Below are 57,005 nucleotides of genomic sequence, written 5' to 3' on the forward strand. Positions count from 1 at the left end.
TTTTTTATAACTCCCCGCCGTATTTGGGGGGCCGCCACACCCCCCTCGCCCCGGCCCCCGCCGTTCTGGGCGGCGGGGGCGGGCGGGGGGGGGGGGCCCCCCGGCCCCCCCCGCCCGGACCTGCCCAGCCCCGTGCCGTCAGCCCCGTGCCGTCGGCGACGACGCCGCCGACGACGACGCGCCGTGGATCCGCAGGAAGGCGTCCACACCGGCCGCCGCGATCCGCTCGACCTCCTCGTCCGCCACCGGGAGGGCGCCCCAGAAGGAGCGCTCGGCGATGCCGTGGAAGGTCAGCAGCGTGAACTGCTCGGCGGCCAGCGCGGCGTCCTCGACCGTGAGGAGCCCGCGCTCGGCGAGCGCGGCGAAGTGCTGCGCGAGGTCGCGCTGGGACGCGATCGGCCCGGCCTCCAGCCAGGCCTCCAGGACGTCCGCCGGGATGTTGGCCACTTCGGCCCGGATCGCCCGGCCGAGCGCCCCGTGCTCCCCGGCGGACAGGACGGCGCGGGCCCGCTGGACGGCGAAGTCGATCAGGTCCTGGCGCAGCTCCACCACCCGGTCGAGGTACTTCGCCATCAACTCCCGGATACGTTCGGTCAGTTCCGCCGAGTTCTGCAGGGCCACCGACAGGAAGAGGGTCTCCTTGTCGGCGAAGTGGTTGTAGACCGTCCGCTTGGACACCCCGGCCTCGGCCGCGATCGCGTCCATGCTGGCCCGGACGTATCCCTCGCGCCCGAACACCGTCGTCGCGGCCCGCGTGATCGCCTTGCGCTTCTCCGGCCGCCCCGCTCCGCCCGTCGTCGCCACGGCCCTCTCCTCTTCCGCCGGCGCATCGGCCGACCGCTCAGAAACTACCCGGTGCAGTTTATCCGGGTCGCGGCGGACCCGGACTTGCCGCCGAACACGTGTGCTCTATGCTGCGTACGACTTCTACACCCGTGTAGAGGTGATACGGAAGCGCCTCCCCCGATCACGGGCGGCCGGGCGGGAACCAGTTGGCCGGAAACCGGCGTCCGGAACTGGCAGCGCCACGAACAGAGTTCCGGAACGACGGACGACGGGCCCACGGCCCGGACGAGGACCGGCCCGGGACCGGACGGACCGGACGGTCGGCACGCGGCGCAGGCGCCACCGTGGCGCGCGGAGCACGGGAACACCGGGGTGAGGGCGTGGCGGGGCAACGAGGACGGTCGGCCGACAAGCGGGCGCGCCGACGGGCGGCGGACGGACCCGCCGGACACATACGCCCCCTGCCCGGCGGTCCCGCACTGCCGGTGGCACTCGCCGTCGGACTGCCGCTGGCCGGCGCCGCGGTCGACGAACTCTCCGGCCCCGGGATGGGCCTGGCCTTCGCGGTGGCCGCGGTGCTCGGCACCGGCCTGGCGGCGGCGCTGAGCGGCCGCAACGGCTGGTGGTGGGTGCTCGCCGCCTCGCCGCTGGTCGTCCTGGGGGTGACGGCCGCCGTCGAGCTGGCCGCCCACCGCGACCGGTACCAGGGCAAGGCCCTGGCCACCGGCGCCGCCAAGTGGGTGGTGCACGGCTTTCCCGTGATGGCCGAGGCCGCGGTCGCGGCCGTCGTCGTGATCGCGTTCCGGCTGGTCCGGGCGAGGAGGAGGCAGCATGGCTGACAAGGCCGGAACCGACGGACATACCGCGGCCCGCCGCCCCTCCCCCGTGCTGATCGCGGGCCGGGCAGTGGCCTGCACCGTGGGGTTCGCGGTGTTCGCCGCCAGCGGGGTGGTCTGGTACGAGTACAAGCAGCTCACCGACGGGATGACCACCTCCGGCGTCATCGCCGAGACCAAGAAGGACGCGCCCAAGCACCTCGACAACTCGGTCAACCTGCTGCTGATCGGCCTGGACAGCCGCAAGAACATGGACGGCACGGACCTGCCGCCCGAGTTCGTCCAGGACGAACTGCACGCCGGCCACAGCTCCGACATCGGCGGCTACAACACCAACTCCCTGATCCTGCTGCACATCCCGGCGAACGGCGGCAAGGTGCAGGCCGTCTCGATACCCCGCGACGACTATGTGATGACCTACGGCGCCGACGGCTCCCAGCTGGGCATGGCCAAGATCAAGGAGGCCTACGGCGCGGCCAAGGACAAGGCCGACGCGGGCCTGCGCGCCAAGGGCCTCAAGGGCGCCGACCTGGAGAAGGCCGGCCGGGACATCGGCCGCGCGGCCACCATCCGCACCGTGCAGAAGTTCCTCGACCAGCCCATCGACCACATCGCCGAGGTCAACCTGATGGGCTTCTACGACATCGCCAAGGCCCTCCAGCCGATCGAGGTCTGCCTCACCCACGACACCAGGGACCCGGCCATGGAGGGCCAGGGCTCGGGTGCCGACTTCCACAAGGGCGTCAACAAGCTCAACGCCTCGCAGGCGCTCTCCTTCGTCCGCCAGCGCCACAACCTCGACGGCCCGGACGGCAACTCCGGCGACTTCGCCCGCACCCACCGCCAGCAGGCCTTCATCTCCTCGGTCGTGCACAACCTCAAGCAGAAGGGCGTGATCGGCGACCTCGGCAAGATGCAGGAGCTGATGGGCGTCATGCAGAAGGACCTGGTGATCGACAACGAGTGGAACGTGCTCGACTTCGCCCAGCAGGCCCCCAACCTCACCGGCGGCAACGTCGAGTTCAACACCCTGACCTTCGACGGGTTCGGCACCAGGAACGGCCAGGACGTCAACCTGGTGACCCCGGCGAAGGTCCAGAAGGTGGTCAAGCAGCTCTTCGGCTACGCCGACGCCGCCGCGCCGCCGGCCCCGGCCGACCCGGCCCCGGGGGCGGCCCCCGCACCGGCCCAGCCGACCGCGGCACCGACGCCGACCCCGACCGCGACCTCCGCCAGGCCCGTCACGGTCGACGTCTTCAACGCCTCCTCCGCCGCCGGCGTGACCTCCGCCGCCGAGGCCAAGGCCCTGACGGGCCTGGGCTTCAAAGAGGGCCGCACCGGGTCGGCCGGCACCCGGCCTAAGACCACCACGGTCGTCTACGGCAAGGGCGCCAAGGAGGCCGCCGAGCAGATCGCGGCCCGCTACGGCGTGACGGCCACCGAGTCCGCGAGCGCCGCAGCCGACCACGTCGTCGTCACCCTCGGCACCACCTTCACCGGCGTCGCCGCCGACGAACCCGCCACCCCCGCGGGCAGCGCCCCGGCCGACCCGGCCGCCAATCTGCCCATGCAGGGCCCCGCCGTCGACGCCCAGGCGGACGGCGGCATCCCCTGCGTCTACTGACCCGCCCCGCATCGGCCGTCCGAGGGAGGCTCCCCGCCCGGGGAGCCTCCCTCGGCCGTTCCGGCCCGGAGGGGTCCTCGCGGAAACCCCTGGCGCAATTCTCCGTACTATGTATAGTGTACTGCGTACGGGATAACGCCCGAACGCCGACGAAAGGGTTCTCCGCCTTGCAGATCACCAGGACCGCCGTCTCCCTGACCGTCGAGGACGTCACCACTTCCGCCGCCTTCCTCCAGCGGCACTTCGGCTACACCGAGGAGATGTCGGCCGACGGCTTCGTCTCGCTCGGGCACCCGGGCGGCGGGGTCAACGTCGTCTACCTGCGGCGCGGCCTCGAAGTCCTGCCGGAGGAGCAGCGCCACCGGATCGCGGACGGCGTGATCCTGGCGTTCGTCGTCCAGGACATCGCCGCCGAGGAACGGCGGCTGCGCGCCGAGGGCGTCCCGATCACCCTCCCGCTGCGCGAGGAGCCCTGGGGCGAGAAGCTCTTCCAGGTCACCGACCCGAACGGCGTGCTGGTCGAGCTGGTCGAGTGGGCCGAGCAGTAGACAACGACGAGCGGTGGGCCACGACGCGCGACAGGAAATGACGAGCGACAGGAAATGACGACGGCGCCCCCTGTCCCGGCCGGGACAGGGGGCGCCGCTCGCTCGGACCGGACGGCGGGGCGGTCAGTCCACCGTCCAGGTGTCGTTGCCGGCGAGCAGCGCGGCCAGGTCGCCCTCGCCGCGCTGGGTGGCGGCGGTGGCCAGCTGGTCCGCCATCAGCTCGTCGTAGACCGGCCGTTCGACGCTGCGCAGCACGCCGATCGGGGTGTGGTGCAGAGTGTCCGCGTCGGCGATCCGGGAGAGCGCGAAGGCGGCGGCGGGGCCGGCCGCGTGCGCGTCGTGGACCAGGACGTCCGCCTCGTTCTCCACCGTGACCGGGGCGGTGAACAGCTCGCCGTCCGGCCCCCGGAAGACGCCGTTCGCCAGGTCCGTGCCGAAGCGGACGGGCCGCCCGTGCTCCAGCCGGATCAGCGCCTCGTCCCGGCTGCCGGGGTCCTTCAGCACCTCGAAGGCGCCGTCGTTGAAGATGTTGCAGTTCTGGTAGATCTCCACCAGCGCCGTGCCCCGGTGCTCGGCGGCCGCCCGCAGCACCGACTGGAGGTGCTGGCGGTCCGAGTCGATGGTGCGCGCGACGAAGGTGGCCTCGGCGCCGATCGCCAGCGACAGCGGGTTGAACGGCGCGTCCAGCGAGCCCATCGGGGTGGACTTGGTGATCTTGCCGACCTCGCTGGTCGGTGAGTACTGGCCCTTGGTGAGGCCGTAGATACGGTTGTTGAACAGCAGGATCTTCAGATTGACGTTCCGCCGCAGGGCGTGGATCAGGTGGTTGCCGCCGATCGACAGCGCGTCGCCGTCACCCGTCACCACCCAGACGCTCAGGTCCTGGCGCGCGGTGGCCAGCCCGGTCGCGATCGCCGGCGCCCGGCCGTGGATCGAGTGCACCCCGTAGGTGTTCATGTAGTACGGGAAGCGCGAGGAGCAGCCGATGCCCGAGACGAACACCGTGTTCTCGCGCTTGATGCCCAGCTCCGGCATGAAGGACTGCACCGCCGCCAGGATCGCGTAGTCCCCGCAGCCGGGGCACCAGCGCACCTCCTGGTCGGTCTTGAAGTCCCGGGCGCTCTGCGGCCCTTCGGCCTTGGGCACCAGCTTCAGGGACGGGAAGGCGTGCTCGCTCATCGGTGGTCCTCCTCGTCCAGGGTGCCGATCGCGGCCCACAGCACGTCCGCCAACTGGGCGGCCTTGAACGGCAGCCCGCGCACCTGGTTGTAGGACTCGGCGTCCACCAGGTACTTCGCCCGCAGCAGCAGGGCCAGCTGCCCCAGGTTCATCTCGGGCACGATGATCTTCTCGTAACTCCGCAGCACCGAGCCCAGGTTGGCCGGGAACGGGTTGAGGTTGCGCAGGTGCGTCTGGGCGACCTCGCCGCCGTCCGCGCGCACCCGGCGCACCGCGGCGGTGATCGGCCCGTAGGTCGAACCCCAGCCGATCACCAGCACCCGGGCGTCGCCGGTCGGGTCGTCCACCTCGACCGGCTTCACCGTGATGCCGTCGATCTTGGCCTGCCGGGTGCGGACCATGAAGTCGTGGTTGGCCGGGTCGTAGGAGATGTTGCCGGTGCCGTCCTGCTTCTCGATGCCGCCGATCCGGTGCTCCAGGCCGGGCGTGCCGGGCACCGCCCAGGGCCTGGCCAGCGTCCGCGGATCGCGCAGGTACGGCCAGAAGGCGCCGTCCTCGCGGTTCGGGCCGGTCGCGAACTGCGGGTCGATCTCCGGCAGTTCGTCGACGACGGGGATCCGCCAGGGCTCCGAGCCGTTGGCCAGGTAGCCGTCCGAGAGCAGGAACACCGGGGTGCGGTAGGTGACCGCGATCCGGGCCGCCTCCAGTGCCGCGTCGAAGCACTCCGCGGGCGTGGCCGGGGCGACGATCGGCACCGGCGCCTCGCCGTTGCGGCCGAACATCGCCTGCAGCAGGTCCGCCTGCTCGGTCTTGGTCGGCAGGCCGGTGGACGGGCCGCCGCGCTGGATGTCCACGATCAGCAGCGGCAGTTCGAGCGAAACGGCCAGGCCGATCGCCTCCGACTTCAGCGCGACCCCCGGCCCGGAGGTGGTGGTCACCCCGAGCGCCCCGCCGAAGGCGGCCCCGAGCGCGGCGCCGACGCCGGCGATCTCGTCCTCCGCCTGGAAGGTGCGCACCCCGAAGTTCTTGTGCCGGCTCAGCTCGTGCAGCACGTCCGAGGCCGGGGTGATCGGGTACGAGCCCAGGTACAGCGGCAGGCCGGAGCGCTTCGCCGCGGCGATCAGCCCGTAGGACAGCGCGAGGTTGCCGGAGATGTTGCGGTAGCGCCCGGCCGGGAGCCTGGCCGGCGGCACCTCGTAGGAGACCGCGAAGGACTCCGTGGTCTCGCCGAAGTTCCAGCCCGCCCGGAAGGCGCTGATGTTCGCCTCGGCGATCTGCGGCTTCTTGGCGAACTTGGTGCGCAGGAACGACTCCGTCCCGTGCGTGGGCCGGTGGTACATCCAGGACAGCAGGCCCAGGGCGAACATGTTCTTCGCCCGCTCCGCGTCCTTGCGGGCCAGGCCGCTGTCCTTGAGCGCCTCCAGGGTCAGCGCGGTCAGCGGCACCTTGTGCAGGTGGAAGCCGTCCAGCGAACCGTCGGTCAGCGGGTCCGCCGGGTAACCGACCTTGGCCAGCGCGCGCTTGGTGAACTCGTCGGTGTTGACGATGATCTCGGCGCCGCGCGGCAGGTCCGGCAGGTTCGCCTTCAGGGCGGCCGGGTTCATCGCGACCAGCACGTTCGGGGCGTCGCCCGGGGTCAGGATGTCGTGGTCCGCGAAGTGCAGTTGGAAGGAGGAGACACCCGGCAGGGTGCCGGCGGGCGCCCGGATCTCGGCCGGGAAGTTCGGCAGCGTGGACAGGTCGTTGCCGAAGGACGCCGTCTCCGAGGTGAACCGGTCACCGGTCAGCTGCATGCCGTCACCGGAGTCGCCGGCGAAGCGAATGATCACCCGATCGAGTCTGCGGATGGGCTTGCCCGGCTTCACCGGAGGGCCGCCCGGAGCGGGGGGTCCGGCGGGAGCGGCCGCACCCGAGCGCGCGGCGCCGTTCCCGGCGCGGGCCTCGTCGCCGTCCGGGCCGTCCACTGCCTCTGACTGATCGACCTGACTGGTCACTGCCGCGGACCTCCTCGTGGGCACACCACCGCGGGCGCGGCCCCGTGCCCCGTCCGCCTGGTGCACCTCTCGCATCCTATGCGGGCCGACACGACGGCGGCCGGAACCACGGCAGCAATTTCACCGGCCCGCGGCCATACCGCACGTGAGCAACAACGCCCGCCCGCCGGAGATCATTCCGGCTCGGGCGGGCGGACGCGAGCACCTCGGAGGCGCATGGCCGAGATGCGCTCCCCGGGGGCGCGCCCCCGGGGAGCCCCGGCCACGGAGCGGTGCGTCAGGAGTTGAGGTAGGTGAGCACCGCCAGCACCCGGCGGTGGTCCTCCGAGCTCTGAGCCAGCCCCAGCTTGAGGAAGATGTTGCTGACGTGCTTCTCCACCGCGCCGTCGGAGACCACCAGCTGCCTGGCCACCGCCGCGTTGGTGCGGCCCTCCGCCATCAGCCCGAGCACCTCGCGCTCGCGCGGCGTGAGATTGGCCAGAACGTCGCCCTTGCGGCTGCGGCTGAGGAGCTGCTGCACCACCTCCGGGTCCAGCGCCGTGCCTCCATCGGCGACCCGGACCACCGCGTCGGCGAACTCGCGCACCTCGGCGACCCGGTCCTTGAGCAGGTAGCCGACGCCCCGGGTGGAACCGGCCAGCAGCTCGGAGGCGTAGCGCTCCTCCACGAACTGCGACAGCACCAGCACACCCAGCTGCGGGTAACGGCCGCGCAGCTCCACGCAGGCCCGCAGCCCCTCGTCGGTGTGGCTCGGCGGCATCCGCACGTCGGAGACCACGACGTCCGGCAGGGCGTCGGCCGCCGCCAGCTCGTGGATGGTCTTCACCAGGGCCTCGCCGTCCCCGACCCCGGCGACGACCTCCATGCCTCGATCGGTGAGCAGCCGGGTCAGTCCCTCCCTCAGAAGTACGGAGTCCTCGGCTATGACGACGCGACGCATAACGACCTTCCCGGCAGGCGTGTGCTGACGGGAGTCAGTCTCCCCCATCCCGGAGTCGGTGCGGTGCGTCCCGGCCCGGCCGCACCGCGGCCCGGCCCGGACGAGCCCGGGGGCTCACATGGTGCGGATCGCCACCGCGTCGCAGAGCCCCTCCAGGGCGGCCTTGGCGGCGCAGTCCGGCAGCGGGGCCAGCAGCGCCCTGGCCTCCTCGGCCCGGCGCAGGGTCTCGGCGCGGGCGCGCTCCAGCGCCGGGTGGGCGCGCAGCAGGCGCAGCGCCTCGGCGTGCAGGTCGTCGTCGGAGAGGTCCTGGTCGAGCAGTTCGCGCAGCCGGGCGTCGGCCGGGTCGGCCGGGTCGACGGGCATCTGCTGCAGCAGCAGGGTCGGCAGGGTCGGCACGCCCTCGCGCAGGTCGGTACCGGGGGTCTTGCCGGACTCGTGGCCGTCACTGGCGATGTCGAGCACGTCGTCGGCCAGCTGGAAGGCGATGCCGATCCGCTCGCCGAACTCGCCGAGGGTGTCCACCAGCTCGCGCTCGGCACCGGCCATCAGCGCTCCTATCCGGCAGGAGACGGCGATCAGCGAGCCGGTCTTGCCCTCCAGGACGTCCAGGTAGTGCAGCAGCGGGTCCATGTCCTGACCGGGGCCGCGGGTCTCCAGGATCTGACCGGTCACCAGCCGCTCGAAGGCCTCGGCCTGCATCCGCACGGCCTCCGGGCCGAGGTCGGCGAGCACCTGGGAGGCGCGGGAGAACAGGAAGTCGCCGGTGAGGATCGCGACCGAGTTGTCCCAGCGGGAGTTGGCGCTCGGGGCACCCCGGCGCACCGGCGCCTCGTCCATCACGTCGTCGTGGTACAGCGTGGCCAGGTGGGTCAGCTCGACCACCACGGCGGCGGGCACCACACCGGGCGCCCCCGGGTCGCCGAACTGGGCGGCCAGCAGCAGGAGCAGCGGACGGAAGCGCTTGCCGCCGGCTTCGAGGAGGTGACTGGCGGTGACGGTGATGAACGGGACGTCGCACTTGACGGCCTCGCCGAGCGCCGCCTCCACCGCGTCCAGTCCGGCCTGGACATCCCGGGTCAGGTCGCGGTCCTGCACGCTGAGCCCGAAGGGTTCCACGACGGTCACGAAGACCACTCCTCTGTCCCTGGTCGATCTAGCGGCCTGGTCCCTGAGTGCCGCCGCTGGCCATACAGGCAGGGTATCCGGTCGTGAGTGGATCACTGCACGGGCGTGCGGATCCTGTCATGATCGGGCCTGATGCCCTGGTCAGGGCGGCTGTGCGGGCCGGACGGCGGTGGGGGCGAATTCGGCTGGAAATAAAGGTGGGAGAGTCCTCGGAACTCCCCCGGCCCCGGCCCCCGACAAAGACCCGTCCGGGCCGCGCGGACTGGGCGCGGCCCGGACGGGCCCTGGTCGGAGGCGGTGTGCGCCAGGATCAGCGCACGAACAGCGAGGCCTTGGACGCCAGGTCGAGGAAGTACTGCGGGAGCAGCCCGAGACCCAGTGTCACCAGCACCCCCACCCCGATCGCGGTCGCCGTGAAGGCGCTCGGGATCGCCACCGTGGGGCCGCCCGGCTGCGGGTCCGAGAAGAACATCAGCACGATCACCCGGATGTAGAAGAACGCGGCCACCGCCGAGCTCAGCACACCGACGACCACCAGCGGGGTCGCCCCGCCGCTGGCCGCGGCCTGGAAGACCGCGAACTTCCCGGTGAAACCGGAGGTCAGCGGAATCCCGGCGAAGGCCAGCAGGAACAGCGCGAACACCGCCGCCACCAGCGGCGAGCGCCGCCCGAGCCCGGCCCAGCTGGACAGGTGGGTCGCCTCGCCCTTGGAGTCGCGCACCAGGGTGACCACGGCGAACGCGCCGAGCGTCACGAAGGAGTACGACAACAGGTAGAACAGCACCGAGGAGATGCCCTGCTTGTTGACGGCGATCACGCCGGTCAGGATGAACCCGGCGTGCGCGATCGAGGAGTACGCCAGCAGGCGCTTGACGTCCTGCTGGGTCACCGCGAGCACCGCGCCCACCACCATGGTCAGGATCGCCACGCCCCACATCACCGGCCGCCAGTCCAGCCGCAGGCCCGGGAAGGCCACGTAGAACAGCCGCAGGAAGGCCCCGAACGCCGCGACCTTGGTGGCCGCCGCCATGAAGCCGGTCACCGGGGTCGGCGCACCCTGGTAGACGTCCGGGGTCCAGGAGTGGAAGGGGACCGCGGCGACCTTGAACAGCAGGCCGACCGCGAGCATCGCCAGGCCGGTCAGCACCAGCGCGTCGCTCTGGGTGGTGCTCAGCTGCGCGGGGGTGGTCATCGCCTTGCCGGAGATGACGTCCCCGATGTCCCCGAGCTTCACGCTGCCCGCGTAGCCGTACAGCAGCGCGGTGCCGAAGAGGAAGAACGCCGAGGCGAAGGCGCCGAGCAGGAAGTACTTGACCGCCGCCTCCTGGGAGAGCAGCCGGCGGCGCCGGGCCAGCGCGCACAGCAGGTACAGCGGCAGCGAGAAGACCTCCAGCGCCACGAACATGGTCAGCAGGTCGTTGGCGGCGGGGAACAGCAGCATGCCGCCGACCGCGAACAGGGTGAGCGGGAAGACCTCGGTGGTCGCGAAGCCGGCCCGGACCGCCGCCCGCTCCTGCTCGCCGCCGGGGGTGGCGGCGGCCTGGGCGGCGAAGGCGTCGGCGGGCAGGCCGCCGGCCTTCGGCTCCAGCCTGCGCTCGGCGTAGGTGAGCACCGCGACCACGGAGGCCAGCAGGATCACGCCCTGGAGGAACAGCGCCGGGCCGTCCATCGCGACGGACTCCATGGCCAGCAGGTCGATCCGGGTGAAGCCGTGGCTCTGCACGGCCAGCACCACCACGGCGACGAAGGCGCCGACCAGCCCGGCCAGCGCGAGCGTCACCTGGGTCCAGTGCCGGTACCGGCGGGGCACGAAGGCCTCCACCAGGACACCGGCCACGGCGGCGGCGAACACCACGAGCATCGGCGAGAGCTGGCCGTACTCGATGTGCGGCGCCGGAATGCTGGGGGTGTTGCCGCCCGCGGCGGCGAGCATCGCGGTGGCGCTCACTTCTGCTCACCTCCTGAGGTGGCGGCGACCGGGTGGGCCGGCGCCGGGTCGGTCTGGTGGATCTGCGACAGCGTCGCGTTCACCGAGGGGTTGACCAGGTCGGTGAGCGGCTTGGGGTAGACGCCGAGCAGGATGGTCAGCGCCACCAGCGGGCCGACCACGGCGAGTTCCCGGGCCTTGAGGTCGGGCATCGTGCGCACCCCCTCCTTCACCGGGCCGGTCATGGTGCGCTGGTACAGCAGCAGGGCGTACAGCGCGGCCAGCACGATGCCGAAGGTGGCCACGACGCCGATCGCCGGGTAGCGGGTGAAGGTGCCCACGAGCACCAGGAACTCGCTGACGAAGGGGGCGAGCCCGGGCAGCGACAGGGTGGCCAGGCTGCCGATCAGGAACGTCCCGGCGAGCACCGGGGCGACCTTCTGCACACCGCCGTAGTCGGCGATCAGCCGCGAACCGCGACGGGAGATCAGGAAGCCGGCCACCAGCATCCACGCCGCCGTGGACAGGCCGTGGTTGACCATGTAGAGGGTGGCGCCGCTCTGGCCCTGGCTGGTCAGGGCGAAGATGCCCATGATGATGAAGCCGAAGTGCGAGATCGAGGCGTACGCCACCAGGCGCTTGATGTCCTTCTGCCCGACCGCCAGCAGCGCGCCGTAGACGATCCCGATCAGCGCGAGGACCAGGATCGCCGGGGCGAAGGTCTTCGAGGCGTCCGGGAACAGCCCGAGGCAGAAGCGCAGCATCGCGAAGGTGCCGACCTTGTCCACCACGGCGGTGATCAGCACCGCGGTCCCGGCGGTGGACTCGCCCATCGCGTTCGGCAGCCAGGTGTGCAGCGGCCACAGCGGGGCCTTCACCGCGAAGGCGAAGAAGAAGCCCAGGAACAGCGCCTTCTCGGCGGTGCCGGTCAGCTGGAGCCGGCCGTCGGCGATCGCCGAGGTCAGCGTCGGCAGGTCGAAGGTGCCGAAGCCCTGGTCCTGCGCGATCACGTACAGGCCGATCACGGCCGCCAGCATCACCAGGCCGCCGAGCAGGTTGTAGAGCAGGAACTTCACGGCCGCGTAGGAGCGCTGACGCGCCGACTCGGGGCCGCCCGCCCGGTCGCCGAAGCCGCCGATCAGGAAGTACATCGGGATCAGCATGGCTTCGAAGAACACGTAGAAGACGAAGACGTCGGTGGCGTAGAAGGAGACGACCACCATCGCCTCCACCGCCAGGATCAGGGCGAAGAACCCCTGGGTCCTCCTCCTGTTCTCGAAGGTGCCGTCGGGACCGGCCGGCCCCGGATCGGCGTCGTGCCAGGAGGCGAGGATCACCAACGGCACGAGGACGGCGGTGAGCAGGGCGAGCACCGCGCCGATGCCGTCCACGCCGAGCGAGAAGGTGATACCGAAGGAGCGGATCCAGCTGTACGACTCGTTCAGCTGGAAGCGGGCGCCCTGCGGGTCGAACCGGGTCGCCACCACGGCGGCCAGCACCAGGGTGACGACCGAGACGCCCAGCGCGACGGCCTTGGTGTTGCGGCGCCGGCTCTCGGAGGACCCGGCGGGCAGCGCCGCGGTCAGCACCGCGCCGGCCGCCGGCACGGCGCATGTAGCGGTCAGGAGGACGCTCATGCGCCCACCTCGCCGCGCCCGGCAGGGGCGTCCGTCCGCGCGCACCGCTTGGCGGTTCGTTCGCTGCGCTCACTCATGGCCTGCCCTCCCAACGGATATCAGGACGAGTCATCACGTGGACCTCATCAGGAGAGTCGTGGCGACCAGCACCAGCGTGCCGCCGAACATGGAGAGCGCGTAGGAGCGGACGTAGCCGTTCTGGATCCGCCGCAGCCGGCCGGAGAGCCCGCCGATCGCGGCGGCCAGGCCGTTGACCACGCCGTCCAGGCCGCGGCTGTCGAAGAAGACCAGCGCCGCGGCCAGCGCCGAGCCCGGCCGCACCAGCACCGCGTGGTTGAAGTCGTCCTGCAGCAGGTCCCGGCGGGCGGCCCGGGTGAGCGGGGAGCCGACCGGCGGCACCACCGGGACCGGCGAGCGCCCGTACATCAGGTAGGCGAGGCCGACGCCGGCCAGCATGCAGGCCGTGGTCAGCAGGGTGACGGTCAGCGGGGCGAGCGGGGAGTTGCCCTCCTCGTGCCCGGTGACCGGCTCCAGCCACTTCAGGAAGGAGTCGTTGAAGGCGAACAGCCCGCCCGCGAACACCGAGCCGAAGGCCAGCAGGACCATCGGGATCGTCATGGTCCTGGGCGACTCGTGCGGGTGCGGCAGGTCGCCCTCCCCCGCGGCGGAGCCGCCGGTGCCACCGGCCGGCTGCCAGCGCTTCTCGCCGAAGAAGGTCAGCACCATCACCCGGGTCATGTAGAACGCGGTGATCGCCGCGCCGACCAGCGTGCACAGCCCGAGGATCCAGCCCTCGGTGCCGCCCTTGGCGAAGGCCGCCTCGATGATCTTGTCCTTGGAGAAGAAGCCGGACAGGCCCGGGAAGCCGATGATCGCCAGGTACCCGAGGCCGAAGGTGACGAAGGTGACCGGCATGTACTTCCGCAGGCCGCCGTAGTGACGCATGTTCACCTCGTCGTTCATGCCGTGCATGACCGACCCGGCGCCGAGGAACAGCCCGGCCTTGAAGAAGCCGTGGGTCACCAGGTGCATGATCGCGAAGACGTAGCCGATCGGACCGAGCCCGGCCGCCAGCACCATGTAGCCGATCTGCGACATGGTCGAGCCGGCCAGCGCCTTCTTGATGTCGTCCTTGGCGCAACCGACGATCGCACCGAACAGCAGCGTGACCGCGCCGACCACCACCACGGCGGTCTGCGCGTCCGGCGCCAGGTCGAAGATCGCCGAGGAACGGGTGATCAGGTAGACGCCCGCGGTCACCATGGTGGCCGCGTGGATCAGCGCCGACACCGGGGTCGGGCCCTCCATCGCGTCCCCCAGCCAGGACTGCAGCGGCACCTGGGCCGACTTGCCGCAGGCCGCCAGCAGCAGCATCAGGCCGATCGCCGTCAGCTTGCCCTCGCTCGCCTCGTGCGCACCGCCGAAGACGGGGCCGAAGGCGAAGGAGCCGAACTCCGCGAACATCAGCATGATCGCGACGGACAGGCCGATGTCGCCGACCCGGTTGACGATGAAGGCCTTCTTCGCCGCCGTCGCCGCGCTCGGCTTGTGCTGCCAGAAGCCGATCAGGAGGTACGAGGCCAGGCCCACGCCCTCCCAGCCGAAGTACAGCAGCAGGTAGTTGTCCGCGACCACCAGCAGCAGCATGGCGGCCAGGAACAGGTTCAGGTACGCGAAGAAGCGGCGCCGGCGCTCGTCGTGCGCCATGTAGCCCACCGAGTAGAGGTGGATCAGCGTGCCGACGCCGGTGATCAGCAGGACGAAGGTCATCGACAGCTGGTCGAGCAGGAAGGAGAAGTCGGCCTGGAAGCCGTTCACCGGGATCCAGCTGAACAGGTGCACGGTGAGCGCCCGGTGCTCGGCGTCACGGCCGAGCATGTCCGAGAACAGGGCCAGGCCGAAGCCGAACGAGAGCGCCGCGAGCGCGGTGGCCAGCCAGTGGCCGTAGCGGTCCAGCACCCGGCCGCCGAGCAGCAGCAGGGCGGCACCGGCCAGTGGAGCCGCCACCAGCAGCGGAATGAGAGAGTTCACCGAAGGTCCTCCGCCTACAGCTTCATCAGGTTGCTGTCGTCGACCGAAGCGGAGTGCCTGGTCCGGAAGATGGAGACGATGATGGCGAGGCCGACCACGACCTCGGCCGCCGCCACCACCATCGTGAAGAACGCGATGATCTGGCCGTCCAGGGTCCCGTGCAGCCGGGAGAAGGTCACCAGGGCGAGGTTCGAGGCGTTCAGCATCAGCTCCACGCACATGAACAGCACGATCGCGTTGCGCCGGATCAGCACCCCGGCCGCGCCGATGGTGAACAACAGGGCCGACAGGTAGAGGTAGTTGACCGGGTTCACTCCGCGCCCTCCTCGCCGGCCGGGTGCTTCACGTTGTTCGCCGGCACCGGCTCGCCGTTCGCCGGCACCGGCTCCAGCGACTTGCGCGGGGCCGTCACCGCCGGCCGCTCCGAGGACGGACGGCCCAACCAGTCCGCCGTGCTGTTCTCCAGCTCCGCCATCCGCTGCAGCATCGCCTGGCTGACGTCCCGGACCTGGCCGCGCTCGCGCAGCGTCGCCATCACCGAGTCCTCGGCGATCGTGCCGTCCGGCAGCAGCGCCGGGACGTCCACCGCGTTGTGCCGCGCGTACACGCCCGGCGCCGGCAGCGGCGGCAGCTGGATGTTGTCCATGATCCGCTGCGCCGCCAGCTCGCGCTGCGTCTTCGGCGCCTTCACGTGCTCCCGGTGGGTCAGCACCATCGCGCCGATCGCCGCGGTGATCAGCAGCGCGCCGGTGACCTCGAAGGCCCACACGTACCGGGTGAAGATCAGCCGGGCCAGGCCCGGCACGTTGCCCTCGGCGTTCGCCTCGGACAACCCGGTGAAGTGGTCCAGCTTCGCGTTGGCGATCCCGGCGATCAACAGCACGCCGAAGCCCAGCCCGCACAGCGCCGCGGCGAACCGCTGGCCCTTCAGCTGCTCCTTCAGCGAATCCTCGCTGGTGACACCGACCAGCATCACCACGAACAGGAAAAGCATCATGATCGCGCCGGTGTAGACCACGATCTGCACCACGCCCAGGAACACCGCACCCTGGGCCATGTAACAGACCGCCAGCGCCAGCATGGTGGCCGCCAGGCAGAGCGCGCTGTGCACGGCCTTGCGCATCAGCACCATGCCGAGCGCGCCGCCGACCGCGATCACCGCGAGCACCCAGAACTGGACGGCCTCACCCGTCGAGGTCGTCCCGGTCGCTTCCGCCAGCCGCGCGATCACTGCTGCACCTCCCGATCCCGGTCGGTGCGCTCCTGCTGGACCGTGCCCGGCGCCGCCGCGGTGATCTCGCCCCGGTAGTACGCGCCCTCGTCGGTGCCGGGGAAGATCGCGTGCGGGGTGTCGACCATGCCCTCGGACAGGCCCACCAGCAGCTGCTCCTTGGTGAAGATCAGGTCCCGCCGGGAGGAGTCGGCCAGCTCGTACTCGTTGGTCATGGTCAGCGCCCGGGTCGGGCAGGCCTCGATGCACAGCCCGCACAGGATGCAGCGGGCGTAGTTGATCTGGTACACCACGCCGTAGCGCTCACCCGGGGAGTAGCGCTCCTCGTCCCGGTTGTCCGCGCCCTCCACGTAGATCGCGTCGGCCGGGCAGGCCCACGCGCACAGCTCGCAGCCGACGCACTTCTCCAGGCCGTCCGGGTGCCGGTTCAGCTGGTGGCGGCCGTGGAAGCGCGGAGCGGTGGGCTTCTTCTGCTCCGGGTACTGCTCGGTGAGCCGCTTCTTGAACATGGCCTTGAAGGTCACGCCGAAGCCGGCGGCCGGGCCGAGGATCGACGGACGGTCGGCCCGTTCGGGGCGGCCCGTACGATCGGACTGGTCGGACATCTCGGTTCAGCTCCCTTCGGAATGGTCGGCCCCGTTGAGGGCGTCCTGGAGTTGCTTCGGGGCGCGGCTGCGCCGGCGCGGCACCGGCGGGAGCGCCTGCCCGGGCAGCGGCGGGACCGGATAGCCGCCCGCCATCGGGTCGAAATCGGCCTTGGGCGGGGTGACTTCGGGTTCCGGCTGCTTCCTCAGGAAGTCCCGCAGCAGCGCCAGCAGCAGGATCACGCCGACCGGCGCGCCCACGTACAGCACCACCTCGCCGAAGTCGTAGCCCTCGTTGCGCAGCGCCCGCACGCTCGCGATCAGCACCAGCCACACCAGCGAGACCGGGATCAGTACCTTCCAGCCCAGCTTCATGAACTGGTCGTAGCGGAACCGGGGCAGCGTGCCGCGCAGCCAGATGAAGAAGAACAGCAGCAACTGGATCTTCAGCGTGATCCACAGCATCGGCCACCAACCGTGGTTGGCGCCCTCCCAGAACGTCGACACCGGCCACGGGGCCCGCCAGCCGCCCAGGAAGAGGGTCGAGGCCACCGCCGAGACCGTCACCATGTTCACGTACTCGGCCAGCATGAACATCGCGAACTTCAGCGAGGAGTACTCGGTGTTGAAGCCGCCGACCAACTCGCCCTCGGCCTCCGGGAGGTCGAACGGCGCCCGGTTGGTCTCGCCGACCATCGCGATGATGTAGACGATGAACGACACCGGCAGCAGCGCCGCGAACCAGGTCGGCTGCTGGTGCGCCACGATCTCCGAGGTCGACATCGAACCCGAGTAGATGAACACCGCCGCGAAGGACAGGCCCATCGCGATCTCGTAGCTGATCATCTGCGCGGACGAGCGCAGCCCGCCCAGCAGCGGGTACGTCGAACCCGAGGACCAGCCCGCCAGCACGATGCCGTAGATGCCCACCGCGGCCGTCGCCAGGACGTACAGCAACGCCACCGGGAAGTCCGTCAGCTGGAGCGGCGTGCGGGTGCCGAAGATCGACACCTCGTTGCCGGCCGGGCCGAACGGGATCACCGCGAAGGCCATGAACGCGGGGATGGCGCAGACGATCGGGGCCAGGATGTAGACCACCTTGTCCGAGCCCTTGACCACCAGGTCTTCCTTCAGCGCCAGCTTCACGCCGTCCGCCAGCGACTGCAGCATGCCCCACGGGCCGTGCCGGTTGGGCCCGATGCGCAACTGCATCCAGGCCACCACCTTGCGCTCCCAGACGATCGCGATCAGCACCGTCAGGACCAGGAAGGCGAAGCAGAACACCGCCTTCAGCAGCACCAGCCACCACGGGTCCTGCCCGAAGAAGTGGAGCGTCTCGTACGGCTGCGGAGTCATCGGTCCTCCCCTTCTCCCGCGGTCCCGTCCACGGTCGAACCGGCCTGGGCCTGCGCCCGGGCCGACTCGTCCGGTTCCTGCTCGTCCTGCGCCGCCCCGTCCTGTGTTGCCGGGCCGGGATCGGGCTGGGCCTGGGCCTCGGCTGCGGGCTCGGCCGCGGCCTCGGGCTCGGGCTCGGGCTCCGCCTCGGCCGCGGCGATCGTGACCAGGTGGCCGACGGAGGCGCCGAGCGCGCGCGGGGCACCGCCCGGAGTGGAGCCGAGCGGGACCCAGACCGTGCGGTCCGGGATCGAGTCGGTGACCTCCAGCGGCAGGGTCAGCGATCCGGCCGGGCCGGTCAGCCGCAGGGCCCCGGCCGCCTCCGCGCCGATCTCCTTGGCCGTCTCCGCCGAGATCCGGGCCACCGCCCGGTGCCGGGTGCCCGCCAGGTGCGGATCCCCCTGCTGCAGCGCGCCGTTGTCCAGCAGCAGGCGCCAACCCGCCAGCACCGCCTGGCCCGCGGCCGGCCGGGGCAGCGGGCCGGGGTGGGCCGCCGGGTCGGCCGTGCGCTCGCCCTCCCAGGGGGCGAAGCGGTCCAGCTCCAGCCGGGCCGCCCGGACGTCCGGCAGTCCCAGCCGCCCGCCCAGCGCGTCCGCCAGCATGCTCAGCACCCGCAGGTCCGGCTGGAGGTGACGGCCCATCTGCTGGTCCGGCTTGAGCGCGGCCTCGAACATCCGCACCCGGCCCTCCCAGTCCAGGAAGGTGCCGGCCTTCTCCACCGCCGCGGCCACCGGCAGCACCACGTCGGCGCGCGCCGTCACCGCCGAGGGCCGCAGCTCCAGCGACACCAGGAACGGCACCGCCGCCAGCGCCTCGTCGGCCAGCGCGGGGTCCGGCAGGTCGTCCGGGTCCACGCCGCCGACCAGCAGCGCGTCCAGCTCTCCGGCCACGACCGCCGTCAGGATCCCGTCGGTGTCCCGGCCCGGCCGGGACGGCAGCTCGGCCCCGCCCCACAGCTCGGCCGCCTCCGCCCGGGCCGCCGCGGCGGCCACCGGACGGCCGCCGGGCAGCAGGCCCGGCAGCGCGCCCGCCTCCACGGCCCCGCGCTCACCGGCCCGGCGCGGCACCCAGGCGAGCCTGGCGCCGGTCGCGTGCGCCAGGCGCAGCACCGCCGTCGGCCCGCCCGGGACCGCGGCCAGCCGCTCGCCCACCAGGATCACCGCACCCGGGGCGCGCAGCAGTTCCGCCGCCCGGCCCGCGTCGTCGTTCAGCGGCTCGTCCGCCGCCAGCGCCGCGAACCACTCCGGCTCGGTGCCGGGGGCGGCCGGCAGCAGCGCGCCGCGCAGCTTCGCCAGGCCCCGGGAACCGAACGCGGCCACCGAGAACACCTTCAGGCCCGTCGCCCTGGTCGCCTTGCGCAACCGCAGGAAGACGATCGGCGACTCCTCCTCCGGCTCGAAGCCCGCCAGCAGCACCGCCGGCGCCCGGTCGAGGTCCTCGTACGCCACGCCGGCGCCGTTCACGTCGACGCCCCGCCCGGCCACCGCCGCGGCCAGGAAGTCCGCCTCCTCACCGCTGTGCGGGCGGGCCCGGAAGTCCACGTCGTTGGTGCCGAGCACCACCCGCGCGAACTTCCCGTACGCGTAGGCGTCCTCGACCGTCACCCGGCCGCCGGCCAGCACCCCGGTCCGGGCCCCGCGCAGCCCCTCGGCCGCCCGGGCCAGCGCCTCCGGCCAGGAGGCCGGAACCAGCTCGCCGTCCACCCGCACCAGCGGGGTGGTCAGCCGGTCGCGCTGCTGGGCGTAGCGGAAGGCGAAGCGGCCCTTGTCGCAGTTCCACTCCTCGTTCACCGCCGGGTCCTCGCCCGCCAGCCGGCGCAGCACCTTGCCGCGCCGGTGGTCGGTGCGCTGCGCGCAGCCCGAGGCGCAGTGCTCGCACACGCTCGGCGAGGAGACCAGGTCGAAGGGGCGCGAGCGGAACCGGTACGCCGCCGAGGTCAGCGCGCCCACCGGGCAGATCTGGATGGTGTTCCCGGAGAAGTACGACTCGAAGTCGTCGCCCTCGCCGGTGCCGACCTGCTGCAGTGCCCCGCGCTCCACCAGGTCGATGAACGGGTCCCCGGCGATCTGCTGCGAGAAGCGGGTGCAGCGCGCGCACAGCACGCAGCGCTCGCGGTCCAGCAGCACCTGGCTGCTGATCGGCACCGGCTTCTCGTAGGTGCGCTTCATCCCCTCGAAGCGGGAGTCGGCGGCGCCGCTGGTCATCGCCTGGTTCTGCAGCGGGCACTCGCCGCCCTTGTCGCAGACCGGGCAGTCCAGCGGGTGGTTGATGAGCAGCAGCTCCATCACGCCGCGCTGGGCCTTCTCGGCCACCGGCGAGCTGAGCTGGGTGCGCACCACCATGCCCTCGGCCACCGGAACAGTGCAGGAGGCGACCGGCTTGCGCTGGCCCTCGATCTCGACGATGCACTGGCGGCAGGCGCCGGCCGGATCGAGCAGCGGGTGGTCGCAGAAGCGCGGGATCTGGGTGCCGATGGTCTCGGCGGCCCGGATCACCAACGTTCCCTTGGGGACCCGCACTTCGACGCCGTCGATGGTGAGCGTGACCAGTTCGACCGCGGTCTCGGAGGCGGTTGGCTCTGTGATCGTCACGCGTGCACCTCCCTTTCGGTGGCGGACTGGTGGCCGGGGCGGGGGCCGTCGGCCCAGACGGTGGAGGCGGCCGGGTCGAACGGGCAGCGGCGCTCGGCCAGGTGCTGCTCGTACTCGGCCCGGAAGTGCTGGAGCGAGGAGACGATCGGGCTGGCCGCGCCGTCGCCCAGGGCGCAGAAGGACTTGCCGTTGATGTTGTCGGCGATGTCGAGGAGCTTCTCCAGGTCCCCGTCGACGCCCTCGCCCGCCTCGATCCGCTGGAGCAGCTGGACCAGCCAGTAGGTGCCCTCGCGGCAGGGGGTGCACTTGCCGCAGGACTCGTGGGCGTAGAACTCCGTCCAGCGGGTGACGGCCCGCACCACGCAGGTGGTCTCGTCGAAGACCTGGAGCGCCTTGGTGCCGAGCATCGAGCCGGCCGCGCCGACGCCCTCGTAGTCCAGCGGGACGTCGAGGTGCTCGTCGGTGAACATCGGGGTGGAGGAGCCGCCCGGGGTCCAGAACTTCAGCCGGTGCCCGGGGCGGATGCCGCCGCTGAGGTCGAGCAGCTGGCGCAGCGTGATGCCGAGCGGGGCCTCGTACTGGCCGGGGTTGGTGACGTGGCCGGAGAGCGAGTAGAGCGTGAAGCCGGGGGACTTCTCGGTGCCCAGGGCCTTGAACCACTCCTTGCCGCGGGACAGGATCGGCGGCACCGAGGCGATCGACTCGACGTTGTTGACCACCGTCGGGCAGGCGTACAGGCCGGCGATCGCCGGGAACGGGGGCCGCAGCCTCGGCTGGCCGCGGCGGCCCTCCAGCGAGTCCAGCAGCGCCGTCTCCTCGCCGCAGATGTAGGCGCCGGCCCCGGCGTGCACGGTGATGTCGAGGTCGACCCCCGAGCCGAGGATGTTCCGGCCCAGCAGCCCGGCCCCGTACGCCTCGGCGACGGCCGCGTGCAGCCGGCGCAGCACCGGGACGACCTCGCCGCGCAGGTAGATGAAGGCGTGGTCGCAGCGGATCGCGTAGGAGGCGATGATCATGCCCTCGATCAGCACGTGCGGGTTGGCGAACAGCAGCGGGATGTCCTTGCAGGTGCCCGGCTCGGACTCGTCGGCGTTGACCACCAGGTAGTGCGGCTTGCCGTCGTTCTGCGGGATGAACTGCCACTTCATGCCGGTCGGGAAGCCGGCGCCGCCGCGGCCGCGCAGGCCGGCCTCCTTGACCAGGGCGATCACGTCGTCCGGCGGCATGGCGAGGGCCGCCTTGAGGCCCTCGTAGCCGTGGTGGCGGCGGTAGGTGTCGAGCGTCCAGGGGCGACTGTCGTCCCAGGAGTCGGACAGGACCGGGGTGAGCAGCTTCTCGGCCGGCTCGGCGGAGGTCATCACGCTTCGCTCCCTTCCTGGCCCTTGCCCGCCTGGCCGTTGTTCGTCTGGCTGTTGCTCGCCTGGGGGTTGCTTGCCTGGCCGTTGCCCGCCGGGCCGTTGCTTGCCTGGCCGTTGCTTGCCTGGCCGTTGTTCGCCGGGCCGTTGCCCTCGTGGCGGGGGGACGCGGGGCGGGGCGAGACCACCTTGGTGCCGGCGGTGCCGGGCAGCGCCTCGCCGCGGGCCAGCCGCAGACCGGCCAGGGACGGCGCGCCGCCGGCCCCGGACTCGTCGTTGGCGCCCGGGCGCTCGTCCGGGAAACCGGCCAGGATCCGGGCGGTCTCCTTGAAGCCGCACAGCCGGGCACCGCGGGTGGGCCGGACCTCACGGCCGGCACGCAGGTCGTCGACCAGCTGCCGGGCGCTCTCCGGGGTCTGGTTGTCGAAGAACTCCCAGTTGACCATCACCACGGGCGCGTAGTCGCAGGCCGCGTTGCACTCGATGTGCTCGATCGAGACCTCGCCGTCCTCGGTGGTCTCGTTGTTGCGGACACCCAGGTGCTCCTGGAGCTCGGCGAAGATCTGGTCGCCGCCGAGCACCGCGCACAGGGTGTTGGTGCAGACCCCGACGTGGTACTTCCCGGCCGGGCGGCGCCGGTACATGGTGTAGAAGGTCGCGACCGCGGTGACCTCGGCGGTGGTGAGGTCCAGCTGTTCGGCGCAGAAGCGGATCCCGGTCGGGCTGACGAAGCCCTCCTCGGCCTGCACCAGGTGCAGCAGCGGCAGCAGCGCCGAGCGGGGCTGCGGGTAGCGGGCGATCAGCTCGGCGGCATCGGCGGCCAGCCTGGCGTACACCTCCTCGGGGTACGGTGCGGCCGGCAGTGCCGGCAGTCCGAGTTCGACGTTGGTCACCGGTCCACGCCTCCCATCACCGGGTCGATCCCGGCCACCGCGACGATCACGTCGGCCACCTGGCCGCCCTCGCACATCGCCGCCATCGTCTGCAGATTGGTGAACGACGGATCCCGGAAATGGACCCGGTACGGGCGCGTCCCGCCGTCGCTGACCACGTGCACGCCCAGCTCGCCCTTGGGCGACTCGACCGCCACGTACGCCTGGCCGACCGGGACCCGGAAGCCCTCGGTGACCAGCTTGAAGTGGTGGATCAGGGCCTCCATCGAGGTGCCCATGATCTTGCGGATGTGGTCGAGGGAGTTGCCCAGCCCGTCCGGGCCGACGGCCAGTTGGGCGGGCCAGGCGATCTTCTTGTCGGCCACCATGACCGGGCCCGGACGCAGCCGGTCCAGGCACTGCTCGACGATCCGCAGCGACTGCTTCATCTCCTCCAGGCGGATCAGGAAGCGGCCGTAGGAGTCGGCGCTGTCGGCGATCGCGACCTCGAAGTCGTAGTCCTGGTAGCCGCAGTACGGATCGGTCTTGCGCAGGTCGTGCGGCAGGCCGGTGGCGCGCAGGATCGGGCCGGTGGCACCGAGGGCCAGACAGCCGGGCAGGTCCAGGAAGCCGACGTCGACCAGGCGGGCCTTGAACACCGGGTTGCCGGTGGCGAGTTTGTCGTACTCGTGCATCCGGGAGCGGAAGACCTTGACCGCCTCGCGGATCTGGTCGACGGCGCCGGGCGGCAGGTCCTGGGCGAGGCCGCCGGGGCGCACGTACGCGTGGTTCATGCGCAGACCGGTGACCAGCTCGAAGACGTCCAGGATCAGCTCGCGGTCCCGGAAGCCGTAGATCATCAGGGTGGTGGAGCCGATCTCCATCCCGCCGGTGGCCAGGCAGACCAGGTGCGAGGCGATCCGGTTGAGCTCCATCATCATCACGCGGATGACGTTGGCGCGGTCCGGGACGTCGCCGGTGATGCCGAGCAGCTTCTCGACCGCCAGGCAGTAGGCGGTCTCGTTGAACAGCGGGGTCAGGTAGTCCATGCGGGTCACGAAGGTGGTGCCCTGGACCCAGCTTCGGAACTCCATGTTCTTCTCGATGCCGGTGTGGAGGTAGCCGATGCCGCAGCGGGCCTCCTTCACCGTCTCGCCGTCGATCTCCAGGATCAGCCGCAGCACGCCGTGGGTGGACGGGTGCTGGGGGCCCATGTTGACGATGATGCGCTCGTCGTCGGCCCGGCCGACCGCCTCGACCACCTCGCCCCAGTCACCGCCGGTGACGGTGAAGACCCGGCCCTCGGTGGTATCGCGGGCGTCCGCTTCCTCGGTCTCTCCAAAGTGCTGGGTGTTCATCAGCTGTACGACCTCCGCTGGTCGGGAGCCGGGATCTGGGCGCCCTTGTACTCGACGGGGATGCCGCCGAGCGGGTAGTCCTTGCGCTGCGGGTGGCCCAGCCAGTCGTCCGGCATCATGATCCGGGTGAGCGCGGGGTGGCCCTCGAAGACCAGGCCGAAGAAGTCGTAGGCCTCGCGCTCGTGCCAGTCGTTGGTCGGGTAGACGCTCACCACGGAGGGGATGCGCGGGTCCGCGTCGGGCGCGGTGACCTCCAGCCGGATCAGCCGGCCGTGGGTGATCGAGCGCAGGTGGTAGACCGCGTGCAGCTCGCGGCCCTTGTCGCCGGGGTAGTGCACGCCGCTCACGCCCAGGCACAGTTCGAAGCGCAGCGCCGGGTCGTCGCGGAGGATGCGGGCGGTCCCCAGCAGGTGGTCGCGGTCGATGTGGAAGGTGAGCTCGCCGCGGTCGACCACGGTCCTCTCGATCACCTCGACCGGGTCCAGGCCCTGCTCCTCCAGGGCGCCCTCCAGCTCGTCGGCGACCTCGTCGAACCAACCGCCGTACGGGCGTTCGCTCGGACCGGGCAGCACGATCGGGGCGGCCAGACCGCCGAAGCCGGAGGTGTCGCCGCTGCCCTTGGCACCGAACATGCCCTGGCGGCGGCCGACCACCTCGACCGGGATCTCGCGGACCGGCTGCTCGCGGCGGGTCTCGGGTACCTGGTCGTTCATCGCAGCTGCCCCCGCATCTCGCTGATCGGGGTGGCCTTCAGGGCGAGCGCCTCACCGAGTTCCTCGGCCCGGCGCCTGTTCACGCCCAGCGGCTCGTGCTGGATCTTGTCGTGCAGCTTCAGGATGGCGTCCATCAGCATCTCCGGACGGGGCGGACAGCCGGGCAGGTAGATGTCCACCGGGACGATGTGGTCGACGCCCTGGACGATCGCGTAGTTGTTGAACATCCCGCCGGACGAGGCGCAGACACCCATCGAGATGACCCACTTGGGGTTGGGCATCTGGTCGTACACCTGGCGCAGCACCGGGGCCATCTTCTGGCTCACCCGCCCCGCCACGATCATCAGATCGGCCTGCCGGGGGGAGCCCCGGAAGACCTCCATGCCGAACCGGGCCAGGTCGTAGCGGCCCGCCCCGGTGGTCATCATCTCGATCGCGCAGCAGGCCAGACCGAAGGTGGCCGGGAAGAGTGACGCCTTGCGCACCCAGCCGGCGGCCGTCTCCACCGTCGTGAGCAGAAAGCCGCTCGGCAGCTTCTCCTCGATTCCCATCAGATCCCTCTCAATGCCCTCGAGTCCGCTGATACGTGGGCCGGTTCTGGCTTGTCCGCTCGTTCACAAGCGGGCGCGCAGCCGGCGGACGGGTGGGGTCGCCACCCCGCGCTCGGACCACCCCGCGCTCAGTCCCACTCCAGGCCGCCGCGCCGCCACACGTAGGCGTACGCGACGAAAACGGTGGCGATGAACAGGAGCATCTCGACCAGCCCGAAGATCCCCAGGGCGTCGAAGGTCACCGCCCAGGGGTAGAGGAAGACGATCTCGATGTCGAAGACGATGAAGAGCATCGCCGTCAGGTAGTACTTGATCGGGAACCGACCGCCGCCCACGGGCTGCGGTGTCGGCTCGATGCCGCACTCGTACGCCTCCAACTTGGCCCGGTTGTAGCGCTTGGGGCCGGTGAGTGAGGCCATCACGACGGAGCCGACCGCGAACGCCGCCGCGATGGCACCGAGTACGAGGATCGGCGCGTAGGCATTCATAGCCCCCGCTCCCTCCGTCCAGTCGTCCTTGACTGCAGATCGGAACCGGCGGGTCACACAGAGGTGAACCCGCGTTCCAGTTCCCGAGATCCACCTCATGTGAGGCAGTTCACAAAGCCTGGAACGAGCGCATCCTATGCCCGTCGGCTTGTGATCTGCGACACGCAGTTCACGGTCACCTTTGTGATCTACGACACCCTTCGAATGGGGTCGAATATGAACATGCCCAGATTTGTCGACGCAAAGCAGTCAAATGATCACAAGCAGTCGCATTTACTTGTGAAGCGGCAGGTCAGGGGCGTGTTCCTATATCAACTATGCGTCGGCCTGAGCAAATTTCCAGGCGCCATGTTGACGTGTTATAGAGGCTCACTCGCAGGGGTGGCGGGGGTCCGAACGCTCGCTTGACCCTTCGTTCACAAGCGCGCGAGCTTGCCGTTGCACGGGGTTCCCCTGCCGCTCCCCGAGCCGCCCGATTCCTCCACCGGGCACCCCCACGTGCCACCTCTGTGCCACCTCCGCGCCGCGTCCGTGCCGCGTCCGTGCCGCCTCGGACAGGCCCGCCTCGGCCCGGCATTTCGAGCGGGCCGGGACGGCTACTGGCGGCCGGCCGCCTGCTCCCAGATCCAGGCCGCGATGCCCACCCGGTTACGGGCTCCGATCTTGCGCTGGATGTTGGCAAGGTGGTTCTTCACCGTCCCCGGCGAGATGAACAGCCCCGCGCCGATCTCGGCGTTGGTCGCGCCGTCTGCCACCAGCTCGGCGATCTCCCTTTCCCTCGTGGTCAGTTCCTCCGTCGGGCCGGCTGTCGACTGCGGAGCCGCCGCGGCCGGCTTGGCGCCGCCCCGCCCGGGCACCGGCTCCGCACCCGGGAGTGCCATGTGCCGCAGGAGCCGGACGGTGATCTGCGGGCTGATCAACGCGTCCCCCGCCATCGCCGCCCGGACCGCCTCGATCAGCAGCACCGGCCCCGACCGCTTCAGCAGGAATCCGGCCGCCCCGTGCCGCAGTGCCGTGTGCACGTACTCGTCCAGGTCGAAGGTGGTCACCACGATCACCTTGCACTGGTCGGCCAACTGCCGTGTGACCTCCAGGCCGTCGACCTTCGGCATCCGGATGTCCGCGAGCACCACGTCCGGCCGCAGCCTCCTGGCCTCCTGCACCGCTGCGGCACCGTCCGCCGCCTCCGCCACCACCACCATGTCCGGCTGGACGTCCAGGATCATCCGGAACGCACTGCGAACGTCCGCCTGGTCGTCCGCGATCAGGATCCGAATCGGCCCTGTTCCACTGCCCATCTCCGTACCTCCCCGCTACCCGTCCCGCCTCGGCTCCCACGAACCCGTCGGCCCCGCACCGGCCTCCTCCAGTGGCAGCACCGCCGTCACCCTCCAGGCCTCCCGCTCGTGCGGGCCGGCTTCCAGCGAACCTCCGAGGGCCTCGACCCGGGCAGCCAAGCCCGGCAGGCCGCTGCCGCCGCCCCGGCGCGGCCGCCCTGCCGAGCCCGGGGCCCGACCGTCGTTGGTCACCGTCAGCTCCAGCCGTCCGCCGCTACGGCGGGCCCGGATCTCGATCTCCCGCGCGGCCGGAGCATGCCGCCGGACATTGGTCAGGGACTCGACCACGATCCGGTGGACGGTACCCTCCACCTCGCGCGGCACCGGCTCCTCCGGCAGCTCCAGACGGACCGCGGCTCCACCCGTCGCGGTGAACCGCTCGGCCACCTCGGCGAGTTCGGCGAGTCCGGCCTGCGGACCGCGGCCTCCGCCCTCCTCGCTGCGCAGCAGCTGTACCGTCCGGTCCAGCGAGGCCAGCGCCCGCTGCCCGGCCTGCTCTATTCGCTGGAACATCTCCGCCGCCCGGGCCGGATCGATCCCGGCCAGGTAGGCCCCCGCCTGGGCCTGGGCGACCATGCCGCTGACATCGTGCGCCACGAAGTCGTGCAGGTCGTGGGCCAGCTCCAGCCGCTGCGCCCGCCTCGCCTCGGCCACCGCCTTGTTGCGCACCTCGTCCAGGCCCCGCAGGTAGAGCCCGATCAGCACGGCCGGCAGGGAGAGCATCGATCCGAAGCCGAAGAGCGTGAGCGTGTCCGCGGGCCCCTCGATGAACACGAACCGGGACGGCCAGAGGGCGACCGCTCCGCAGGCCGTCCAGGCGGCCGCCGCACACCACGGGCCGTCCTCGGCGCGCAGGCCGACGACCACCGACAGCAGCAGGACGGCCAGCTCCACCAGGCCCAGCAGCCCGGCCCAGCGCTGCCCCTCCGCCCAGCGGCCGAGGGACCAGACGGCGACCGTGAGCGCGACCGACGCCGCCCCGAGCGCCATGGTCACGGCCGCCGCCCCGTACCGCCGCCGCACCGGCCGGACGAACGGCACCAGGACCAGGACGACCCCGGACAGGATCTGAGTCATCGTCACCACCTCCCTCGACTCCTCGACTGCCGTCACATTACGACGCCGCCCATGCGTCACGCCTGTGCCGATCGGCATATTTCAAAGGCGGGTTGAGCAGGAGGAACAGCCCGATCGGCATCTGCCGCCAACCCCTGTCGGGGCTCCAGTCTTGAGTCGTCGCACCGGCCACGGAGGCCGGAACCGAAGGGAGTCCACCACCATGTCGAAGCTCGTGATCAATGCCCGCGGCACCGCCTCCCGGGCCGTGGCGGCCGCCCCGGACGTCCCGCCCGCACCGCACTGGGCCCGGCTCGCCGCCAAGGCCGCCGTCCTGACCACCGTCCCCTCGGGGCTGTGGCGGATCGCCTTCGGCTTCGGCGTCCCGGTCGGCTTCAGCGGCGCGACGCTCGCCGCGTACGCCGAGCACCAACCGGGTTGGGGCACGCTCTACTGCGTGGCGCTGAGCGCCCTGGCCGAGTCGCTGGCCTTCCTGACCCTGGGCCTGGTCCGGCCCTGGGGGCTGGTGGCGCCCCGGTGGATACCGCTGCTGGGCGGCCGTCGGGTCCGGCCACTCGCCGCGATCGTCCCGGCGTTGCTGGGCTCGGTGATCCTCACCTCCCTCGGTACGACCGCGCTCTTCGGCGGCTGGGCCCGCAACCTGGCCGAACCGGATTCTCCGCACGGTCTCGCCGGCGTGGTGATGACACTCGCCTACCTGCCCCTGGTCGCCTGGGGCCCGCTGCTCGGTGCGGTCACCCTCGACTACGCCCGCCGGACGCTGCGGCGGCACCGGTGACGACGGCGGCCGGTCACACCTGGGCCGGCTCCGCGCTCGGCCCCACCGCATCCCTCCCGCTCGCGCCCTCGCCCTCGTCCTCGTTCCGGATCAGGGCCGGCGCGGGGGCCGTGCGCCGACCCCACTCCGTCGCGACCAGCACCAGGGCTCCACCGAGCAGGGCGAGCGGGCCCATCCGGTTCCCGGCCATGGTGATCCCGAAGACTGCGGCCCACAACGGCTCGGTGCCGAGCAACAGGCTCACCCGCGAGGGCGACGTGGCCCGCACGGCCCACATCTGGACGAAGAAGGCGAACAGAGTGCAGAACAAGGACAGATGCAGCAGCCAGGCCCACTGGCCGGCTCCGTACGAACGGGCGACCGTCCACGGCGCAGGGCCGACCGACAGCGCGACGACGGAGAACACTCCGGTGGCCACGGCGAGTTGGACCCAGGTAACGGCGAGCATGTCGGTGTCGCGGACGGCTCGGGTGCGGGCCATCGCGAGGACGTACGCCGAGCGGACGAGGGCGGCGCCCAGCACCAACAGATCTCCGAGCGTCGGAGGGCGCAGCCCGCCGTCTCCGGTGAGCAGGGCGACACCGAGGACGGCCAGCCCGGCGGCCGCGAGGAAGGCCTTCGGTGGTGCGGTCCGGCCGAGGGCGCTCTCGCCGAGCGGGGTGAGCACCATCGCGAGGCTGATGATCAGTCCGGCGTTGGTCGCGGAGGTGTGCACGGCTCCGCAGGTCTCCAGCAGGAAGATCCCGCTGAGCACCAGCCCCAGTGCGGCACCGCCGAGCCACTCGGCACGACTCAGCCTCCGCAGGGCACGCCAGGCGACCACCCCGAGCAGCGGCAGCACCAGCCCGAACCGCAGCACGAGCATCGCCACGACCGTCCCGGGCTCGGCCACGCGCTGGACGGCGAGAAAGCTCGATCCCCACACCACGGCCACGAGCAGGACCGGAAGATCACGAAGGACCGACGAGGACGAACCCTCGGGCAGGTCGGACAAGGAGGCAGACATGCGAAAGATCCCTCCGAACGGACGGAACCGGCGGGCGCGAGTACCGTACGGCGTCGGACGGACCCAAAAGCCGGGCGGAGAGCCCGGCGGCGGACGAGGTGGAGCGTGGAGCAAAGGTGCGCCATCCTCGCGCACCGGACCGCCGGTGATCAATGCCCCGCGCGGGCGCCGATGGGTCGGGCGCCGAGCAGGTGGCCGCGGCAGGCGGGCAGACCCTGCTCGTAATGCAACTTGAGTCGCATTACGATGAGCGCGGCGCGACCGTCACGCCACAGCGATCCCTGACGCGACCGGAGTCGACTTTGCCTGACACCACCCACCCCGCTCCGGAACCCCGCACCCCCACCCCGCGCCCGGGCGGCCGCAGCGCCCGGGTCCGGGCGGAGGTGGTCGCCGCGACGCTCGCCGAAGTCACCGAGAAGGGGTACGACGGCCTCACCGTCGAGGCGGTCGCCACCCGCTCCGGCGCCCACAAGGCAACCCTCTACCGACGCTGGGGCGGAGTGGACGGCCTGGTCGCCGACGCCCTGACCGGATCCGCCGACCAGCCCTGGCCCCTGCCCGACACCGGAGACCTCCAGCAGGACCTCCGCCTGATCACCCAGGAGGTGTTCAGCGTCTTCACCGACCCGGAGCTCGGCCCCACACCGATAGCGCTGATCTCCGCCGCCCAGCGCTCGGACGCCGGCGCGGCCGCCCTCCGCGCCTTCTTCGCGGCCCGGCACCGCCAGGCCGCCGAGGTGGCCGAACGGGCCGTCGCCCGGGGCGAGCTCCCCACGGGGACGGACGGCGCCGAGGTGGTCCGGGCCGCCACCGCGCCGCTCTACTACCGCCTGTTCGTCTCCGGCGAGCCCCTGGACGCCCGCACCGCCGAGCGGGCCGCCGACGCCGCGGCCCTGGCCGCGCGCGCCGGGCTCTTCACCACCACCGCGGCCACCACGACCACCACGGAACAGAACTGACAAACCATCACACCACTGCCGTCCGAGGAGCCACGGCCGCCCCAACCCCTACCGCATCCCCATCCGGCCGTGGATGATGCACCCATGACAACCCCGCCGTCCACCACTCCCCGGAAGGTCCGTCACGTGAAGCGCACGCACTGGGCGCTGGTCGCCGCCGCCACCGTCCTCCCGCTCGTGGCGAGCACCGGCACCGCCGTCGCGGACGCCCCCGCGGCCGGCACCCCCACCGCCGGCTGCACCTACACACCGGCTGTCCCGGCCGACAACTTCAAGGGCATCCCGGTGTTCGACGCCAAGAAGGCGGCGAAGCCCTACCGCGCGACACTGCGGACCAGCCAGGGCCAGATCACCTTCGAGGCGCTGACCGACAAGGCGCCCTGCACCACCTTCTCGTTCCGGTTCCTCGCCGAGCACGACTACTTCGACCGCAGCCACTGCCACCGCCTCACCACCCAGCGGATCTACGTCCTCCAGTGCGGCGACCCGACCGGCACGGGCAGCGGCGGTCCGGGCTACTCCTTCCCGGACGAGAACCTGACCGGCGCCACCTACCCGGCCGGAACCGTGGCCATGGCCAACGCCGGCCCGAACACCAACGGCAGCCAGTTCTTCTTCGTCTGGAAGGACACCAAGCTCTCCCCCGCCTACACGCCCTTCGGCCGGATCACCGCCGGCCTGGACGTGCTCCAGAAGATCGCCGCCGGCGGCGAGGACGACCAGAACAACCCGGGCGACGGCTTCCCCACGCTCCCGGTGAACATCCGCAACGTGAAGATCAGCGCCCGCTGACCGGGCGGGCCGGACAGCCCCGGCCCGCCACCCGCCGTCCCCCGCTCCCGTACGGTGGCAGCACCAACGACACCGCAACGGGAGCAGGAGCAGCACCGCATGGACAGCCGGATCTGGGAGAGCGTCGACCACCTGGTCGCGTGGCTGGACGAGCAGAGCACGCAGTCGCCCCAGGAGGAGCGACTGCTGCGGATCCTCAAGCTCTCCGAGGAGATCGGCGAGGTCGGTGCGGCGGTGGTCGGTGCCACCGGCCAGAACCCGCGCAAGGGGGTCACCCACACCTGGGAGGACGTCCAGCATGAGCTCTGCGACGTCGTCTTCTCCGCCCTCGTCGCCCTGAGGACCCTCACCCCCGACGCGGCCCGGGTCTTCGCCGAGCGCCTCGCCTACGTCGAACAGCGCTCCACCGCCTCCCGGCGACCGCCGGAGGAACCCCCGGCGGTCGACGAGGCATAGGCGACGCCCCCGTCAGGGACGAGGCACGCCGTCCCCCCGGGTCAGGCGTTCGGCGCGACCCTGGCGAGGCCGTTGATCACGCGGTCCATCGCGTCGCCGCCCTGCGGGTCGGTGAGGTTCGCGAGCAGCTTGAGGGTGAAGCGCATCAGCATCGGGTGGGTGAGGCCGCGCTGGGTGGCGATCTGCATCACCTTGGGGTTGCCGATGAGCTTCACGAAGGCGCGACCCAGCGTGTAGTAGCCGCCGTACACGTCCTTGAGGATGCGCGGGTAGGCCTGGAGGGCGCGCTCGCGGCCGCCGTCGGTGACCCGGGCGAGGGCCTGCACGATGACCCCGGCGGCGATCTGGCCGGATTCCATCGCGTAGGCGATGCCCTCGCCGTTGAAGGGGTTGACCATGCCGCCCGCGTCGCCGACCAGCAGCAGGCCGCGGGTGTAGTGCGGCTGCCGGTTGAAGGCCATCGGCAGTGCGGCGCCGCGGATCGGCTCGGTCATGTTCTCGGGGGTGTAGCCCCACTCCTCCGGCATACCGGCGCACCAGGCCTTGAGCACCTCGCGCCAGTCCAGCTCGCCGAAGGCCGGCGAGGAGTTGAGGATGCCGAGGCCGACGTTGGAGGTGCCGTCGCCCATGCCGAAGACCCAGCCGTACCCGGGCAGCAGCTTGCGCTCGCTGCCGCGGGTGTCCCACAGCTCCAGCCAGGACTCCAGGTAGTCGTCGTCGTGGCGCGGCGAGGTGAAGTAGGTGCGGTAGGCGACGCCCATCGGGCGGTCCTCGCGCCGGTGCAGACCCATGGCGAGGGAGAGCCGGGTGGAGTTGCCGTCGGCGGCGACCACCAGCGGGGCCCGGAAGGTGACCGGCCGCTTCTCCTCGCCGAGCTTGGCGGTGACGCCGACGATCCGGCCGGTGCGCTCGTCCAGGACCGGCCCGCTGACGTTGCAGCGCTCGTAGAGCCGCGCGCCGGCCTTCTCGGCCTGACGGGCCAGCAGCTCGTCGAAGTCGGCGCGCTTGCGCACCAGGCCGTAGTCGGGGAAGGAGGACAGCTCGGGCCAGTCCAGCTCCAGCCGGACACCGCCGCCGATGATGCGCAGGCCCTTGTTGTGCAGCCAGCCGTTCTCGGTGGAGACGTCGATGCCCATGTCCACCAGCTGCTTGGTGGCACGCGGGGTCAGGCCGTCGCCGCACACCTTCTCGCGCGGGAAGGCGGTCTTCTCCAGCAGCAGCACGTCCAGCCCGGCCTGGGCCAGGTAGTACGCGGTGGTGGAGCCGGCCGGGCCCGCGCCGACCACGATGACGTCGGCCGTGCTCTCCACGGGGCTGTCCGGCTTCGTCAGATCGGCTGCGGTCTCGGACACGTGGACACACTCCTGGAACTGCGGCTGGGGGACGGCGGCTCTGTCTCCGGCAGTCTAGTTCCGCTCACGTCACCGGATGCGCCCCCGCCCCCCGACCGTCGGCCCCGGGCCGCGGCCCCGCGCCGTACCGATCGAGCCGCGGCGCCCGGCCCCGGCCGAGCCCGGCTACGCGATCTTGTAGGCCCGGTGCAGCGCGACGATCCCACCGGTCAGGTTCCGCCAGGCGACCTTCGACCAGCCGTTGTCCTGGAGCCTGGTGGCCAGCCCGGGCTGGTCCGGCCAGGCCCGGATGGACTCGGCGAGGTAGACGTACGCGTCCGGGTTGCTGCTGACGGCGGTGGCCACCGGCGGCAGCGCGCGCATCAGGTACTCGGTGTAGACCGTCCGGAACGGCGTCCAGGTCGGGGTGGAGAACTCGCAGATCACCAGCTTGCCGCCGGGCTTGGTGACCCGCAGCATCTCGCGCAGCCCCGCGTCGGTGTCCTGGACGTTGCGCAGCGCGAAGGAGATCGTCACCGAGTCGAAGGTGTCGTCCGCGAACGGCAGCCGGGTGGCGTCGCCGGCGGTGAGCGCCAGCTCGGGGTGGCGGCGCTTGCCCTCGGCGAGCATGCCGACCGAGAAGTCGCACGGGACGACCTCGGCCCCGGCCTCGGCGAAGGGCAGTGAGGAGGTGCCGGTGCCGGCCCCGAGGTCGAGCACGAGGTCCCCCGGCCCGGCGGCCACCGTCTCGGCCACCGCCCGGCGCCAGGCGCGGGCCTGGCCGAGGGAGAGCACGTCGTTGGTGCGGTCGTACTTGGCCGCGACGTCGTCGAACATGGCGGCGACTTCGTGCGGCTGCTTGTCCAGAGAGGCTCGGGTCACGCCCCCATTGTTCACCCTCGCACGGACGCCCCGACCAACGGGGCACACCGACCCGGAGCCGAACCCGGAGCCGACCCCGGCCGAGCCCCGGCCCGCGCCCGACGTCGAGCAGCCGCCCGCCGGTAACGGGCTCGGCCCACCCGTACCGGGCACGGCCGGTCAGTGCTGAGCGCGCCGCCCGCCCGCGCGGCGCCGCCGACGCGACCGCTTGCCGTGCGTTATCGCGGGCATCCCGTCCGCCAGCGCCCCCGTCGCCAGCGCGAGGTTGGCGGCCAGCTTCCCCTGCCCGCCGCGGAGCGCGAGGGCCTTGTGGTGCCGTCGGATGCGCAGCACGCAGATCACGAAGAGCACGACGGCCACCGGCACGCTGAACCGGGCCAGGCCCACGCCGACGGGCTGCGGGTAGGTGTCGCCGCAGATCCGCACCGCGCCCGGGTCGTCGGCGGCGTGCTCCAGGCAGATCCTGTCGCCGAGCCTGGCGCTGTCCGAGAGCGGCAGCGCGGCCGCGGTGTGCGGCTCCCCGCCGGCCCGGTAGCTGACGGCGCTGTAGGTGCCGCCACCGGTCGGGAGCTGGGTGACGACCCCCTCGACTCTCACCGGGTGCGCCTCGATCCGGTCGGCCTGGTCGGCCTGGCGCCAACCGAGCAGGCACATGCCGACGGCCAGCACGGCGCTGAGCACGGCGGCGAGGTACCAACCACGGCCCATCCGCGGGGTGCGCGGCGGGGGAACGGTCGCGGTTTGCATGGTTCCTGTCCTGGCTTGCCTTCGGGGCCGGGGACACGGCCCCGCCGCCCGCGGGCGCGGGCAGTGGTGTGGTGAGGGTACGGAGTGAGCTGTCCGGGATCGTATCCGCTGGCGGGCCCTCAGGTCACGATGAAGGGACAATCACTCTCCGGCACCGACACCGGAGTTCGGGTGCACACGAAGGAAGTCCCGTTCGCCACAAGGAAATCCGGCTACTGACGAGTACGTCACACCTGCCGTGACGACCGTCTCACCGTCGGCGGTACACCAACCGCCCGCCCAGCACCGTGGCCAGGCACCCACCCGCCGCCGGTTCCGCGCCCGACACCGCACCCGTACCCGCGCCCACGTCCGCGCCCGACACCGCTTCCGCGCCCCCGCGCCCGATCCCGCCCCCTGCGACCGCGAACACCGCGAAGTCCGCCCGCCGCCCGGCCGCCACCCGCCCGTACACGGCCTCCGTGAGCGGCAGGACGGCCAGCGGGTCCAGCGGCCCCGCGCCCACGTCGCCCGGCCCTCCTGACGAACCAGCAGAACCGGCGGAAGCGGGCGCCCCGGGCAGTCCCACGACCCCCGACCGCGCCACCGCCGTCCGCACCGAAGCCCGCTCGAAGGGCCCGGCCACCGCCGTCACCCCGTACCCCAGCATCCGCTGCAGTCCCCGCCGTGCGCTGGCCCCGCACCGCGCCTCGTCCGTGGACCCGGCCAGCCCGTCCGCCACCGGCTCGACGCCGACCTCCTCCCGGGGATCGGGGTGGTACGCCCGTTCCAGCAGCCGGTGTCCGTACGGATTGCGCAGCCCGGGGGTGAGCACGGCCGCACCCCAGTCCCGTACCCGCGCGCCGGGGTGGGCGGCCGCCAGCTCCCCGTACGGACCGACCGCCTCCACCAGCTCGCCACGCACCACCACCGCCCCGTCGGCGATGGACGGGGCGGTGGGGTCGGCCGGGTCGGGCAGCACGAACGCCGCCCGGTGCAGAGTCAGCACAACAGCGCCTTCGACTTCGACAGCAACGCCGGCGGCAATGCCGACGCCGGCGGCAACGGCCACGGCCACAGGGACACCGGCATCAACCACACCGGCGCGGGAGGGGCCAGGAGGAGAGGAGGAGAAGGGGACTCAGTTGTCCAGGATCTTCAGCTCGGGGTGCGCGGTGCCGCCCTCGATCGCCGTGGAGGCGATGTGCGAGGCGACGCGCGGGTCGACCGGGTCGTTGGCCGGGTCGTCCAGCACCCGCAGGTGCTCGTAGGTGGTCGAGCGCTGCGCCGGGACGCGGTCGGCGGCCCGGATGAGGTGGATCAGCTCGGTGAGGTTGGAGCGGTGCTTGGCACCCGCCGCCGAGACGACGTTCTCCTCCAGCATGACGGACCCGAGGTCGTCCGCACCGTAGTGCAGCGACAGCTGGCCGGCCTCCTTGCCGGTGGTGAGCCAGGAGCCCTGGATGTGGGCGACGTTGTCGAGGAACAGGCGGGCGATCGCGATCATCCGCAGGTACTCGAAGACGGTGGCCTGGGTCGAGCCCTTCAGGTGATTGTTCTGCGGCTGGTAGGTGTACGGGATGAAGGCCCGGAAGCCGCCGGTGCGGTCCTGCACGTCGCGGATCATCCGCAGGTGCTCGATCCGCTCGGCGTTGGTCTCGCCGGTGCCCATCAGCATGGTGGAGGTGGACTCCACGCCGAGGCCGTGGGCGATCTCCATGATCTCCAGCCAGCGCTCGCCGGACTCCTTCAGCGGGGCGATCGCCTTGCGCGGCCGCTCCGGCAGCAGCTCGGCGCCGGCGCCGGCGAAGGAGTCCAGGCCGGCCTTGTGGATCCGGGTGATGGCCTCCTCGACGGAGACGCCCGAGATCCGCGCCATGTGCTCGACCTCGGAGGCGCCCAGCGAGTGGATCACCAGCTGCGGGAAGTCGGCCTTGATCGCCGAGAACGCCCGCTCGTAGTACTCCACGCCGTAGTCCGGGTGGTGGCCGCCCTGGAACATGATCTGGGTGCCGCCGAGCTCGACCGTCTCGGCGCAGCGGCGCAGGATCTCGTCGAGCTCGCGGGACCAGCCCTTGTCGCTCTTCGGCGGCACGTAGAAGGCGCAGAACTTGCACGCCGTCACGCAGACGTTGGTGTAGTTGATGTTGCGCTCGATGATGTACGTCGCGATGTGCTCGGTACCCGCGTAGCGACGGCGGCGCACCGCGTCGGCGGCGGAGCCGAGCGCGTGCAGCGGCGCCGAGCGGTAGAGCTCCAGCGCCTCCTCCGGGGTGATCCGGTCACCGGCGGTGGCGCGGTCGAGCACGGCCTTCAGGTCGGTGCTGGACGCATCGAGGGTGGTCGCTGCGAGCTCGGTCACCTGGCGGCCTTCTCTCTCTCAAGTGCTACTCGGGTACGGCCGAACCAGCCTACGCCAGCACATTCCGCCGCCCGCGTCAGCCCGCTGAACTGCGCACGGGCCGCCCCGGACCCCGCCGCAGCCCTCGGCCGCCAGCCCCGCCAGCCCCGCCGCAGCCCTCAGCCGTCGGCCCCGCCGGCCCCGTCGGCCCTGCGCATCGTGCCGGCCGGGTTCCCGGCCGGCGGGTCGGCGGAGGCGAAACGGATCGTCCCGTCGGACTGCAGGGTGAGCGTCTCCGCGTTGGAGCCGCCGGTGCAGGCGCCGGGGATCGAGGAGCGGACCAGTCGGGACTGGAACACCAGCTTGGTGGCGGAGGCCGACTTGAGGGTCCAGGCGCCCTCGCAGCTGATCGAGAGCAGCCCGGAGACGGCGTTGCGGCTGGTGGTGCTCTCCTGGCCGATCGCCGCCGGACGGACGGTGAGCGTGGTGGTCCCGCCGGGCAGCCCCTTGTCGGTGACCATGTCCCCGCTCCAGGTGCCCAGGAAGGCGGCGGGCACCACGCTCGGCCCGCCCGTCCCGGGCGGCACCGCACCCGGGGCGGACGCCGTCGCGTTCCCCGGAGCGCCGGAGGCCGAGGTGGACCCGGAGGTGACGGCGCCGCTCGGCGGGACGGCCCGGCCGGGGTCGGCGGACGCCTCCGGCAGCGGCGCCGCCGTGGGCCCCGACACCGCCGGTTCGGCCCGGTGCAGCCACCCGTACAGCCCGTACCCGCCGCCCCCGAGCAGCACGAGCACCGCCGCGACCGCCGCCGCGTTCCGGGCCCGCCGCGGCCGCGCCCCCTGCGCGGTCCCGTCCCGGACGGCCCCGCTCAGCGGCGGGTGCTCCCCCGCACCCTGCGGCCCGCCCGCGGACACGAAGGTCGGTGTCCGCACCGCCCCGGCCAGGGCACCGGAGGCACCCGCGTCCGCGCCCACCCCGTCCGGAGCCGCTTCCCCCGACTCCCCCGGCTCCCCCATCTCCCTGTCCAAGTCCAAGTCCAAGTCCAGCAGTTCCACCGCGCTGCGTCCCACCCCCGCCGCCAGTTCCCCCGGCAGCCAGCGGCCCTGCGCCAGCCGGGCGGCGGCCGCACCGTCCGGGTCCAGCCGGGCGCGCAGCTGCCGCGGGGTGGGCCGGGCGGCCGGGTCCTTGGCCAGGCAGCCGAGGACGATCCCGCGCAGCGGCTCGGGCAGCCCGGCCACGTCCGGCTCCTCGTGCAGCACCCGGTAGAGCAGCACGGCCGCGCTGACCCCTTCGCCGAAAGGGTGGACGCCGGTGGCGGCGAAGGCGAGGACGGCGCCGAGCGAGAAGACGTCCCCGGCCGGCCCGACGGCCTGCCCGTTCGCCTGTTCGGGTGACATGAAGCCGGGCGACCCGACCACGTAACCGGAACGGGTGAGGCCGCCCGCGGCGTCCAGGGCCCGGGCGATCCCGAAGTCGATCAGCCGCGGTCCGTCCAGGGTGAGCAGCACGTTGGACGGTTTGACGTCCCGGTGCACCAGGCCGAGTCCGTGGACGTGGGCCAGGGCCTCGGCGAGCCCGACGCCGAGCGAGCGCACGGCCGGCTCGGGCAGCGGCCCGTACGTCCGGACGGCGTCGCCGAGCGCGGGGCCCGCCACGTAGCCGGTGGCGACCCACGGGCGTGCGCCCTCGGTGTCGGCGTCCAGCACGGGCGCGGTCCAGGCGCCGCCGACCCGCCGGGCGGCGGCGACCTCCTGCCGGAAGCGGGCGCGGAACTCGGCGTCGTCGGTGAGCTCCGACCGCACCACCTTGACGGCGACGGTGCGCCCGCCGGCCGTCCGGCCGAGGTAGACCCGGCCCATTCCGCCCGAGCCGAGCCGCCGCAGCAGCCGGTAGCCGCCCACCTGGCGCGGATCGTCCGACCCCAGTGCCCGCATCCCGCACGCTCCCCTCGCCTCGCACGCGCGCTCCGCCGACCGACGGCCCACCGGACGCGCCTCGGGTGCAGACCGTACCGGGCCGGACGGTGCTCCGCCCGGCCCTCGGGCCTGTCTTCACCCTTCCGCCCGCGCGGCGGCGCCGGGCGTACGAAGACGGGCACGGGCCCCGCGAACAGGTGCGGGAACCCCGCAGCCGGACGCCGCGCCCCTACATCCCGTGCCTCCCCCTACCTCCCCTACATCCCCTGCTGCGTCCCCAGCGGCAACGACACCGGCTCCAGCAGCCGCACCGCGACGTCGGGGGCGAACCCGCTGTCATGCGCGACCCGCCGGGCGAACTCCGTGACGCCGGACAGCTGGCGCTCGCCGAGCGAGAAGTCGAGCGCCTCGCTGAAGTACCGCTCCAGCACGTCCGCCCCGAAGGCCTCCCAGCGGGCGGCCTGTTCGGCGACCTTGCCGGCCTCCACCAGCGACAGGTCGCGGGACTCCAGGAAGGCCCGGTGCACCGCGGCGGTCAGTTCCGGGGCGCGCTCGGCGAACTCGCGCCGCACCGCCCAGACCGCGAAGACGAAGGGCAGGCCGGTCCACTCCTTCCACATCTCGCCGAGGTCGTGGACGGTCAGCCCGAGGTCGGCGGCCTGCCCGAGGTAGGCGCGCAGGGCCGGGTCGCCGATCAGGACGGCGGCGTCGGCCTCGGCGAGCATCGCGCTGAGGTCCGGCGGGCAGCTGAAGTAGTCCGGGCGCACGCCCTCGCGCTCCTCCAGGAGCAGCCGGGCGAGCCGTACGGAGGTGCGGCTGGTGGAGCCGAGGGCGACCCGGCGGCCGTCGAGGTCGGCGAGCGGCACCTTGCTCACGATCAGGCAGGACATCACCGGGCCGTCGCTGCCGACCGCGATGTCCGGCAGGACCAGCAGGTCGTCCGCGTTGCGCAGGTACTCCACGCAGGTGATCGGGCCGATGTCCAGGGTGCCGTCGACGAGCTGGTCGCTCAGCTTCTCCGGGGTGTCCTTGGTGAGGTCCAGGTCGAGCAGGTTCCCGGTCCTGGCGAGTCCCCAGTAGAGGGGTACGCAGTTCAGGAACTGAATGTGGCCGACCCGGGGCCTGACCGGTGTGTTCTCCTGGGGCTCCCGCGTCCGCGCGTCCGGTGTCCGTGCCTCCGGTGCTGCCACTGCGCCGCTCCCTCGCTGTTCGTGCCTCCCCGCAGCGTATGCCTGCTGTTCGCGGCGGCTCGCACCGGCCGTCCGACACGCCTTCAGCCGCCGTCGACGCGGCGTCGACGCGCCTTTCCACGCCCGCTGCCGACACCCGCTCCGGCCCTTACGACACGCGCCTTCCACGCCGCAAGTGACCTCTGGTCGTCACAGCGGCCGCATGCTAGCGTTGCCCTCAGTTGCAGTTTGATTCCCCTTGCAGTACTTGAAGCCTGCGGAGCATGTAACCGCAGGCTTTTTGTAGTTTTTCAGCAATATCGAAAAATTTCGGACACGTCCGGAGGCAGGGCGATCAGCGCAGCGGACCGGGTGTCACACGGTGTGGCCCCCGACACGCATCGCAAGGAGAACGGCATGGCTCAGGGAACCGTCAAGTGGTTCAACGCTGAGAAGGGCTTCGGCTTCATCGCCCAGGATGGCGGCGGCCCCGACGTCTTCGTTCACTACTCCGCCATCAACGCGAACGGCTTCCGTTCGCTGGAGGAGAACCAGACGGTCACCTTCGACGTCACCCAGGGCCCGAAGGGCCCGCAGGCGGAGAACGTCACCGCTGTCTGACCATCCTCTGATGTTCTGATCGCTCGGGACCCGTACGGGTCCGCCGGCGGCTCCCGACAGCCGCCACCATGAGCACAAGAGCAGTACCCAAGGGGGCCCGCCCATCGGCGGGCCCCCTGCCTTTTCGAAAGCCCGTCCCGGGGCGGAAGTTCGGGCACGGAGCGAAGGAATGCGGAAAGGGCCCTCTCCCGTCACCGGGAGAGGGCCCTTTCCGTCATGCCGGTCGAACGTCCCCTCTGGCGTTCGACCGCACGTTCCGTCCCGGGCAGCCTGCCTCAGGCCGCGACCGGGGTCGCACCGCCCTGGCCTGCGGCGACGGCCGGCTCCGGGGCCTCGTCGTACAGGTCCCCGGACGGGTTGTTGTACGCGGCGACGTCCAGGATCTTCTCCCGGGCCGCGACCACGATCGGCACGACGACCTGGCCGGCGACGTTGGTCGCGGTGCGCATCATGTCCAGGATCGGGTCGATGGCGAGCAGCAGGCCGACGCCCTCCAGCGGCAGGCCCAGCGTGGACAGGGTCAGCGTCAGCATGATGATCGCGCCGGTGAGGCCCGCGGTGGCGGCCGAGCCGACCACCGAGACGAAGGCGATCAGGATGTAGTCCTTGATGCCCAGCTCGATGTTGAAGACCTGGGCGACGAAGATCGCGGCGACGGCCGGGTAGATCGAGGCGCAGCCGTCCATCTTGGTGGTGGCGCCGAACGGCACGGAGAAGGACGCGTACTCGCTCGGAACGCCGAGGCGCTCGGTGACGCGGCGGGTGACCGGCAGGGTGCCGACCGAGGAGCGGGAGACGAAGGCCAGCTGGATCGCGGGCCAGGCGCCCTTGAAGAAGTGCAGCGGGTTGAGCCCGGCGGCGAAGCGCAGCACCAGCGAGTAGACGACGAACAGCACCAGCGCGCAGCCGAGGTAGATGTCCAGGGTCAGCGTGGCGAAGGGCTTCAGCAGGTCCCAGCCGTACTTGGCGACGGACTTGCCGATCAGGCCGAGGGTGCCGAGCGGGGAGAGCCGGATGACCCACCACAGCGCGGTCTGGGTCAGCTCCAGCACGGACTCGCTGAGCTTGAGGACCGGCTCGGCCTTGGCGCCGAGCTTGAGGATCGCCGCGCCGACCACGACCGCCAGGAAGACGATCTGGAGCACGTTCACCTTGGTGAAGGAGTCGACGATGTTGGTCGGGAAGATCCCGGTCAGGAAGTCGATCCAGGTGCCCTTGGAGTCGAGCGCCTTGAGGCCCTCGGTCTTCAGGTTGGTGCCCTCGCCCGGGTTGGTCAGCAGACCCAGGCCGATGCCGATGCCGACCGAGATCAGCGAGGTGACCATGAACCAGAGCAGCGTGCGGGTGGCCAGGCGGGCCGCGTTGGTGACGTTGCGCAGGTTCGCGACGCTCACCACGATCGCGGTGAACACCAGCGGCGGGACGGCCAGCTTGAGCAGCTGGACGAAGATCTTGCCGATGGTCTCCAGGGTGGTGGCCAGCCAGGAGATGTCGGCGGCACGGGCCAGGTAGCCGAGGCCGACGCCGAGCACGAGGCCGGCGACGATCTGCACCCAGAAGGGCGTCTTGCGGATGCGGGCGAGCACGGACGGCGACGAGGTCGCCTCGGGCGCTGTGGACATGGGGGAGCGTCTCCGGGGGAGGGCGTTGCTGACGGTGAGGTGGGGGCGGAGCGGGCGGCACGACGCGGGGCCGGACGGGATGGGTCGGGCCCCCGGTCAGGGGCGTGCCGCCGCGGTACAGCTCAGGGCAGCACAGCGCATGGCGCGACAACGGCGCGGGCTGTCCACAGCACCGGTCAGAGCACACGGGCGGGCGGCGGCGGGCAGGGGGCCCGGGCCGTGCATCCGCAGTGCGTCTGAGGCTGTCATGGCCGATACGTTAGCAGTAAAGGTTTGAGATGTTCAAAGTACTTGTTTGAGGTCACGCAGCGCACACGCCGCCCGAGGACCGCCGCCGACCCGAACTCCGGACACGAACGAAGCTGACGCCCCATCAGGCCAACTCGGCGGCCCGATTGACCGCCGAGCAGTTATACGTATAACTTTGACGGCGTCCCTGCCCCTGCCTGCCCACCCGGAGAGGACGGCCGATGGGCTACCTCGCCCTGCTCCGTGCCCCGCACGTCACCCGCCTGCTGCTCGGCACCCTGCTCGGCCGCCTGCCCGCCGGCATGACCGCCCTCGTCATCGCCCTCGCCCTGCGCGACGCCGGGGTGACGTACGGCCGGGTCGGACTGGCCACCTCCGCCTACGCGATCGCCGCCGCCGTCGGCGGACCGGTGCTCGGCCGGATCGTGGACCGCACCGGACAGCCGCGCGTCCTGCTCGCCTCCGCCGTGGTCGCCGGCGGCGGGTACGCGCTGCTCGCCCTCGCCCCCGGCTCCGCGCTCGGTGCGCCGATCGGGGCCGCGATCGCCGGCCTCGCCATGCCCCCGCTGGAGCCCTGCCTGCGCTCGCTCTGGCCGGACGTGGTCGAGGAGAAGCAGCTCGACACCGCGTACGCCTTCGACTCGGCCGCCCAGCAGATCCTCTACGTGGCCGGTCCGCTGGCCGTCGCCACCATCTCCGGGCTGTTCAGCCCGGTCGCCGCACTCTGGGTGGCCGCCGGGCTCGGACTGGCCGGCGCGCTGATCGTCGCCACCGCCGGGCCCGCCCGGGCCTGGCGCGCCCCGGCGCAGGAACGGTCCGCCGGACTGCTCGGGCCGCTGCGCTCCCCCGGACTGGTGCTGCTGCTGGTCGGACTGGCCGGGGCCGGCTGGGCGGTCGGCGCGCAGAACGTGCTGTTCATCGCCTATGCCGAACAGCACGTCGGTACGCTGCCCGGCGGCGGAGGCACCCTGCTGGCACTGGCCGCGCTCGGCGGCCTGCTCGGCGCGCTCGCCTACGGCGCGGTCACCTGGCGGCAGACCACGGCCACCCGCACCTGGGTGATGGCCCTCGCGATGGCCGCCTCCTACCTGCCGCTGGTCACCCTGCCCGGGCCGTACCCGATGGCCGCGCTGGCCTTCCTCTCCGGGGTCATGCTGGCCCCGCTGCTGGCGGCGGCGTTCGTCCTGGTCGCCGAACTGGCGCCGACCGGCACCGTCACCGAGGCCTTCGCCTGGCTGGTGACGCTGTTCGCCACCGGCAACTCGCTCGGCTACGCCGTCTCCGGCAAGCTCGCCGAGGACTCGCTGCGCCCGGTGGCGCTGTGCGCGGTGGGCGGGATCGCTCTCGGCGGGCTGGTGCTGTTCGGCGCCCGGCGCTGGTTCCACCCGGTGCCGCTCGCCCCGGCCGCCCGGCCCGTCCCGGTGGGCTGACCCACCCCCACGAACGACTGCGCCCGCCGGTGGTCTGGCCGACGGGCGCAGTCCTGTCTCCGGTGACGGACCGTCACCGCCCGGTCGGAGCCGTACCGGCCGGCGCCGTGGAGGAGCGCAGCACCAGCGAGGTGGCCAGCGGCGCGACCGGCGCCACCCGCTCCCCGCGCAGCAGGGCCGCCAGCGCGGCCGCGCCCGCCCGGCCCAGCTCCTCGCCCGGCAGGTCGACGGTGGTCAGCGGCGGGGCGAGCAGCGCGGCCACCGCGACGTTGTCCATGCCGACCACCGACAGGTCCTCCGGCACCCGCAGCCCCAGCTCGGCGGCGGCCTGGTAGACCCCGGAGGCGACCACGTCGTCGTCGCAGATCACCGCCCGCGGCCGGTCCGCCCGCTCCAGCAGCCGGCCCGCGACGGTCCGCGCGGCCCGGTGGCCGTCGTTCAGGCTCACACCCAACTCCACGACGTCCAGGTCGAGTTCACGGACAGCCTGCTCGAAGGCGGCCTGCCGGACCCGGAAGGTGTAGGCGGAGTGACTGGAGCGCAGCCGGCCGATCCGGCGGTGGCCGAGCGCGGCCAGGTGCTCGACCGCGGCACGCATCCCGCCGGCCACGTCGAGCTCGACGGTCGGACGCGCCCGGTCGGTGCCGGGGTCGGCGTCCAGGAAGACGGCGGGGGTGTCGACGGGCAGCTCACCGAGCTGGCTGTCGTCCGGGGAACAGATCAGCAGGCCGTCGAAGCGGCCGGCGGTGGCGGCCTCGGCCAGCGTGGCGCTGCCCCAGCCGGAGCTGACCACGACGGCCAGGCCGTTGCGGCCGGCCTCCTCGTGGACGCCCTCCAGCACCCGGCCGAAGAAGGGGCCCTGGAGATTCGGCACGGCCAGCAGGATCATCCCGCTGCGGCCGAGCCGCAGCTGCCGCCCGGCCGCCTGCGGGCGGTAGCCGAGGCTGCGGGCGGCCTCGCGGACCCGCTCCCGGGTGGCCTCGGAGACCCGCCGGCCGGCCTCGGCGCCGGAGAAGACCAGGGAGACGGTGGCCTGGGAGACCCCGGCGAGCCGCGCCACGTCCCGCCCGGTGGGGCGGCGGACGGGGGCCGGCCAGGTGCCGAGCGCCCCCTCGGAGGGCGGCTGCCCGGCGGGCGGCTCGGACGGCGCGGAGTCTCGGGTGGCGGGCACGGCGGCTGCGCTCCGGGGCCGGGCCCCGGTCAGTTCTGGCCGGCGGTGGCCGAGCGGGCGGCGTCGTCGGCGGCGTCCTCCTCGGCGTTCTGCGCGGCGATCCGGTCTGCGGTACGGCTGCGCATCCCGGAGACCTTGCCGCTGATCTGCGTGGACATCTCGTCGCGCTGCCTGCTCAGCAGCGCGTAGCTGAGCGGCGCGGAGGCGACCGCCGCCAGCAGGAACAGGAAGATCATGCCGGCCTCGCCGCTGACCGGGATGACGCCGAAGTGCCCGAGCAGCAGGGCCACCAGCAGGCAGCCGAGGAAGATGCTGACCCGCAGCGAGGTGTAGCGGAGCGTGGCGTGCGACTTCTCCGGGCCGTTGCTGGTCACTCGACACGTCCTTCTTCGTTGCGCTGGGGCGGGTTCTCCAGTCAAGCATGCCTGACGGCCGGAGCGGGGCACGGGGCACCCGATCCGGCCCGCGGCCCGGCGGGCGCTCGTCAGCGCAGGTCGAGCCAGAGGGTGATGTCGTCCCGGTCGTCCCCGGGGGCGACCCGGATCGCGGCCGGCACCCGGCCGACCTCCCGGTAGCCGCTGCGGGCGTAGAACCGCTCCAGCCCGAGGCCGCCGCGCGCGGTGAGCCGCAGCGACTCCAGGCCCCACTCCCGGGCCGCCCGCTCGGCCTCGGCGAGCAGTCGGGCGCCGTGGCCCAGGCCCTGAAAGTCGGGGTGCACCATGACCCGCTTGAGCATCCGCCAGTGCTCCATGAGGTCGAAGCGCATCGACTCGAAGAACAGCACGCCGACCAGCCGGCCCGTCGCGCTCTCGTGCGCGACGAGCAACCGGTCCGGACCGTCCGGTCCGACCCCGGCGAACTGGCGTTCGGCGGTGTCCCGGACCTCCTCCTCGGTGACCGGCGCCACGAAGCCGACCGCCCCGCCGGCGTTGGTGACGTCGGCCCACAGCCGGACGATGGCCGTCCGCAGATCGGGGTCGAGCTCGGGGTCCAGGGTGAAGGTGAGCACCATGGAGCGGAGCCTAGACCTCCGGTACGACGGTCCTACCGGGAGGTCCGGCGCCGCCCCCCGGTCGCGCGGACCGCCCGTCACCGGAGGGCCGGCACCGCCCGGTCGGGCCGCCCGCCGCGCAGCGCCAGGCAGAGCCCGACCGCGACCGCGCACAGCGCGCCGGCGCCGTACCAGGTGAGGTCGTAGTTGCCGAGGGCGTCACGGGCCAGGCCCGCCAGCCCGGCGACGACGGCCGCGCCGATCTGGTGGGCGGCGAGCACCCAGCCGAAGACGATCGGGGCGTCCTCGCCGAAGTGCCGGCGGCACAGCGCGACGGTCGGCGGCACGGTGGCCACCCAGTCCAGGCCGTAGAAGATCACGAAGGCGAGGATCGGCGGCTGGAGCGATCCGGCCAGCAGCTGCGGCAGCAGGAGCAGGGACAGGCCGCGCAGCCCGTAGTAGACCGTCAGCAGCACCCGGGAGTCGACCCGGTCGGTGAGCCAGCCGCTGAAGACGGTGCCGAGCACGTCGAACACGCCGATCAGCGCGAGCAGGCTCGCGGCGGTGGTGACCGGCATGCCGTGGTCGTGCGCGGCCGGGATGAAGTGGGTGCCGACCAGGCCGGCGGTGGTGGCGCCGCAGATCGCGAAGGAGCCGGCCAGCAGCCAGAACGCCCGGACCCGCGCGGCGTTGCGCAGCACCCGCAGCGAGCGGGCCAGGGCTCGGCCGTCGGTGACCGTCGCGGCCGGGGCCTCGGTCGCACCGTACGGGAGCAGGCCGAGGTCGGCGGGGCGCTCGCGCATCAGCAGCAGCACCGGGACGGCGACGGCGCTGGCGGCGAGCGAGACCACGACCACGGCCGAACGCCAGCCGTGCTGCTCGACCAGCCAGGCGCCGATCGGCAGGAAGACCAGGTTCCCCGCCGCTCCGGCGGCCGTCAGCACTCCGGTGACCAGGCCCTGGCGGGCCCGGAACCAGCGCCCGGTGATGGTGGTGGCGAAGGCTCCGGCCATCGAGCCGCTGCCGAGGCCGACCAGCACGCCCCAGCAGAGCACCAGTTGCCAGGGCTCGCGCATCAGCATGGTCAGCCCGGAGCCGACCGAGATGGTCAGCAGCGCGCAGACCACCACCAGGCGCACCCCGAACCGGTCCATCAGGGCGGCGGCGAAGGGGGCGGTGAGGCCGTAGAGCGTCAGGTTGACGGAGGTGGCGCTGGAGATCGTCCCGAGCGACCAGCCGAACTCGTTGTGCAGGGCGTCCATCATCAGGCTGGGCGTGGAGCGGAAGCCGGCCGAGCCGAGCAGGACGAGCAGGGAGACGCCGGCCACCACCCAGGCGTAGTGCACCCGGGGGCGCTCGGCCGGGTCGGGCGGTTCGGAGCGGGATGCGGGGGCGAGGGCGCTGCGTTCGGTCACGCGAACGAGTGTTCCGGGCCGCCCGGAGCCGGACGAGTGGCCTGAATGACAGCTTTCGCAAGATTCGGGCCATGGCCCGCTGTAGCCTGTCCCGGACCCACCGACGCCCGAGGGGACGGCATGGCACACCTGGTCGCGGTACTCGCCCTGGAGGGCGTGATCGCCTTCGAACTCGGCATCCCCGCCCGCATCTTCGGCGGCGCCAAGGACCCGGCCGGACGGCCGCTGTACGAAGTGGCCACCTGCACCCTGGACGGACGGCCGGTCACCACCAGCGCCGACTTCCGGGTCATGGTCGACCACGGGCCCGAACTGCTGGAACGGGCGGACACCGTACTGATCCCGGCCTCCGCCGACTCCGCTCCGGCCGTCGCCGACGCCTGCTTCACCCCGCCCCTGGCCGCCGCGCTGGCCCGGATCCGGCCCGGCACCCGGCTGATGTCGATCTGCACCGGCTCCTTCATCCTGGCCGCCGCCGGCCTGCTGGACGGCCGCCCGGCCACCACCCACTGGCGCTACACCGAGCGCTTCGCCCGGCTGTTCCCCAAGGTGCGGCTGGACCCCGACGTGCTCTACACCGACGACGGCGACATCCTCACCTCCGGCGGGGTGGCCGCCGGGGTGGACCTGTGCCTGCACGTGGTGCGCCGCGACCACGGCAGCGCGGTGGCCAACGCGGTGGCCCGCAACTGCCTGGTGCCGCCGTGGCGCGAGGGCGGGCAGAAGCAGTACGTGGAGGCCCCGAGCCCGGTGGACTCCGGCGGCAGCGGCACCGCCGCGGTGCGCGCCTGGGCGCTGGAGCACCTGGACCGGCCACTGGCGCTGCGGCAGCTCGCCGACCGGGCGGGGATGAGCGTACGGACCTTCACCCGGCGCTTCCGCGAGGAGACCGGCGCCAGCCCCGGCCAGTGGATCACCACCCAGCGCACCGAGCGGGCCCGCCAGTTGCTGGAACGGACCGATCTGACGATCGACCAGGTCGCCCGGGAGTCCGGTTTCGGCACCGCCGCCTCGCTGCGACTTCAGCTGCGCGGCCGGCTCGACGTCGCACCGAGCGCCTACCGGCGCACCTTCCGCTCCGTCCCGGAAAACCGCGCCTCCTGAGCGCGGCCCGGCGACCGCCCGGCCGGTGGCCGGATCCCGTCGCGCGCCGGCGGCGGATCGGATGGCGGCAGGCCGCGCCCACCCCGAGCACGGTACGGCAGGCCGCCATCCAACCCCGGCGCGCGAGCCCTGATCCCGCGCCACACCCTCCGCACTCGCCGAGGAGCGGCCCGTGACCGGCCGTCCGCGGTCCGCCCTGCCGGCACGAATCCCCTGGACAGCGGCACCGCGGCGGTGGACGGACATCCCCTCGGCGTCCCCTCGCGACGGAGCGCCGCACCCAAGCGTGATCAGTCGGATACGTCACGTCAATGGGTAGTCCGAAATTCGGAATGGTTGCGTCACCTTTCGGCCGGTGATCGGCACCGAGATCGGCACGGTCCGACGGCCGCCGCGAAAGCCGCTATTGCGCCAAAGCCGCCCAGTCCACGTCGGCCAGCGGATCCGCGGGACGGGCGTCGCTGCCGATCTCGCACCAGACCCGCTTGCCCGAGTCCTCCGGGTACCAGCCCCAGCGCTCGCAGAGCAGTTCGACCAGCTCCAAGCCGCGTCCGTTGGTCGCGTCCTCGTCCGCGCCCGCGTGCCGCGGCGTCGGCGCGGCCCGGCTCGCGTCGGCGACCTCCACCCGCAGCGGGGCTGCCGGGCCGCCCTCCTGCGGGCCGTCGGCCACCGGCAGACAGAGCCTCAGCACGGCCGGACAGCCCGTGTGCACCACGGCGTTGGTCACCAGCTCCGAGACCACCAGCACCACCGTCTCGGCCATCGGCGCGTCCGGGTCCACCCCGTGGTTCAGCAGCCGCGAGCGCACCCATCGACGGGCCCGGCCGACCTCGGCGGGGTCAGCCTGCACCGCCAGCTGTACCTGAAGAACCTGCACCGCTCCACCACCCGCACTCGCAGTTCGGCCATAGTCCCGATCGGGCCGGATCGGCCGGCGGGCCCTCGCACGTCGCCCGGCGCCACCCGAGCCGTGCCCGGGCGCCCGCCCGGTCTGTCCGTCCGCGCCCGCTCGCCCGCGCCGTCTCGTCGGTCGGGCACCCGGCCGCGACACGAATACGCCTCAGGATGGGCGGGGGGACGGACCGCAGCAAGCGCTTCGGGCATATTCCGGCGATCGGGCGACAGCGCGGTGCATACTGTCCCGCTCACTCTCGCGAGGCTCGTACCGGTGATCGTCCGACCCGGCCGACCCGCTGGTCCCGCAGTCGGGAACCTACCGCCGTGCGCCCCGCGCACCCCGCCCGCCACTCACGAACCACCCGTGCGACATATGTCCGACGGCTCTCGAACGGTGGCATCGGCAGACGGGTCCCACCGGCCGACCGTCGTACCGTCCGACGATCCGGCCCGGGCGAGGGGCCCAGAGGGACCCGGCGAGGGATCCGGGCCGGGAGGCACACCCATGAGGAGGGGTGATCCGCCAGGAACGGTTCCGTTCTTGCCGCAATCGCCCCCGGCGCCGCCCGGCCGCAAGATACCGTTGGGTAAGCCAGCGACCCCGGTCAGGAGGGTGGTTCCCGATGGCCACCCCGGAGCGGACCCCGCGCTGGGACGAGCAGTTGCAGCGCCGCCTCGCCCGCGGCGAGGAGACGGCGCTCGGCGAACTCTACGACCAGCTCGCACCGATGGTGCACGGCCTGGCCGGACGGATACTCGCCGACCGGGCCGCCGCCACCCAGCTCACCCGGGAGGTCTTCGCCCACGTCTGGGAGCACCCCGAGGACTTCGACCCCGACCGGGGCACCCTGCGCTCCTGGCTCGGCGCGCTGACCCACCACCGCGCGGTCGAACGGCTGCGGGCCCGGCGGGCCGCCGAACTCGCACCGGGCGCGGAGGCCGAGATCCGCGCCGTGGCCACCGCCGCGAGGATGCAGTACGTGGTCGACTCCCTGCCCCAACCCCTGCGTGAGACCATCGCGGTGACCTACTACGACGGCCGCACCTACCGCGAGACGGCCCGACTGCTCGGCATCAGCGAGCAGGCCGCCAAGCAGCGGATGCGGCTCGGTCTGGAGCTGCTGGCCACCGAACTGGCCGACGAACGCGCCCGCCAGGACGGCACCGGGGACGGGAACGGGGAGACGTGAGCAGCACTGAGGAGCGGCACGACGCCCTGCGCTCGATGCTCGGCGCGTGGGCCCTCGGCGCCTGCCCGGCCCGCGAGGCCGCCGAGTTGGAGCAGCACCTGCACGACTGCCGGGAGTGCGCCGAGGAGGCGGCCCGGCTGCGCGAGGCGGCCGGCTGGCTCTCCCTGGACGAGCCGCTGGACCAGCCCGGCTCGCTGCGCCAGCAGGTGCTCGACTGGTGCCTGGCCCGTCGGCCGGCCCAACTGCCCGTCCCCGCCTGGGGCATGCCGTACACGGCGGAGACCGCCAAGCTCGACGCGCTGCTGCGCGACCTCGGCCCGGAGGAGTGGCAGGAGGTGGCGGAACTGCCGTGGCACGGCGGCACCGAGCGGCTGCGCCCGGCGGAGGTGCTGGGCCACCTGACCGCGGTGGACGGCTTCCTGGCGCTGGCACTCGGCCTGCCCGACCCGGTGCCGGCCGCTCCGGGTCCGCCCGCCGCACCGGCCGGGCGGCGGGTGCCCCCGCAGGAGCCGGCCGCCGGACCGTCCGTGCCGCGCGTCCCGCCGCAGGGCGGCCGGTACGCCGGGGTCACCGCGCGCACCGCCCGGCTGATCGCCGACCAGGCCGGCCTGGCGCCGCAGTCGGTGCGCTCCCGCTGGCGGCGGCAGGCCCACGACCTGGTGCGCAGCGCCGCGCTCGTGCCGCAGGGCAACACCCCGGTCGACTACGGCTTCGCGGTGCTGCCGCTGCGCGACGCCTTCGTGGACCGCGCCTTCGAGTGCTTCGTGCACGGCGAGGACGTGGCCCGGGCGGTCGCCTACCCGTACGACCCGCCGACGCCGCAGCACCTGCGGCAGATGGTGGAGCTGGTGGTCCGGCTGCTCCCCCGGGCGCTGGCCGGGCTGCGCGCGGCCCGGCCCGAGCACGCCGGGGCGCCGGCTGCGCCGGAGGGCGGGGCCCGGACGGCCCGGCGGGTGCGGCTGATGGTCGACGGCCCGGCGGGCGGCGAGTGGCTGATCGCCCTGGACGGCGACGGCGCGGCCGTCGGCAGCGGCGGCCCGCCCGGCGGGGAGCCGGTGGCGTCGATGGTGCTGGACGGCCTGGAGCTGTGCCAGCTGGCCGCCGCGCACCGCGACCCGGACCGGCTGCCGGTCGGCGAGCACGGCGACCGGGCCGCGGTCCGCGAGGTGCTGCACGCGCTCCCGCTGCTCTCCCGGCCGTAGCGGCCCGCCGTCCGCGCGAACGCCTACGCGAAACGCCCGCGCGGAGCGGTCACGCGAAACGCCTGCGCGCAGCGGTCACGCGAAGACGACCGTACGGGTCCCGTCCAGCAGCACCCGGTGCTCGCTGTGCCACTTCACCGCGCGCGCCAGCGCCTGGCACTCGACGTCCCGGCCGAGCGCGACCAGCTGGTCGGGGCTGACGTCGTGGGTGACCCGGGCCACCTCCTGCTCGATGATCGGGCCCTCGTCCAGGTCGGCGGTGACGTAGTGCGCGGTGGCGCCGATCAGCTTCACGCCGCGCGCGTGCGCCTGGTGGTACGGCTTGGCGCCCTTGAAGCTCGGCAGGAAGGAGTGGTGGATGTTGATCACCCGGCCGGACAGTTCGGTGCACAGCCGGTCGGAGAGCACCTGCATGTAGCGGGCCAGCACGATCAGTTCGACGTTCTCCTCGGCGACCAGGTCGAGCAGCCGCTGCTCGGCCTCGGCCTTGGTGTCCTTGGTGACCGGGATGTGGTGGAACGGGATGCCGTAGCTCTCGGTCAGGTCCCGCAGGTCGGTGTGGTTGGAGACGACCGCGGCGATCTCCACCGGCAGGGCGCCGATCCGGGTGCGGTAGAGCAGGTCGTTCAGGCAGTGCCCGAACTTGCTGACCATGAGCACGATCCGCATCCGCTGCTCGGTCGGGTGGATCTGCCAGTCCATCCCGAAGGAGGCGCCGATCGCGGCGAAGCTGGCCCGCAGCTTGTCGGCGGTGACGGGCTCGGGGGCGGAGAAGTGCACCCGCATGAAGAAGAGCCCGCTGTCACCGTCCCCGAACTGCTGGCTGTCGATGATGTTGCAGCCGGTCATGAAGAGGTAGCTGGAGACAGCGTGGACGATGCCCTGCTTGTCGGGGCAGGACAGCGTGAGGACGTACTGGGCGCTGACCGGCTGCTGTTCCACTGGGAGTATCCCGTTCTGAGGTCGTGACGTGCGTGGATGGTCCAGCGTGTCACATCCCGGACACCCGCCGCCCCGCTGCCCGTACTGCGGGACGGCGGCGGTCCGGCGGGTCAGAGCTTGGTGAGGATGCGCAGCACGTCCAGCGACTTGGGCGACGCGTCCGGGTCGTCCCCGTCGCCCGAGGCCAGCACGACGTGCGCCTCGCGGGCGGCCCGGACGGTCTCCGGCCAGCCGGGGTGGCCGAGGTAGGCGGAGGCCGGCGCGTCCGCACCGACCTCGTGCAGCATCTGCACGGCCCGCAGCACCGCGACGTCCACCAGCGCGGCCTCGGCGGAGTCGCGGAGGATCGTCCCGATGTACTTCTCGGCCGACCAGCGGTCCAGCCAGGTGTCCTCGACGAGGCGGTAGACGGCGTCGGTCACGTCGCCGTACCCCTCCCGGCCGGTCAGCCAGGTCTCCTGCTGGAAAGCGGGGTCGGACAGCATGTGCAGCGCCGAGCGCAGTCGGGCTCGCCAGCGCCACCAGGGCAGGTCGTTGAGCGGCATGCCGCCCATCGTGCTGGAGCGGTGGCCCGGACGAGAAGGGTTTCGGGCGGACCGATACGAAGAATCTGTGCTGGCGGACATGGTGAACGATCGTACGTTCCCCCTCTGTTCGTGCTCCACTCGCGATCTACACGCGTACCACTCCGGATTTCGGCGGCCGTTCGCCATCCGTTCGCATTTCGGCCCTCTCGGCTTGTGACGCCGGGGCTTGGCTTGCTCCGGTGCGCCGGAGTGCGCCCCAGAGAGGGAATAGCGATGACCAGCCGAAGGGACTCCTTCCAGGCCCGTCCCCCGATCGTGCGGCGCCGCCGCCGACGCCCGATCGCAGCCGCCGCCACCGCCGCGGCCCTGCTCCCCACCCTCTTCTCGGCCTCCGCGTGCGGCGGACCGGCCGATGCCTCGACCACCGGCGACGACCTGACCGTGATGACCTGGGCCCCGGCCGGCACGGGCTCCGCCGACCGCCCGGGCATGACGGCGCTCGCCTCCGCCATCGGCCAGGACGTCAACGCCAAGGGCGGCGTGAACGGCCACCGGCTGCGCGTGATCACCTGCAACGAGCACAACACCGCGGACGGTGCCCGCGCCTGTGCCCAGCAGGCGGTGGACGCCAAGGTGGTCGCCGTGATCGGCTCCTACAGCCAGTGGGGCGAGGCGTTCATGCCGGTGCTGGAGCGCGCCGGCATCCCGCTGATCGGCGGCTACGGGCTCTCCCAGCCGGAGTTCTCCAGCCCGCTGTCCTACCCGGTGGACGGCGGCATGCCGGCGCTGATCGCGGGCAACGGCCGCCAGCTGGTGGACGCCGGCTGCCGGACCGTCTCCCTGGTCCGCCCGGACACCCCGGCCGGCGACAACCTGCTCGGCTACCTGGGCACCGCCCTGCGGCCGGCCGGGATCAGGCTGACGGACGTCAAGGCGCCCGAGCAGTCCTCCGACTACACCCCGGTGATCCGCAAGGCGATCGGCAAGGACGAGCCGGGCAACTGCATCACCAGCGCCCTGGCCGCCGAGCCGACCGGCAACCTGCTGGACTCCTACCGGCGGCTGAACGCGAAGAACACCCGGATCGCCTCGGTGATCGGCAGCGTCCAGCAGTCGGTGGTGGACTCCACCGGCGGCGACTCCGGCCCGCTCGGCGGCGCCTACGTCACCAGCTGGTACCCGCCGGAGTCGGCGAAGATCTGGGACGGGCTGCGCGCGGTGGTGCGCACCGACACCACCGGCGGGCACCCCATCGACGTCTCCGACCCGGGCGTGCAGACCACCTGGGTCGCGTACGAGGTGTTCCGGACGGCGGTGCAGAAGCTGGCGGAGGGCGGCCGGACGGTCACCCCGAAGACGGTCTCCTCGCTGCTGGACAGCGGGGAGGGCATCGACGTCGGGATCACCCCGCCGCTCAACTGGGGCACCACCAACATGCTGCCCAGCGGCGGGTCGCCGCGGCTGGTGAACACCTGGGTCACCTACCAGGTGGTCAAGAACGGCCGGATGACCCTGCAGCAGCCGGGCTTCGTGGACATCCGCTGGGCGCTCACCGGGGGCCGTCCGCCGGCCTGACGCGGGCTGACCAGGGCGAGAGAGGGGGGACGGGCCTTTGCGGCCCGTCCCCCCTCGTCGTTCACCGGCCGCCGTCGTTCACGGGCCGCCGTCCCCCGTCGACCGCCGTCGCTCAGAGGTCGCCGTCGCTCCGGTTGGGCAGTCCGGTCTGGGCGGCGATCGCGTTCCAGAGCGTGGCGGACTGCTTCTTCGCGGTGGTCGCGGTGCCGCTCGCCTGGACGGCGTTCTTGTAGTGCTGGTTGTCCTGCTTCTTCGCGTCGCAGGAGCCCTGCGCGTCCTGCGCCCAGAGCGCGTACTCGTCGTCGGCCTGGGCCGAGGCCGTCCAGGCCGCGTTGAGCTGGTCGACCAGCTGCTGACCGCCGGGCAGCTTGTCGGCCTTCAGCTGGCCGAGCTTGCTCTGGAGCTCGCGCCGCTTTCCGGCCGCGGCCGTCAGCGCCTGCTGGGACTCGGGCAGCTTGTCGCACTTCTGCACCGAGGCGACCGCGGAGACCACCGAGCTGCGGCTGTCGCTCGCGGTGCCCAGCAGGTCCGACAGCGGCTGCGCCTGGGCCTTGACCTCCGGGTCGACGGCCGCGCCGGAGCCGCTCGCGCTCGGCGCACCGGGGGTGGTGGTGGCGCCGGCGGTGGCGGCCGCCGGGGTGGTCTTCCCGTCGTCCCTGGTCTCGTCGCCGCCGCTCATCAGGACGGCGACCAGGATGCCGGCCGCCGCGCAGCCCGCCACCACGCCGCCGATGATCAGCTTGTTGGACGAACGTCCGCCGCGTCCCGAGCCGCCCGCCCGGGTCGCGTCGTGCCCCTGGTCGTACCCCTGGCCGTAGTCCTGCCCCTGCTCCGGGGCGTAGCCCTGGTGGTGGTCCTGGGCCGGGTAGGCCGGCTGCGGCTGGGCGGCCGGCGGATAGGCCTGGTACCCCGGCGCGGGCTGCGGCTGCGGGTAACCGGGCTGGGCCTGCGCCGCCGGGTAGCCGGCCGCCTGCGGGTCGCCGGCGGGGTACGGCGGCAGGTACTGGGTCTCCGGAGCCGGATCGGGCTGCGGGGCACCGTACCCGGGCTGCGGCGCGCCCCACGGGGCCCCCTGCCCCGGCATCGGCCGGCCCGGCAGCGAGTGCCCGGGCATCGACTGGCCCGGCGCCGGCTGCGCGGGCATCGCCTGGGTCGGCAGCGCGTGCGCGCCCTCGCCGAGGTACTCCGGCTGCCCGGACGGCTGTCCCACCGGCGGCACGGCCGAGTGGCCCTGCGGCTGGCCCGGCTGCCCCTGCGGCTGGCCCTGCGGCTGGCCGGGCTCGGGGCGGAACAGGTCGTCCAGGTTGAAGTCACCGGAGTTCGGGTACGAGCGGCGCTGACTCAACGCGATTCCTCACCTGTGCAGGACCGCGCACTGACGGCGGACCACATCTCGTCGGTTCTTGGGAGCATCACAGTTCCTTGGACGTCGCGCCCACGCTACCGGTTCGCCTCACCGGGTGACCACGTGGGCGGGACATCCATCACGCTCCCTGCACAGACGATCCGCGACCGCCCAGGGCCCGGGCCG

Annotated in this window: 50 protein-coding genes and 1 pseudogene; 13 read left to right on the forward strand and 38 right to left on the reverse strand. The window is 72.5% G+C overall.

Features of this window, described 5'->3' with window-relative positions; genetic code table 11:
• Positions 1 to 138: 138 nt before the first annotated feature.
• Positions 139 to 804, reverse strand: a complete 666-nt coding sequence (locus tag ACFVVA_RS20880; RefSeq protein ID WP_387691471.1) for a TetR/AcrR family transcriptional regulator — start codon at positions 802 to 804, stop codon at positions 139 to 141.
• 467 nt (positions 805 to 1,271) lie between these two features.
• Here ACFVVA_RS20880 and ACFVVA_RS20885 point away from each other — a divergent pair, with 467 nt between their 5' ends.
• The 3 genes from ACFVVA_RS20885 (at position 1,272) to ACFVVA_RS20895 (ending at position 3,794) form a co-directional block, all read left to right on the forward strand.
• Positions 1,272 to 1,625 carry a DUF6542 domain-containing protein gene (locus tag ACFVVA_RS20885; protein ID WP_387691473.1) on the forward strand — a complete coding sequence of 118 codons (354 nt, stop codon included), beginning with the start codon at positions 1,272 to 1,274 and terminating at the stop codon, positions 1,623 to 1,625.
• The gene (locus ACFVVA_RS20890) at positions 1,618 to 3,246 is read left to right on the forward strand and encodes an LCP family protein (protein WP_387691475.1); all 1,629 of its coding nucleotides are present in this window, start codon (positions 1,618 to 1,620) and stop codon (positions 3,244 to 3,246) included. The genes ACFVVA_RS20885 and ACFVVA_RS20890 overlap by 8 nt, the downstream gene beginning before the upstream one ends.
• Before the next feature lie 167 nt (positions 3,247 to 3,413).
• Positions 3,414 to 3,794 (forward strand): VOC family protein, encoded by a 381-nt coding sequence (locus tag ACFVVA_RS20895; RefSeq protein ID WP_387691477.1) that lies wholly within the window; start codon positions 3,414 to 3,416, stop codon positions 3,792 to 3,794.
• Positions 3,795 to 3,917: 123 nt separating this feature from the next.
• Here the strand turns inward: ACFVVA_RS20895 and ACFVVA_RS20900 are convergent, their stop codons facing one another.
• The 20 genes and pseudogenes from ACFVVA_RS20900 to ACFVVA_RS20995 form a co-directional block, all read right to left on the reverse strand.
• Entirely contained in the window at positions 3,918 to 4,973 is a 1,056-nt protein-coding gene (locus ACFVVA_RS20900) for a 2-oxoacid:ferredoxin oxidoreductase subunit beta (RefSeq protein ID WP_387691479.1), read from the reverse strand.
• Positions 4,970 to 6,838 (reverse strand): 2-oxoacid:acceptor oxidoreductase subunit alpha, encoded by a 1,869-nt coding sequence (locus ACFVVA_RS20905; protein WP_387691661.1) that lies wholly within the window; start codon positions 6,836 to 6,838, stop codon positions 4,970 to 4,972. Before ACFVVA_RS20905 ends, ACFVVA_RS20900 begins: the two co-directional genes overlap by 4 nt.
• A 406-nt stretch (positions 6,839 to 7,244) precedes the next feature.
• The gene (locus tag ACFVVA_RS20910) at positions 7,245 to 7,907 is read right to left on the reverse strand and encodes a response regulator transcription factor (protein ID WP_359902278.1); all 663 of its coding nucleotides are present in this window, start codon (positions 7,905 to 7,907) and stop codon (positions 7,245 to 7,247) included.
• 114 nt (positions 7,908 to 8,021) lie between these two features.
• Positions 8,022 to 9,032, reverse strand: a complete 1,011-nt coding sequence (locus ACFVVA_RS20915; protein ID WP_359902275.1) for a polyprenyl synthetase family protein — start codon at positions 9,030 to 9,032, stop codon at positions 8,022 to 8,024.
• A gap of 310 nt (positions 9,033 to 9,342) precedes the next feature.
• Positions 9,343 to 10,965 (reverse strand): NADH-quinone oxidoreductase subunit NuoN, encoded by a 1,623-nt coding sequence (gene nuoN / locus ACFVVA_RS20920; protein ID WP_380351898.1) that lies wholly within the window; start codon positions 10,963 to 10,965, stop codon positions 9,343 to 9,345.
• Between the two features lie 11 nt (positions 10,966 to 10,976).
• On the reverse strand, positions 10,977 to 12,596 hold the full coding sequence (locus ACFVVA_RS20925; protein ID WP_387691482.1) for an NADH-quinone oxidoreductase subunit M: 1,620 nt from the start codon (positions 12,594 to 12,596) through the stop codon (positions 10,977 to 10,979).
• Between the two features lie 111 nt (positions 12,597 to 12,707).
• Positions 12,708 to 14,627 (reverse strand): NADH-quinone oxidoreductase subunit L, encoded by a 1,920-nt coding sequence (gene nuoL, locus ACFVVA_RS20930; protein ID WP_387691484.1) that lies wholly within the window; start codon positions 14,625 to 14,627, stop codon positions 12,708 to 12,710.
• 14 nt (positions 14,628 to 14,641) lie between these two features.
• Positions 14,642 to 14,941: an NADH-quinone oxidoreductase subunit NuoK gene (gene nuoK / locus ACFVVA_RS20935; protein ID WP_195911268.1), complete on the reverse strand. Its 300-nt coding sequence runs from the start codon at positions 14,939 to 14,941 to the stop codon at positions 14,642 to 14,644.
• A complete protein-coding gene (locus ACFVVA_RS20940; RefSeq protein WP_359902331.1) occupies positions 14,938 to 15,855 on the reverse strand; it encodes an NADH-quinone oxidoreductase subunit J in 918 nt (305 codons plus the stop codon). Before ACFVVA_RS20940 ends, nuoK begins: the two co-directional genes overlap by 4 nt.
• Positions 15,855 to 16,463, reverse strand: a complete 609-nt coding sequence (gene nuoI / locus ACFVVA_RS20945; RefSeq protein WP_359902267.1) for an NADH-quinone oxidoreductase subunit NuoI — start codon at positions 16,461 to 16,463, stop codon at positions 15,855 to 15,857. Before nuoI ends, ACFVVA_RS20940 begins: the two co-directional genes overlap by 1 nt.
• Positions 16,464 to 16,469: 6 nt before the next feature.
• Positions 16,470 to 17,798, reverse strand: coding sequence for an NADH-quinone oxidoreductase subunit NuoH (gene nuoH / locus ACFVVA_RS20950; protein ID WP_387691487.1), 1,329 nt, complete (start codon positions 17,796 to 17,798; stop codon positions 16,470 to 16,472).
• Between the two features lie 188 nt (positions 17,799 to 17,986).
• Positions 17,987 to 20,428: pseudogene (locus tag ACFVVA_RS20955) on the reverse strand (NADH-quinone oxidoreductase subunit G); the annotation flags it as partial.
• Complete coding sequence (gene nuoF, locus ACFVVA_RS20960; RefSeq protein WP_387691489.1) at positions 20,425 to 21,786, reverse strand: NADH-quinone oxidoreductase subunit NuoF; 1,362 nt, start codon at positions 21,784 to 21,786, stop codon at positions 20,425 to 20,427. The pseudogene ACFVVA_RS20955 and the gene nuoF, both read right to left, overlap by 4 nt.
• The gene (gene nuoE, locus ACFVVA_RS20965; RefSeq protein ID WP_387691490.1) at positions 21,786 to 22,676 is read right to left on the reverse strand and encodes an NADH-quinone oxidoreductase subunit NuoE; all 891 of its coding nucleotides are present in this window, start codon (positions 22,674 to 22,676) and stop codon (positions 21,786 to 21,788) included. The genes nuoF and nuoE overlap by 1 nt, the downstream gene beginning before the upstream one ends.
• Positions 22,673 to 24,013 (reverse strand): NADH-quinone oxidoreductase subunit D, encoded by a 1,341-nt coding sequence (locus tag ACFVVA_RS20970; protein ID WP_387691491.1) that lies wholly within the window; start codon positions 24,011 to 24,013, stop codon positions 22,673 to 22,675. Before ACFVVA_RS20970 ends, nuoE begins: the two co-directional genes overlap by 4 nt.
• Complete coding sequence (locus ACFVVA_RS20975; RefSeq protein ID WP_387691492.1) at positions 24,013 to 24,726, reverse strand: NADH-quinone oxidoreductase subunit C; 714 nt, start codon at positions 24,724 to 24,726, stop codon at positions 24,013 to 24,015. Before ACFVVA_RS20975 ends, ACFVVA_RS20970 begins: the two co-directional genes overlap by 1 nt.
• Positions 24,723 to 25,277 carry an NADH-quinone oxidoreductase subunit B family protein gene (locus ACFVVA_RS20980; RefSeq protein ID WP_074005520.1) on the reverse strand — a complete coding sequence of 185 codons (555 nt, stop codon included), beginning with the start codon at positions 25,275 to 25,277 and terminating at the stop codon, positions 24,723 to 24,725. The genes ACFVVA_RS20975 and ACFVVA_RS20980 overlap by 4 nt, the downstream gene beginning before the upstream one ends.
• Positions 25,278 to 25,405: 128 nt before the next feature.
• Positions 25,406 to 25,765 (reverse strand): NADH-quinone oxidoreductase subunit A, encoded by a 360-nt coding sequence (locus tag ACFVVA_RS20985; protein WP_030060100.1) that lies wholly within the window; start codon positions 25,763 to 25,765, stop codon positions 25,406 to 25,408.
• Positions 25,766 to 26,361: 596 nt separating this feature from the next.
• Complete coding sequence (locus ACFVVA_RS20990; RefSeq protein ID WP_387691495.1) at positions 26,362 to 27,063, reverse strand: response regulator; 702 nt, start codon at positions 27,061 to 27,063, stop codon at positions 26,362 to 26,364.
• A gap of 15 nt (positions 27,064 to 27,078) precedes the next feature.
• Positions 27,079 to 28,179: a sensor histidine kinase gene (locus tag ACFVVA_RS20995; RefSeq protein ID WP_387691497.1), complete on the reverse strand. Its 1,101-nt coding sequence runs from the start codon at positions 28,177 to 28,179 to the stop codon at positions 27,079 to 27,081.
• 202 nt (positions 28,180 to 28,381) lie between these two features.
• Between ACFVVA_RS20995 and ACFVVA_RS21000 the strand changes: the two genes are divergently transcribed.
• A complete protein-coding gene (locus ACFVVA_RS21000) occupies positions 28,382 to 28,957 on the forward strand; it encodes a hypothetical protein (protein ID WP_387691499.1) in 576 nt (191 codons plus the stop codon).
• 13 nt (positions 28,958 to 28,970) lie between these two features.
• On the opposite strand, the gene ACFVVA_RS21005 is transcribed toward ACFVVA_RS21000, so the two are convergent.
• Positions 28,971 to 29,963, reverse strand: a complete 993-nt coding sequence (locus ACFVVA_RS21005; protein ID WP_387691501.1) for a DMT family transporter — start codon at positions 29,961 to 29,963, stop codon at positions 28,971 to 28,973.
• A gap of 302 nt (positions 29,964 to 30,265) precedes the next feature.
• On the opposite strand from ACFVVA_RS21005, the gene ACFVVA_RS21010 reads away from it, so the two are divergent.
• From ACFVVA_RS21010 to ACFVVA_RS21020, 3 genes are all read left to right on the forward strand, one after another.
• Positions 30,266 to 30,925, forward strand: a complete 660-nt coding sequence (locus ACFVVA_RS21010) for a TetR/AcrR family transcriptional regulator (protein ID WP_387691503.1) — start codon at positions 30,266 to 30,268, stop codon at positions 30,923 to 30,925.
• 126 nt (positions 30,926 to 31,051) lie between these two features.
• Entirely contained in the window at positions 31,052 to 31,717 is a 666-nt protein-coding gene (locus ACFVVA_RS21015; RefSeq protein ID WP_359902240.1) for a peptidylprolyl isomerase, read from the forward strand.
• Positions 31,718 to 31,816: 99 nt separating this feature from the next.
• Positions 31,817 to 32,173, forward strand: a complete 357-nt coding sequence (locus ACFVVA_RS21020; RefSeq protein ID WP_387691506.1) for a MazG-like family protein — start codon at positions 31,817 to 31,819, stop codon at positions 32,171 to 32,173.
• 41 nt (positions 32,174 to 32,214) lie between these two features.
• On the opposite strand, the gene ACFVVA_RS21025 is transcribed toward ACFVVA_RS21020, so the two are convergent.
• The 7 genes from ACFVVA_RS21025 to ACFVVA_RS21055 all read right to left on the reverse strand — a co-directional run bounded on the left by ACFVVA_RS21025 (position 32,215) and on the right by ACFVVA_RS21055 (position 40,559).
• Positions 32,215 to 33,525: a geranylgeranyl reductase family protein gene (locus ACFVVA_RS21025; RefSeq protein WP_387691508.1), complete on the reverse strand. Its 1,311-nt coding sequence runs from the start codon at positions 33,523 to 33,525 to the stop codon at positions 32,215 to 32,217.
• Positions 33,526 to 33,690: 165 nt separating this feature from the next.
• Positions 33,691 to 34,386 carry a demethylmenaquinone methyltransferase gene (locus ACFVVA_RS21030; RefSeq protein ID WP_359902232.1) on the reverse strand — a complete coding sequence of 232 codons (696 nt, stop codon included), beginning with the start codon at positions 34,384 to 34,386 and terminating at the stop codon, positions 33,691 to 33,693.
• Between the two features lie 159 nt (positions 34,387 to 34,545).
• Positions 34,546 to 35,133: a hypothetical protein gene (locus ACFVVA_RS21035; RefSeq protein ID WP_387691510.1), complete on the reverse strand. Its 588-nt coding sequence runs from the start codon at positions 35,131 to 35,133 to the stop codon at positions 34,546 to 34,548.
• Positions 35,134 to 35,383: 250 nt separating this feature from the next.
• Positions 35,384 to 36,121 (reverse strand): hypothetical protein, encoded by a 738-nt coding sequence (locus tag ACFVVA_RS21040; RefSeq protein WP_387691512.1) that lies wholly within the window; start codon positions 36,119 to 36,121, stop codon positions 35,384 to 35,386.
• A gap of 132 nt (positions 36,122 to 36,253) precedes the next feature.
• On the reverse strand, positions 36,254 to 37,474 hold the full coding sequence (gene mqnC, locus ACFVVA_RS21045; protein WP_359902223.1) for a cyclic dehypoxanthinyl futalosine synthase: 1,221 nt from the start codon (positions 37,472 to 37,474) through the stop codon (positions 36,254 to 36,256).
• Between the two features lie 158 nt (positions 37,475 to 37,632).
• Entirely contained in the window at positions 37,633 to 39,387 is a 1,755-nt protein-coding gene (locus ACFVVA_RS21050) for a protein kinase (protein WP_387691514.1), read from the reverse strand.
• A 239-nt stretch (positions 39,388 to 39,626) separates the two neighbouring features.
• Positions 39,627 to 40,559 (reverse strand): menaquinone biosynthetic enzyme MqnA/MqnD family protein, encoded by a 933-nt coding sequence (locus tag ACFVVA_RS21055; protein ID WP_387691516.1) that lies wholly within the window; start codon positions 40,557 to 40,559, stop codon positions 39,627 to 39,629.
• A 396-nt stretch (positions 40,560 to 40,955) separates the two neighbouring features.
• Here ACFVVA_RS21055 and ACFVVA_RS21060 point away from each other — a divergent pair, with 396 nt between their 5' ends.
• Complete coding sequence (locus tag ACFVVA_RS21060) at positions 40,956 to 41,159, forward strand: cold-shock protein (protein WP_188301247.1); 204 nt, start codon at positions 40,956 to 40,958, stop codon at positions 41,157 to 41,159.
• A gap of 275 nt (positions 41,160 to 41,434) precedes the next feature.
• Here ACFVVA_RS21060 and ACFVVA_RS21065 read toward each other — a convergent pair whose 3' ends face one another.
• On the reverse strand, positions 41,435 to 42,781 hold the full coding sequence (locus tag ACFVVA_RS21065; RefSeq protein WP_387691518.1) for a dicarboxylate/amino acid:cation symporter: 1,347 nt from the start codon (positions 42,779 to 42,781) through the stop codon (positions 41,435 to 41,437).
• Between the two features lie 470 nt (positions 42,782 to 43,251).
• On the opposite strand from ACFVVA_RS21065, the gene ACFVVA_RS21070 reads away from it, so the two are divergent.
• Positions 43,252 to 44,460 (forward strand): MFS transporter, encoded by a 1,209-nt coding sequence (locus ACFVVA_RS21070; protein WP_380538410.1) that lies wholly within the window; start codon positions 43,252 to 43,254, stop codon positions 44,458 to 44,460.
• A 73-nt stretch (positions 44,461 to 44,533) separates the two neighbouring features.
• On the opposite strand, the gene ACFVVA_RS21075 is transcribed toward ACFVVA_RS21070, so the two are convergent.
• The 4 genes from ACFVVA_RS21075 to ACFVVA_RS21090 all read right to left on the reverse strand — a co-directional run bounded on the left by ACFVVA_RS21075 (position 44,534) and on the right by ACFVVA_RS21090 (position 48,037).
• The gene (locus ACFVVA_RS21075; protein WP_387691520.1) at positions 44,534 to 45,631 is read right to left on the reverse strand and encodes a LacI family DNA-binding transcriptional regulator; all 1,098 of its coding nucleotides are present in this window, start codon (positions 45,629 to 45,631) and stop codon (positions 44,534 to 44,536) included.
• 29 nt (positions 45,632 to 45,660) lie between these two features.
• Entirely contained in the window at positions 45,661 to 46,005 is a 345-nt protein-coding gene (locus tag ACFVVA_RS21080) for a DUF4229 domain-containing protein (protein WP_387691522.1), read from the reverse strand.
• Between the two features lie 110 nt (positions 46,006 to 46,115).
• On the reverse strand, positions 46,116 to 46,643 hold the full coding sequence (locus ACFVVA_RS21085; RefSeq protein ID WP_387691524.1) for a GNAT family N-acetyltransferase: 528 nt from the start codon (positions 46,641 to 46,643) through the stop codon (positions 46,116 to 46,118).
• A gap of 77 nt (positions 46,644 to 46,720) precedes the next feature.
• Entirely contained in the window at positions 46,721 to 48,037 is a 1,317-nt protein-coding gene (locus tag ACFVVA_RS21090) for an MFS transporter (RefSeq protein ID WP_387691526.1), read from the reverse strand.
• Between the two features lie 120 nt (positions 48,038 to 48,157).
• Here ACFVVA_RS21090 and ACFVVA_RS21095 point away from each other — a divergent pair, with 120 nt between their 5' ends.
• On the forward strand, positions 48,158 to 49,141 hold the full coding sequence (locus ACFVVA_RS21095; protein WP_387691528.1) for a GlxA family transcriptional regulator: 984 nt from the start codon (positions 48,158 to 48,160) through the stop codon (positions 49,139 to 49,141).
• Between the two features lie 403 nt (positions 49,142 to 49,544).
• Here the strand turns inward: ACFVVA_RS21095 and ACFVVA_RS21100 are convergent, their stop codons facing one another.
• A complete protein-coding gene (locus ACFVVA_RS21100) occupies positions 49,545 to 50,018 on the reverse strand; it encodes an ATP-binding protein (RefSeq protein ID WP_359902194.1) in 474 nt (157 codons plus the stop codon).
• A gap of 643 nt (positions 50,019 to 50,661) precedes the next feature.
• Here ACFVVA_RS21100 and ACFVVA_RS21105 point away from each other — a divergent pair.
• Both ACFVVA_RS21105 and ACFVVA_RS21110 read left to right on the forward strand, forming a co-directional pair.
• Entirely contained in the window at positions 50,662 to 51,228 is a 567-nt protein-coding gene (locus ACFVVA_RS21105) for a sigma-70 family RNA polymerase sigma factor (RefSeq protein ID WP_387691531.1), read from the forward strand.
• Positions 51,225 to 52,430, forward strand: coding sequence for a zf-HC2 domain-containing protein (locus tag ACFVVA_RS21110; RefSeq protein WP_387691533.1), 1,206 nt, complete (start codon positions 51,225 to 51,227; stop codon positions 52,428 to 52,430). The genes ACFVVA_RS21105 and ACFVVA_RS21110 overlap by 4 nt, the downstream gene beginning before the upstream one ends.
• 75 nt (positions 52,431 to 52,505) lie before the next feature.
• On the opposite strand, the gene purU is transcribed toward ACFVVA_RS21110, so the two are convergent.
• Positions 52,506 to 53,372: a formyltetrahydrofolate deformylase gene (purU, locus tag ACFVVA_RS21115; RefSeq protein ID WP_387691535.1), complete on the reverse strand. Its 867-nt coding sequence runs from the start codon at positions 53,370 to 53,372 to the stop codon at positions 52,506 to 52,508.
• A 110-nt stretch (positions 53,373 to 53,482) separates the two neighbouring features.
• Entirely contained in the window at positions 53,483 to 53,917 is a 435-nt protein-coding gene (locus ACFVVA_RS21120) for a hypothetical protein (RefSeq protein WP_387691537.1), read from the reverse strand.
• Between the two features lie 255 nt (positions 53,918 to 54,172).
• Between ACFVVA_RS21120 and ACFVVA_RS21125 the strand changes: the two genes are divergently transcribed.
• Entirely contained in the window at positions 54,173 to 55,474 is a 1,302-nt protein-coding gene (locus tag ACFVVA_RS21125) for an ABC transporter substrate-binding protein (protein ID WP_380538391.1), read from the forward strand.
• A 112-nt stretch (positions 55,475 to 55,586) separates the two neighbouring features.
• Here ACFVVA_RS21125 and ACFVVA_RS21130 read toward each other — a convergent pair whose 3' ends face one another.
• On the reverse strand, positions 55,587 to 56,819 hold the full coding sequence (locus ACFVVA_RS21130; RefSeq protein WP_387691540.1) for a hypothetical protein: 1,233 nt from the start codon (positions 56,817 to 56,819) through the stop codon (positions 55,587 to 55,589).
• Between the last annotated feature and the right edge of the window lie 186 nt (positions 56,820 to 57,005).

The sequence above is a fragment of the Kitasatospora sp. NPDC058048 genome (assembly GCF_042885555.1).
Taxonomy (GTDB): Bacteria; Actinomycetota; Actinomycetes; order Streptomycetales; family Streptomycetaceae; genus Kitasatospora; species Kitasatospora lactacystinica.

Coding starts and splice junctions, on each gene's coding strand:
- ACFVVA_RS20890 (WP_387691475.1), top strand. CDS start 1,618: ATGGCTGACAAGGCCGGAACCGACGGACATACCGCGGCCCGCCGCCCC.
- ACFVVA_RS20900 (WP_387691479.1), bottom strand. CDS start 4,973: ATGAGCGAGCACGCCTTCCCGTCCCTGAAGCTGGTGCCCAAGGCCGAA.
- ACFVVA_RS20910 (WP_359902278.1), bottom strand. CDS start 7,907: ATGCGTCGCGTCGTCATAGCCGAGGACTCCGTACTTCTGAGGGAGGGA.
- nuoN (WP_380351898.1), bottom strand. CDS start 10,965: ATGCTCGCCGCCGCGGGCGGCAACACCCCCAGCATTCCGGCGCCGCAC.
- ACFVVA_RS20925 (WP_387691482.1), bottom strand. CDS start 12,596: ATGAGCGTCCTCCTGACCGCTACATGCGCCGTGCCGGCGGCCGGCGCG.
- nuoI (WP_359902267.1), bottom strand. CDS start 16,463: ATGTCCGACCAGTCCGATCGTACGGGCCGCCCCGAACGGGCCGACCGT.
- nuoH (WP_387691487.1), bottom strand. CDS start 17,798: ATGACTCCGCAGCCGTACGAGACGCTCCACTTCTTCGGGCAGGACCCG.
- nuoF (WP_387691489.1), bottom strand. CDS start 21,786: ATGACCTCCGCCGAGCCGGCCGAGAAGCTGCTCACCCCGGTCCTGTCC.
- ACFVVA_RS20970 (WP_387691491.1), bottom strand. CDS start 24,013: ATGAACACCCAGCACTTTGGAGAGACCGAGGAAGCGGACGCCCGCGAT.
- ACFVVA_RS20975 (WP_387691492.1), bottom strand. CDS start 24,726: ATGAACGACCAGGTACCCGAGACCCGCCGCGAGCAGCCGGTCCGCGAG.
- ACFVVA_RS20980 (WP_074005520.1), bottom strand. CDS start 25,277: ATGGGAATCGAGGAGAAGCTGCCGAGCGGCTTTCTGCTCACGACGGTG.
- ACFVVA_RS20985 (WP_030060100.1), bottom strand. CDS start 25,765: ATGAATGCCTACGCGCCGATCCTCGTACTCGGTGCCATCGCGGCGGCG.
- ACFVVA_RS20990 (WP_387691495.1), bottom strand. CDS start 27,063: ATGGGCAGTGGAACAGGGCCGATTCGGATCCTGATCGCGGACGACCAG.
- ACFVVA_RS20995 (WP_387691497.1), bottom strand. CDS start 28,179: ATGACTCAGATCCTGTCCGGGGTCGTCCTGGTCCTGGTGCCGTTCGTC.
- ACFVVA_RS21000 (WP_387691499.1), top strand. CDS start 28,382: ATGTCGAAGCTCGTGATCAATGCCCGCGGCACCGCCTCCCGGGCCGTG.
- ACFVVA_RS21005 (WP_387691501.1), bottom strand. CDS start 29,963: ATGTCTGCCTCCTTGTCCGACCTGCCCGAGGGTTCGTCCTCGTCGGTC.
- ACFVVA_RS21020 (WP_387691506.1), top strand. CDS start 31,817: ATGGACAGCCGGATCTGGGAGAGCGTCGACCACCTGGTCGCGTGGCTG.
- ACFVVA_RS21035 (WP_387691510.1), bottom strand. CDS start 35,133: ATGCAAACCGCGACCGTTCCCCCGCCGCGCACCCCGCGGATGGGCCGT.
- ACFVVA_RS21050 (WP_387691514.1), bottom strand. CDS start 39,387: ATGCGGGCACTGGGGTCGGACGATCCGCGCCAGGTGGGCGGCTACCGG.
- ACFVVA_RS21060 (WP_188301247.1), top strand. CDS start 40,956: ATGGCTCAGGGAACCGTCAAGTGGTTCAACGCTGAGAAGGGCTTCGGC.
- ACFVVA_RS21065 (WP_387691518.1), bottom strand. CDS start 42,781: ATGTCCACAGCGCCCGAGGCGACCTCGTCGCCGTCCGTGCTCGCCCGC.
- ACFVVA_RS21070 (WP_380538410.1), top strand. CDS start 43,252: ATGGGCTACCTCGCCCTGCTCCGTGCCCCGCACGTCACCCGCCTGCTG.
- ACFVVA_RS21085 (WP_387691524.1), bottom strand. CDS start 46,643: ATGGTGCTCACCTTCACCCTGGACCCCGAGCTCGACCCCGATCTGCGG.
- ACFVVA_RS21095 (WP_387691528.1), top strand. CDS start 48,158: ATGGCACACCTGGTCGCGGTACTCGCCCTGGAGGGCGTGATCGCCTTC.
- ACFVVA_RS21105 (WP_387691531.1), top strand. CDS start 50,662: ATGGCCACCCCGGAGCGGACCCCGCGCTGGGACGAGCAGTTGCAGCGC.
- ACFVVA_RS21120 (WP_387691537.1), bottom strand. CDS start 53,917: ATGCCGCTCAACGACCTGCCCTGGTGGCGCTGGCGAGCCCGACTGCGC.
- ACFVVA_RS21125 (WP_380538391.1), top strand. CDS start 54,173: ATGACCAGCCGAAGGGACTCCTTCCAGGCCCGTCCCCCGATCGTGCGG.